This window comes from Cronobacter sp. JZ38 (assembly GCF_008932145.1).
Taxonomy (GTDB): Bacteria; Pseudomonadota; Gammaproteobacteria; order Enterobacterales; family Enterobacteriaceae; genus Cronobacter; species Cronobacter muytjensii.
Genome location: NZ_CP017662.1, coordinates 3,839,604 through 3,897,274, shown reverse-complemented (window position 1 = coordinate 3,897,274; position 57,671 = coordinate 3,839,604). Strand labels below are relative to the sequence as shown.

At 55.5% G+C, this 57,671-nt stretch carries 48 protein-coding genes, 2 pseudogenes and 1 other annotated feature (2 of these 51 cut by a window edge); of the genes and pseudogenes, 35 read left to right on the top strand and 15 right to left on the bottom strand.

Annotated features, from left to right (window positions below):
* Together radA and nadR are read left to right on the top strand one after the other, a co-directional pair.
* Positions 1-792 carry the 3' portion of a DNA repair protein RadA gene (gene radA, locus BJP61_RS18345; RefSeq protein ID WP_171998962.1) on the top strand. The gene continues 591 nt to the left of window position 1, outside the view, so the window shows 792 of its 1,383 coding nt (coding positions 592-1,383); the start codon falls outside the window, past its left edge; its stop codon occupies positions 790-792.
* A 157-nt stretch (positions 793-949) separates the two neighbouring features.
* Complete coding sequence (gene nadR / locus BJP61_RS18340; RefSeq protein WP_038865094.1) at positions 950-2,182, top strand: multifunctional transcriptional regulator/nicotinamide-nucleotide adenylyltransferase/ribosylnicotinamide kinase NadR; 1,233 nt, start codon at positions 950-952, stop codon at positions 2,180-2,182.
* A gap of 139 nt (positions 2,183-2,321) precedes the next feature.
* Here nadR and BJP61_RS18335 read toward each other — a convergent pair whose 3' ends face one another.
* On the bottom strand, positions 2,322-3,323 hold the full coding sequence (locus tag BJP61_RS18335) for a zinc-binding alcohol dehydrogenase family protein (RefSeq protein WP_171998960.1): 1,002 nt from the start codon (positions 3,321-3,323) through the stop codon (positions 2,322-2,324).
* Between the two features lie 120 nt (positions 3,324-3,443).
* On the opposite strand from BJP61_RS18335, the gene BJP61_RS18330 reads away from it, so the two are divergent.
* The 6 genes from BJP61_RS18330 to BJP61_RS18305 all read left to right on the top strand — a co-directional run bounded on the left by BJP61_RS18330 (position 3,444) and on the right by BJP61_RS18305 (position 12,310).
* Positions 3,444-4,349 carry a LysR family transcriptional regulator gene (locus tag BJP61_RS18330; protein ID WP_171998959.1) on the top strand — a complete coding sequence of 302 codons (906 nt, stop codon included), beginning with the start codon at positions 3,444-3,446 and terminating at the stop codon, positions 4,347-4,349.
* Positions 4,350-4,686: 337 nt separating this feature from the next.
* Complete coding sequence (locus BJP61_RS18325; RefSeq protein WP_171998957.1) at positions 4,687-5,463, top strand: ABC transporter permease; 777 nt, start codon at positions 4,687-4,689, stop codon at positions 5,461-5,463.
* Entirely contained in the window at positions 5,460-6,125 is a 666-nt protein-coding gene (locus BJP61_RS18320; RefSeq protein WP_171998955.1) for an ABC transporter ATP-binding protein, read from the top strand. Before BJP61_RS18325 ends, BJP61_RS18320 begins: the two co-directional genes overlap by 4 nt.
* Positions 6,126-6,127: 2 nt before the next feature.
* Positions 6,128-7,240, top strand: coding sequence for a Stealth CR1 domain-containing protein (locus tag BJP61_RS18315; RefSeq protein ID WP_171998953.1), 1,113 nt, complete (start codon positions 6,128-6,130; stop codon positions 7,238-7,240).
* Positions 7,233-11,021: a CDP-glycerol glycerophosphotransferase family protein gene (locus tag BJP61_RS18310; RefSeq protein WP_171998951.1), complete on the top strand. Its 3,789-nt coding sequence runs from the start codon at positions 7,233-7,235 to the stop codon at positions 11,019-11,021. Before BJP61_RS18315 ends, BJP61_RS18310 begins: the two co-directional genes overlap by 8 nt.
* Positions 11,022-11,080: 59 nt before the next feature.
* The gene (locus tag BJP61_RS18305; RefSeq protein ID WP_171998949.1) at positions 11,081-12,310 is read left to right on the top strand and encodes an alpha/beta hydrolase; all 1,230 of its coding nucleotides are present in this window, start codon (positions 11,081-11,083) and stop codon (positions 12,308-12,310) included.
* Here BJP61_RS18305 and BJP61_RS18300 read toward each other — a convergent pair.
* From BJP61_RS18300 to ettA, 5 genes are all read right to left on the bottom strand, one after another.
* The gene (locus tag BJP61_RS18300) at positions 12,305-13,501 is read right to left on the bottom strand and encodes a capsular biosynthesis protein (RefSeq protein WP_171998947.1); all 1,197 of its coding nucleotides are present in this window, start codon (positions 13,499-13,501) and stop codon (positions 12,305-12,307) included. The genes BJP61_RS18305 and BJP61_RS18300 overlap by 6 nt on opposite strands.
* A 16-nt stretch (positions 13,502-13,517) precedes the next feature.
* The gene (locus BJP61_RS18295) at positions 13,518-15,545 is read right to left on the bottom strand and encodes a capsular polysaccharide biosynthesis protein (RefSeq protein WP_171999368.1); all 2,028 of its coding nucleotides are present in this window, start codon (positions 15,543-15,545) and stop codon (positions 13,518-13,520) included.
* 2 nt (positions 15,546-15,547) lie between these two features.
* Positions 15,548-17,212: a polysaccharide biosynthesis/export family protein gene (locus BJP61_RS18290; protein WP_038865053.1), complete on the bottom strand. Its 1,665-nt coding sequence runs from the start codon at positions 17,210-17,212 to the stop codon at positions 15,548-15,550.
* Positions 17,213-17,240: 28 nt separating this feature from the next.
* Positions 17,241-18,389, bottom strand: coding sequence for a capsule biosynthesis protein (locus tag BJP61_RS18285; protein WP_038865068.1), 1,149 nt, complete (start codon positions 18,387-18,389; stop codon positions 17,241-17,243).
* Positions 18,390-18,892: 503 nt separating this feature from the next.
* Positions 18,893-20,560 (bottom strand): energy-dependent translational throttle protein EttA, encoded by a 1,668-nt coding sequence (ettA, locus tag BJP61_RS18280; RefSeq protein ID WP_038865051.1) that lies wholly within the window; start codon positions 20,558-20,560, stop codon positions 18,893-18,895.
* A gap of 234 nt (positions 20,561-20,794) precedes the next feature.
* On the opposite strand from ettA, the gene sltY reads away from it, so the two are divergent.
* Positions 20,795-22,729, top strand: a complete 1,935-nt coding sequence (gene sltY / locus BJP61_RS18275) for a murein transglycosylase (RefSeq protein WP_171998945.1) — start codon at positions 20,795-20,797, stop codon at positions 22,727-22,729.
* Positions 22,730-22,782: 53 nt separating this feature from the next.
* A complete protein-coding gene (gene trpR / locus BJP61_RS18270; RefSeq protein WP_007730112.1) occupies positions 22,783-23,112 on the top strand; it encodes a trp operon repressor in 330 nt (109 codons plus the stop codon).
* Here trpR and yjjX read toward each other — a convergent pair.
* A complete protein-coding gene (yjjX, locus tag BJP61_RS18265) occupies positions 23,103-23,618 on the bottom strand; it encodes an inosine/xanthosine triphosphatase (RefSeq protein ID WP_038865046.1) in 516 nt (171 codons plus the stop codon). The two genes, trpR and yjjX, sit on opposite strands and share 10 nt — an antisense overlap.
* A gap of 54 nt (positions 23,619-23,672) precedes the next feature.
* On the opposite strand from yjjX, the gene gpmB reads away from it, so the two are divergent.
* On the top strand, positions 23,673-24,320 hold the full coding sequence (gene gpmB / locus BJP61_RS18260) for a 2,3-diphosphoglycerate-dependent phosphoglycerate mutase GpmB (RefSeq protein WP_038865044.1): 648 nt from the start codon (positions 23,673-23,675) through the stop codon (positions 24,318-24,320).
* Here gpmB and robA read toward each other — a convergent pair.
* Entirely contained in the window at positions 24,317-25,186 is an 870-nt protein-coding gene (robA, locus tag BJP61_RS18255) for an MDR efflux pump AcrAB transcriptional activator RobA (RefSeq protein WP_038865042.1), read from the bottom strand. The two genes, gpmB and robA, sit on opposite strands and share 4 nt — an antisense overlap.
* A gap of 209 nt (positions 25,187-25,395) precedes the next feature.
* Between robA and creA the strand changes: the two genes are divergently transcribed.
* The 4 genes from creA (at position 25,396) to creD (ending at position 29,448) form a co-directional block, all read left to right on the top strand.
* Positions 25,396-25,875 (top strand): protein CreA, encoded by a 480-nt coding sequence (gene creA, locus BJP61_RS18250; RefSeq protein ID WP_038865040.1) that lies wholly within the window; start codon positions 25,396-25,398, stop codon positions 25,873-25,875.
* Between the two features lie 18 nt (positions 25,876-25,893).
* Entirely contained in the window at positions 25,894-26,586 is a 693-nt protein-coding gene (gene creB / locus BJP61_RS18245) for a two-component system response regulator CreB (protein WP_075193483.1), read from the top strand.
* Entirely contained in the window at positions 26,586-28,010 is a 1,425-nt protein-coding gene (creC, locus tag BJP61_RS18240) for a two-component system sensor histidine kinase CreC (RefSeq protein ID WP_171998943.1), read from the top strand. The genes creB and creC overlap by 1 nt, the downstream gene beginning before the upstream one ends.
* 79 nt (positions 28,011-28,089) lie before the next feature.
* Positions 28,090-29,448 carry a cell envelope integrity protein CreD gene (gene creD, locus BJP61_RS18235; RefSeq protein WP_171998941.1) on the top strand — a complete coding sequence of 453 codons (1,359 nt, stop codon included), beginning with the start codon at positions 28,090-28,092 and terminating at the stop codon, positions 29,446-29,448.
* A 57-nt stretch (positions 29,449-29,505) separates the two neighbouring features.
* Here the strand turns inward: creD and arcA are convergent, their stop codons facing one another.
* A complete protein-coding gene (gene arcA, locus BJP61_RS18230) occupies positions 29,506-30,222 on the bottom strand; it encodes a two-component system response regulator ArcA (protein ID WP_007675752.1) in 717 nt (238 codons plus the stop codon).
* A 97-nt stretch (positions 30,223-30,319) separates the two neighbouring features.
* On the opposite strand from arcA, the pseudogene yjjY reads away from it, so the two are divergent.
* The 7 genes and pseudogenes from yjjY (at position 30,320) to BJP61_RS18195 (ending at position 37,093) form a co-directional block, all read left to right on the top strand.
* Positions 30,320-30,461, top strand: a pseudogene (yjjY, locus tag BJP61_RS18225) (protein YjjY).
* A gap of 394 nt (positions 30,462-30,855) precedes the next feature.
* The gene (locus BJP61_RS18220; RefSeq protein WP_171998939.1) at positions 30,856-31,542 is read left to right on the top strand and encodes a tRNA/rRNA methyltransferase; all 687 of its coding nucleotides are present in this window, start codon (positions 30,856-30,858) and stop codon (positions 31,540-31,542) included.
* A 211-nt stretch (positions 31,543-31,753) separates the two neighbouring features.
* Positions 31,754-31,822, top strand: a complete 69-nt coding sequence (thrL, locus tag BJP61_RS18215; RefSeq protein WP_071601047.1) for a thr operon leader peptide — start codon at positions 31,754-31,756, stop codon at positions 31,820-31,822.
* Positions 31,761-31,878, top strand: a sequence feature (Thr leader region). Its footprint overlaps the gene before it by 62 nt.
* 25 nt (positions 31,879-31,903) lie before the next feature.
* A complete protein-coding gene (gene thrA / locus BJP61_RS18210; RefSeq protein WP_171998937.1) occupies positions 31,904-34,366 on the top strand; it encodes a bifunctional aspartate kinase/homoserine dehydrogenase I in 2,463 nt (820 codons plus the stop codon).
* Position 34,367: 1 nt separating this feature from the next.
* Positions 34,368-35,297, top strand: a complete 930-nt coding sequence (gene thrB, locus BJP61_RS18205) for a homoserine kinase (RefSeq protein WP_038865027.1) — start codon at positions 34,368-34,370, stop codon at positions 35,295-35,297.
* A gap of 3 nt (positions 35,298-35,300) precedes the next feature.
* A complete protein-coding gene (gene thrC / locus BJP61_RS18200) occupies positions 35,301-36,590 on the top strand; it encodes a threonine synthase (protein WP_038865026.1) in 1,290 nt (429 codons plus the stop codon).
* Between the two features lie 266 nt (positions 36,591-36,856).
* Positions 36,857-37,093 carry a DUF2502 domain-containing protein gene (locus BJP61_RS18195; protein WP_050568180.1) on the top strand — a complete coding sequence of 79 codons (237 nt, stop codon included), beginning with the start codon at positions 36,857-36,859 and terminating at the stop codon, positions 37,091-37,093.
* 30 nt (positions 37,094-37,123) lie between these two features.
* On the opposite strand, the gene yaaA is transcribed toward BJP61_RS18195, so the two are convergent.
* Entirely contained in the window at positions 37,124-37,897 is a 774-nt protein-coding gene (gene yaaA, locus BJP61_RS18190) for a peroxide stress protein YaaA (protein ID WP_171998935.1), read from the bottom strand.
* 78 nt (positions 37,898-37,975) lie between these two features.
* The gene (locus BJP61_RS18185) at positions 37,976-39,409 is read right to left on the bottom strand and encodes a sodium:alanine symporter family protein (RefSeq protein WP_171998933.1); all 1,434 of its coding nucleotides are present in this window, start codon (positions 39,407-39,409) and stop codon (positions 37,976-37,978) included.
* 205 nt (positions 39,410-39,614) lie between these two features.
* On the opposite strand from BJP61_RS18185, the gene tal reads away from it, so the two are divergent.
* The 3 genes from tal (at position 39,615) to BJP61_RS18170 (ending at position 42,699) form a co-directional block, all read left to right on the top strand.
* On the top strand, positions 39,615-40,568 hold the full coding sequence (gene tal, locus BJP61_RS18180; RefSeq protein ID WP_171998931.1) for a transaldolase: 954 nt from the start codon (positions 39,615-39,617) through the stop codon (positions 40,566-40,568).
* Between the two features lie 108 nt (positions 40,569-40,676).
* Positions 40,677-41,264, top strand: coding sequence for a molybdopterin adenylyltransferase (mog, locus tag BJP61_RS18175; RefSeq protein ID WP_171998929.1), 588 nt, complete (start codon positions 40,677-40,679; stop codon positions 41,262-41,264).
* Positions 41,265-41,391: 127 nt separating this feature from the next.
* Complete coding sequence (locus tag BJP61_RS18170) at positions 41,392-42,699, top strand: MFS transporter (RefSeq protein WP_171998927.1); 1,308 nt, start codon at positions 41,392-41,394, stop codon at positions 42,697-42,699.
* Between the two features lie 164 nt (positions 42,700-42,863).
* Here BJP61_RS18170 and satP read toward each other — a convergent pair whose 3' ends face one another.
* The gene (gene satP, locus BJP61_RS18165) at positions 42,864-43,430 is read right to left on the bottom strand and encodes an acetate uptake transporter (RefSeq protein ID WP_038865012.1); all 567 of its coding nucleotides are present in this window, start codon (positions 43,428-43,430) and stop codon (positions 42,864-42,866) included.
* A gap of 293 nt (positions 43,431-43,723) precedes the next feature.
* Here satP and dnaK point away from each other — a divergent pair, with 293 nt between their 5' ends.
* The 4 genes from dnaK (at position 43,724) to BJP61_RS18145 (ending at position 48,594) form a co-directional block, all read left to right on the top strand.
* On the top strand, positions 43,724-45,640 hold the full coding sequence (dnaK, locus tag BJP61_RS18160; protein ID WP_038865009.1) for a molecular chaperone DnaK: 1,917 nt from the start codon (positions 43,724-43,726) through the stop codon (positions 45,638-45,640).
* Between the two features lie 84 nt (positions 45,641-45,724).
* A complete protein-coding gene (dnaJ, locus tag BJP61_RS18155; RefSeq protein ID WP_038865007.1) occupies positions 45,725-46,864 on the top strand; it encodes a molecular chaperone DnaJ in 1,140 nt (379 codons plus the stop codon).
* 260 nt (positions 46,865-47,124) lie between these two features.
* Entirely contained in the window at positions 47,125-48,072 is a 948-nt protein-coding gene (locus BJP61_RS18150) for a LysR family transcriptional regulator (RefSeq protein ID WP_038865005.1), read from the top strand.
* Positions 48,073-48,255: 183 nt separating this feature from the next.
* Positions 48,256-48,594, top strand: coding sequence for a phage holin family protein (locus tag BJP61_RS18145; protein WP_038865003.1), 339 nt, complete (start codon positions 48,256-48,258; stop codon positions 48,592-48,594).
* Between the two features lie 44 nt (positions 48,595-48,638).
* Here the strand turns inward: BJP61_RS18145 and BJP61_RS18140 are convergent, their stop codons facing one another.
* Both BJP61_RS18140 and BJP61_RS18135 read right to left on the bottom strand, forming a co-directional pair.
* On the bottom strand, positions 48,639-49,178 hold the full coding sequence (locus tag BJP61_RS18140; protein ID WP_038865001.1) for a putative peptidoglycan-binding domain-containing protein: 540 nt from the start codon (positions 49,176-49,178) through the stop codon (positions 48,639-48,641).
* Positions 49,179-49,200: 22 nt separating this feature from the next.
* Positions 49,201-49,647 (bottom strand): membrane protein, encoded by a 447-nt coding sequence (locus BJP61_RS18135; RefSeq protein WP_038864999.1) that lies wholly within the window; start codon positions 49,645-49,647, stop codon positions 49,201-49,203.
* Between the two features lie 404 nt (positions 49,648-50,051).
* Between BJP61_RS18135 and BJP61_RS18130 the strand changes: the two genes are divergently transcribed.
* The 3 genes from BJP61_RS18130 (at position 50,052) to nhaR (ending at position 54,537) form a co-directional block, all read left to right on the top strand.
* Entirely contained in the window at positions 50,052-52,154 is a 2,103-nt protein-coding gene (locus BJP61_RS18130; RefSeq protein WP_075193474.1) for a glycosyl hydrolase family 18 protein, read from the top strand.
* Between the two features lie 241 nt (positions 52,155-52,395).
* Positions 52,396-53,568 carry a Na+/H+ antiporter NhaA gene (gene nhaA, locus BJP61_RS18125; protein WP_161579995.1) on the top strand — a complete coding sequence of 391 codons (1,173 nt, stop codon included), beginning with the start codon at positions 52,396-52,398 and terminating at the stop codon, positions 53,566-53,568.
* 72 nt (positions 53,569-53,640) lie between these two features.
* Positions 53,641-54,537: a transcriptional activator NhaR gene (nhaR, locus tag BJP61_RS18120; protein ID WP_038864994.1), complete on the top strand. Its 897-nt coding sequence runs from the start codon at positions 53,641-53,643 to the stop codon at positions 54,535-54,537.
* Between the two features lie 76 nt (positions 54,538-54,613).
* On the opposite strand, the gene rpsT is transcribed toward nhaR, so the two are convergent.
* Positions 54,614-54,877 carry a 30S ribosomal protein S20 gene (gene rpsT, locus BJP61_RS18115; RefSeq protein WP_001518655.1) on the bottom strand — a complete coding sequence of 88 codons (264 nt, stop codon included), beginning with the start codon at positions 54,875-54,877 and terminating at the stop codon, positions 54,614-54,616.
* Between the two features lie 104 nt (positions 54,878-54,981).
* On the opposite strand from rpsT, the pseudogene BJP61_RS21770 reads away from it, so the two are divergent.
* From BJP61_RS21770 to ileS, 3 genes and pseudogenes are all read left to right on the top strand, one after another.
* Positions 54,982-55,187: pseudogene (locus BJP61_RS21770) on the top strand (DUF2575 domain-containing protein).
* A gap of 7 nt (positions 55,188-55,194) precedes the next feature.
* On the top strand, positions 55,195-56,133 hold the full coding sequence (ribF, locus tag BJP61_RS18105; protein ID WP_007709996.1) for a bifunctional riboflavin kinase/FAD synthetase: 939 nt from the start codon (positions 55,195-55,197) through the stop codon (positions 56,131-56,133).
* Positions 56,134-56,181: 48 nt separating this feature from the next.
* Positions 56,182-57,671, top strand: the 5' portion of a protein-coding gene (gene ileS, locus BJP61_RS18100; protein WP_171998923.1) for an isoleucine--tRNA ligase. It continues 1,327 nt past the right edge of the window; the window shows 1,490 of its 2,817 coding nt (coding positions 1-1,490); its start codon is at positions 56,182-56,184; its stop codon lies off the right edge, out of view.

Sequence of the window (57,671 nt, the reverse complement as noted above, 5' to 3'; positions counted from 1 at the left end):
CGTGAAACCGCCGCCTATCTGACGCGCTTCGCCAAAACCCGCGGCGTGGCGATTGTTATGGTCGGCCATGTGACCAAAGACGGCTCGCTGGCGGGCCCGAAAGTGCTCGAACACTGTATCGACTGTTCGGTGCTGCTGGACGGCGACGCCGATTCGCGTTTTCGCACGCTGCGCAGCCATAAAAACCGCTTTGGCGCAGTGAATGAGCTTGGCGTGTTCGCGATGACGGAACAGGGTCTGCGCGAAGTCAGCAACCCGTCGGCCATTTTCTTAAGCCGTGGCGATGAAGTCACTTCCGGCAGCTCGGTGATGGTGGTCTGGGAAGGCACGCGCCCGCTGCTGGTGGAGATCCAGGCGCTGGTGGATCAGTCAATGATGGCGAACCCCAGACGCGTGGCCGTGGGCCTTGAGCAGAACCGCCTTGCGATCCTTCTTGCGGTGTTGCACCGCCACGGCGGACTGCAAATGGCCGATCAGGATGTGTTCGTCAACGTGGTCGGCGGGGTGAAAGTCACCGAGACCAGCGCTGACCTGGCGCTGCTGCTGGCGATGGTTTCCAGCCTGCGCGATCGACCACTGCCGCAGGATCTCGTCGTGTTTGGCGAGGTGGGCCTCGCAGGCGAGATTCGCCCGGTGCCAAGCGGCCAGGAGCGTATCTCCGAAGCGGCGAAGCACGGTTTCCGTCGCGCCATTGTGCCTGCCGCCAACGTCCCGAAAAAAGTGCCCGAAGGCATGCAGATTTTCGGTGTTAAAAAGCTCGCGGATGCGCTAACTGTCTTTGACGACTTATAATTAATTATTCAATGGGTTATTACCCACAATCATTCGCGTTGCGGGAAGGCGGCGCGTTTGTGAGCCCGGGGCGCTTACTGAAGTCAGCGTCCGGGGACGCAAGCGAAGCCAACGCACCGCAGCGTGACATATAAAGGGTAATTGCAGGAGGCAGCGCATCTTGTCATTCGACTATCTTAAAACCGCGATCCGTCAAAAGGGCTGCACGCTACAACAGGTGGCGGCGGCCTGCGGCATGACCAAGGGCTATTTAAGCCAGCTGCTCAACGCCAAAATCAAAAGCCCCAGCGCGCAGAAGCTCGAAGCGCTGCACCGCTTTCTGGGCCTTGAGTTTCCGCGCCGCCAGAAGCGCGTCGGCGTCGTGTTCGGCAAGTTTTATCCGCTGCATACCGGCCATATTTATCTGATCCAGCGCGCCTGTAGCCAGGTCGACGAGTTGCACATCATCATGGGCTACGACGAAAAGCGCGACCGCACGCTGTTTGAAGAGAGCGCAATGTCGCAGCAGCCCACCATCAGCGACCGCCTGCGCTGGCTGCTGCAAACCTTCAAATACCAGAAAAACATCCGTATTCACGCCTTTAATGAAGAGGGCATGGAGCCGTACCCGCACGGCTGGGACGTCTGGAGCGAGGGGATTAAAGCGTTTATGGAGGAGAAGGGCATTGAGCCCGACACCATCTATACCTCCGAGGAGGCGGATGCGCCGCAGTATCGCGAACATCTCGGCATCGAGACCGTGATTATCGACCCCAAACGCACCTTTATGAATATCAGCGGGGCGCAGATCCGCGCCAACCCGTTCCGTTACTGGGAGTATATCCCGACCGAGGTGAAGCCGTTCTTTGTACGTACGGTGGCGATCCTCGGCGGCGAGTCGAGCGGGAAATCGATGCTGGTCAATAAGCTCGCCAATATCTTCAACACCACCAGCGCCTGGGAATATGGCCGCGATTATGTGTTCTCGCACCTGGGCGGCGACGAGATGGCGCTGCAATATTCCGACTACGACAAAATTGCGCTTGGTCATGCGCAATATATTGATTTCGCGGTGAAATATGCCAATAAAGTGGCGTTTATCGACACCGATTTCGTAACCACCCAGGCGTTCTGCAAAAAATATGAAGGGCGTGAACATCCGTTCGTACAGGCGCTGGTAGATGAATACCGCTTCGACCTGGTTATCCTGCTGGAGAACAACACGCCGTGGGTGGCGGACGGACTGAGAAGCCTTGGAAGCTCGGTGGATCGCAAAGAGTTCCAGTCGCTGCTGGTGTCGATGCTCGAAGAGAACAAGATTGACTATGTGCACGTCGAGGAGCCGGATTACGACTCCCGTTTCCTGCGCTGCGTGGAGCTGGTGAAACAGCTGATGGGCGAGCAGGCTTAGCGGGCAGAAGGGGCTGGAGGGCGGGTGTACCGCGCCTACCTGCCCTACGGCTATTCGCAAGCGCGCATACATACAGGGCGGGTAAACCACGCCGCGCAATGCGAGAGGGTAAACGCGCCGCGCTTACCCTCCCTGTGTCTTAAAACGCCACGACTACCTTGCCGCGCATATGGCCTTCCAGCACTTTACGGTGTGCGTGGGTAATACTCTCAACGCTCAGCCCGTGGAAGGTTTCGCTCAGCGCGCTCTCCACTTCGCCGACATCCACCAGCTTCGCGACCTCGTTCAGGATCTCGCCCTGGCGCGCCATATCGGCGGTCTGGTACATGCTGCGGGTATACATGAATTCCCAGTGCAGCGCGGCGGATTTCGACTTCAGCGCGTCCTGATCCAGTGGATGCGCGTTTTCCACGATGCTGCAAATATGCCCCTGCGGCGCGATAAGCTGGCTCACCGCCGCCCAGTGACCGTCGGTATCATTCAGAATGAAAATGTAATCGACAAATTTAATGTCGTGCTTCGCCAGCTCGCCCGGCAGATCCTGATAGTTCACCACCAGATCCGCGCCACGATCCCGGCACCACTGCGCGGAATCTTCACGCGAGGCGGTGGCGATGATTTTCGCTTTGCTGTGCAGGCGCGCAAACGGGATCGCAAGCGAGCCCACACCGCCCGCGCCGCCGATAATCAGCAGCGTTTTCTCTTCACCCGCATCCTGAATCTTCAGGCGCTCGAATAACCCTTCCCACGCGGTCAGCGCCGTCAGCGGGATGGCGGCTGCGGCAGCCCAGGAGAGCGTGCGCGGTTTATGGCCCACGATGCGGGCGTCGATCAACTGATGGCTGGCGTTGCTGCCAGAACGGGTAATATCCCCGGCATAATAGACTTCATCGCCCGCCTTAAATCCGCTGACCTTGCCGCCCACGGCCGTCACGATGCCGCTCGCATCCCAGCCCAGCACGCGCGGCGCCTGCAACCCGTTTTTCTTCAGGCTGGCATGCACTTTAGTGTCGACCGGGTTAATGGAGACCGCTTTCACTTCCACCAGCAAATCGTAATCGCCAGGCTGCGGCATCGGCTGGGTGATTTCAATAAAGTTTTCCGGCGCGTCCGGATTAACGGCAATCGCTTTAACAGACATGGTGTGTTCCTTTTGCTGAGTTTGTTCAGAGGATGTTGTGTTGAATGTAGTCTATGCGGGCTGACAGAGGGTGATAAGATGGACAATCCAGAACGGCGTGTTTGTGAGAGATGAACAATCATGTTTAAGCAACTGCAGGATATGGCACTCTTCGCGCTGGTGGCGGAAACCGGCAGCTTTACGGCGGCGGCGCAGAAAGCGGGCCTGCCGAAATCAAGCGTCAGCCAGCGTATCAGCCAGCTGGAGGCGCATGTCGGGCTGCGGTTGCTCAACCGCACCACGCGCAAGCTGAGCCTGACCTTTGCAGGCGAACATTATCTGGTTCACTGTCGTGAAATGCTCGATGCCAGCGAGCGCGCGGATCTCGCCGTTCAGCGCCTGCGCGACAACCCCAGTGGTCGGTTACGTATTACCAGCCCGGCGGGTATCGGCGCGACGCTGCTGGCGCGCATGAATGCGGAATTTCTCGCGAAATACCCGGATATCACGCTGGAGGTTTTTATCTCTGACGACGTGCGGGATCTGGTGATGGAAGGGTTTGACGTGGCGCTGCGCACCGGTAAACCGCAGGACTCCTCGCTGATTGGCCGTAAAATTGGGCACTGTCCGCGTTATCTGGTCGCCTCGCCGGGCTATCTCTCTCGCTTCCCGCGCCTTACTCACCCGTCACAACTGGTGGAACACCGCGTCGTGGTGCACCGCGCCTGGACGGAGTGGCTGCTGCAGCGCGACCGTGAACTCTACCGCTGTCATCTGAATCCTGTGCACCAGACCGATAATTTGCTCTATGCCCGCGAAAGCGCGCTGGCCGGAGCGGGCATCACGTTACTGCCCGCTTTCTTACTGGACGACATGCTGCGCCAGGGCGCACTGGTCAATATCCTGCCAGAGTGGGCCGTCACCGGTAACGATCTCTATCTGGTCTATCCGGGGCGCAAACTCAACGCGCCAGCGCTGGTGAGCTATATCAATTTCGCACTCGGCTATGAAGGCGTTACTCAGTTTTACGAAAATATGACGATGTAAGGCTTCTGGTGGATATTTTCGGCGGTTAAGTGAATAAAAAGAGAGAAACAAAAGCCAGGAAAAATAAAATCCAAAAAAGTAAAACCGCCATAATTTATTTGTGGGGATGATGTGTTGTGATATTTTACGCGCCTGAATTATTGTAACGCCCTTCTGCTGCCGGAATCATTGATAACTACGGCAAATAATAAATGAGCTTAGATTAACTCGGTTTATATACACGCGAGCAACAGCACGCGTGCGCTGCTTTTTTACGGCAGCGGAAGCGCGCCTCGCCACGGCTATGGGTATACCCCACGGCGGTAGCCTGTTCGCAGCATTCTTACAGGATCGGTTAATGAAAAGACATGGACTGGCTGTTCAACGCGCCACCGTTCTGGCGTTGTTTTTAAGGGAGATAAAAACGCGTTTCGGCAAGTTCCGCCTCGGTTACGGCTGGGCGTTGCTTGAGCCTTTACTGCATCTCGCTATTTTATTGTTTGTTCTGGATTTCGTCATGGAACGAACGCTGCCGGATATTTCTTTTCCGGTGTTTTTATTAAGCGGCATTATTCCCTATTTTATTTTTAGTCATATTACAGGGCGCTCTGTTAACGCCGTCGATGCGAATCAGGGGCTTTTTAATTATCGTCCGGTAAAACCTGTCGATACGATTATCGCCAGAACGCTGCTGGAGGCGGGGATTTATATTGCGGTTTATCTGCTGCTGCTCGCCATGCTGGCGATGATGGGCGAAGTATTTACCTGCTCACACCTCTTAACGTTATTTAGCGTCTGGGGCTGCCTGATTCTTTTCTCCTTCGCCATCGGGCTGATTTTTATGGTCATCAGCAGCGCATTTCCGGAAGCTGAAAAGTTCCTGCCACTGCTGACGCGCCCGCTCTATTTTATCTCCTGCGTGATGTATTCGCTCAATACTATTCCGCAGGAATATCAACGCTGGGTGGCATGGAACCCGTTGGTGCATGTCGTCGAGCTGACGCGGGAGTCGCTGGCAACCAGCTATGAGAGCGACGGCGCGAGTCTTGCGTATCTCGCCATCAGCACGCTGGTGGCGCTCTTCACCGGCCTTGCACTCTATCGTCACCAGGAAGAGGCGATGCTGACCTCATGATTACTATTGAAAATCTCACCAAATCGTACCGCACGCCCGCAGGGCGACATTATGTATTTAAGGATCTCAGCCTGACGCTACCGTCCGGCAAGAGCGTGGCGCTCATCGGGCGCAACGGGGCGGGAAAATCGACGCTGCTGCGCATGATTGGCGGTACGGATAACCCGGATAAAGGGCGGATTGTCTCCAGCGCGACGATCTCCTGGCCAGTCGGGCTGGCGGGCGGTTTTCAGGGCAGCCTGACCGGCCGGGAAAACGTGAAATTCGTGGCGCGGCTTTATGCAACGAAAGAGGAATTACGGCAGAAAGTGGCGTTTGTCGAAGATTTCGCCGAGCTCGGCAAATATTTTGATATGCCTGTTAAAGCGTACTCGTCCGGTATGAAAGCGCGCCTCGGCTTTGGCCTGAGCATGGCGTTTACGTTTGATTACTATCTGGTGGACGAAGTGACGGCCGTTGGCGATGCCAGCTTTCGTAAAAAATGCGAAAAGATCTTTGAAGAGCGCCATCGTGACGCCTGCTTTTTAATGGTGTCGCATAACCTTAATTCGCTGAAACAGTATTGCGATGCGGCAGTGTTTATTGGTCGGGAAAATCAGGTTCATTATTACGATAATGTTGATGGCGCCATTGATGCCTATAAGGCGCAGGAAAATCTGTAATCATGCTATACAGAAAAGTCAGTAAGCTTCTCTCTTCCCCCGGCATGTTCCTGAGAGACTACCTGCTTAAAAAGCACCCGCTCATTTTTAATGAAATCCATTGTCCGGTAACAGAGGAGGGCGTGTTGCTTAAGCATGACCTCGCACTGGAGCGCATGTTTGAGGTTAACTTCCCGGTCGATGTGGTTTTTACCTGGGTTGATAACAACGACCCGCGCTGGGGCAGTAAATTTCAGCAGTACCGGCGCACTCATTTACAGCAGGGTGACAACGCCGACTGCGACCTGGCGCGCTTTGATAATCACAATGAAATCTATTACTCAGTGCTGAGCGTATTGCGTTTTATGCCCTGGGTACGTTTTATTTATATTGTCGTTGACGGGCATTCGTTGCCGTGGGCAGAACGTATTGCCAACGTTAAAATTATTTCGCATGAAGAGATTATCCCGTCGCAATATTTACCTACATTTAACTCGCACGTTATCGAAGCGCATTTACACCATATTCCTGGGCTTGCGGAACATTTTATCTATTTTAATGACGATGTTTTTGTGGCACGCGATCTCCCGGCCAGCCATTTTTTTAAAGGTAACGGTCTGGCATCGCTTTTTATCTCCCGCAAAAGCCTGACGGCGATGGCGCAGCGCGGAAGCACGACACCGGCCTTATCTGCGTCGTTAAATGCCAGAACGCTGCTGGCTGACGATACGGGGTTTACACCGGATGCGCCGTTGGCGCACACGTATGTGCCCTTACGCAAAAGCATGTTTACCGAGGCCCGGCAGCGATACCGCCAGCAAATTGATGCGTTTCTCTCCTGTAAATTCAGGAGCGATAACGACCTGAACCTGCCTACGTTCCTGGTGCCCTGGCTTGCCTACATCAGGGGAATGGCCGCGCCCGCGAGGGATATTTGTTATTACTTCAACGTACGCTCGCCCGCCGCGAAAATGCATTATCGGGCGCTGATTGACAGACGGCCGCATGATGGGGCGCCGCACTCCTTCTGCGCCAATGATTTTTCTTCACGTAACACAAGTATTCATCATTATCAGGACCAACTGATTGACATGCTGGAAACATATTTTGAAAATGGAACACACAAAAATGTTTAATAATAAACTTCGCAAGCTGGTAAGGGACCCCAAACTGTTCTTCAGCGATATGGCTGCCAATCAGGCGCGGAAACTAAGCAAACTGCATATTAAAAAAGAGGACGGGCATTACGAATATACGGTGGTCTCGGCGGTATATAATGTCAGTGCTTTTCTGGATGACTATTTTAAAAGCTTTATCAATCAGCGGCTGAAGTTTAAAAAGCATATTCAGCTGATCCTGGTCGATGATGGCTCGACAGATAATTCTGGCGACATTATTAAAAAATGGCAAAAGAAATATCCGAATAATATTATTTATATTTATCAGGAGAATGCCGGGCAATCTTCTGCACGTAATAACGGGTTGCAGCATGTGGCTACGGAGTGGGTGACATTTATCGATCCTGATGATTTTGTTGATGTCGATTATTTTTACAACCTCGACGCTTTTCTTTATCAGCACAAGGATAAAGACGTTAAAATGGTGGGTTGTAATATCATTATGTTTTATGAGGCTAAGAATCAATACAAAGATGCACATCCTTTGGCTTATAAATTTAAGAAAGGCAATGAATTGGTACTACTTTCCGAAATGGAAAAACAAGTACAGCTTTCTGCAAGTACTGCATTTTTCAGAACGGAATCGATTCTGTTTAAAGATGTGCTCTTTGACAGCAAAGTTAAACCTGCTTTTGAAGATGCACACTTTATTGCCAGATATCTGTTAAATAATCAGGATGGTTATGCTGCGTTTCTTGGTGGCTCTAAATACTATTATCGTAAACGAGGCGATGGTTCGTCAACTCTGGACACATCATGGACCAAGAAGGAGCGTTTTCTGAATGTTCCTAAGTATGGTTATTTAGCCTTACTAGAGGAATATATTGATACTTTAGGGTATATACCTAAAAATATCCAAAGAACTATGCTCTATGAGTTAACATGGGTCTTACGTTTTTTGGTAAATCATCGCGAGCGATCCGATTTTTTGACTTCTGCTGAAAAAAAGGAATTCGTTGATTTATTAAAAGAGACGTTTAGATACATTGATCATACTACGATTGCTAGTTTTGACCTTGCTGGTGCATGGTTTTTTCAAAAAGTAGCTATGTTGACATTTTTTAAAAATGAACAGCCCGCAAGTCAGATTGTATATATTGAAAAATATGACCATGCTAAGCACATGGTTCAATTGCGATATTTTACTAATCCGGTTGAATTTGAGCAGATTTTACTTGATGGTAAGGACGTTATCCCATCATATGCTAAGTCAGTCAAACATGAATTTATGGAGGAAACTTTTGTAGTTGAGCGTCGTTTATGGGTATCACTTGATAAGGCTCAAAAACTTAATGTTAAAATATCTTCAATCATTACTCGTCTTTCACTTGCCGGTAAACATTATGGTGAAGGTATTGATGTCTCGGTAATTGTTAAGCACTTCGCAGCCTTAAAGCCAAAATTCGAGACTAAAAAAGATTATCATCAGGCATGGATATTTATAGATCGCGATAATCAGGCTGATGATAATGCCGAGCATCTATATCGTTATATAAAGAAAAAACATCCTGATAAAAATATCTATTTTTCTTTGAAAAAAACCTCGCATGACTGGAAACGCCTTGAACAGGAAGGATTTAGATTATTAGAAATTGGTTCGCATGAATATAAACTTGCGATGGGAACATGTAGCAAAGTTATTAGTTCACACGCAAATCAATACATTACAAACTATCTTGGACCCAAAACCCTGATGGGTAGACATTTTGTTTTTCTTCAGCATGGCATCACAAAAGACAATCTATCAGGTTGGTTGAATACTAAAGAGGATATTAATTGTTTTATTACGGCTACGCCGGATGAATATCATTCAATTAGTGACGATTTAACTCAGTATTATTTTACTAAAAAAGATGTTGTGCTAACAGGTTTCCCAAGGCATGATAATTTAATCATAAATAATGGCATTCAGGAAAAATTAATTATTATTATGCCAACATGGAGGCAAAATATTGTCGGCGCTATTATTGGTGGAGGGGATGAAAGGGAAGTCAACCCTTTGTTTATGAATAGCGACTTTGCTATGCGCTGGCGTAGTGTTTTGCACTCACCACTTCTGAAAAAACACGCTAGTGAATGTAACTACCGAGTTGCTTTCTTTCCACATGTTAATATTTTGCCTTATCTGAATTTATTTGAGATACCTGATTATATTGAAGTTTTAACCCATGTCGATGGAAGTATTCAGAACTTATTCAAGCGCGCCTCATTGATGATTACAGATTATTCTTCTGTAGCGTTCGAAATGGCTGTGCAAAATAAACAGGTAATTTATTATCAGTTTGATGCTAAAGAGTTTTTTTCTGGTCATGCATATACTAAAGGCTACTTCGACTACCGTGAACACGGTTTTGGCCCGGTTGTCGAAACGGAAAAAGAGCTGTTTAAGGAGCTGAACACGCTACTGAAAAATAATGCAGTGCCCTCTGCGAAAATCCTCAAGCGTATCAGCCAGACGTTCCCGTACCGCGACGGTCATAACTGCGAGCGCACTTATCAGGCTATCGTGTCGCTGGATGCGCCGTTGCCGCAAGGATTTGCCGATGCGGACATTCACCGCCAGTACGCCCAACAGGCTACTGCGGCCCGCCGCTGGGCGTTGGCCGAAAAACGCTGGCAGGCGTATCTGACGCTGACGCTCACGCAGGATGAGGACGCGCAGGGCTGCGCCGGGCTTGCCGAAGCGCTGCGTAAGCAGGGCAAAACAGTCGCGGCGCGTCAGATTATTGATGGCTGGTATGCCCGTTATCCTCATCAACGCCATCAGGCGCTCTGCGTCGCAAGCGCGCTCCTCGACATGGCGGAGCACCACTGGCAACAGGCAGCGGCGCACTGGCAGGCGGCTGGCGAGGCCAGCGTGGATAACGCCCGTTACTGCTACTCACTCTGTCGTAGCGAGCAGGTTTCCGTACTGGAGACCCTGTGTAAAAAAGCCCGTCCCGTGACAGGTTTCCATTACGCCCGCTTCTGTTTACTGCTGGCGAAGAAAAAATGGGCCGAAGGAATTGCCTATGTCGAGGCACAGGGCGTTGATGTGGCGTCCCCGGAAAGCCTGGAGAATAAGCTTCTGATTACGCTTTCCTGGTGCTATCAGCAACTGAACAAGCTCAATGAGGCGCATCAGTGCCTGGTGAAATATGAAAAACATATTGAAAACGATCCGCAGTGCCGGTTGAAAATTGCCCGTCTGGCTTTTCTGCGCCAGAACTGGGAGAAGATCCTTACGCAGCTGAATAAAGCCTGCGCGGATGTCGCCAGATTGCCGGATGAGCATCTTTATTACTATTGCGTGGCGTTACTGCGCACCGGTAAATATGCGGAAATGTATGCGCTTTACGGTACGCTGAATAGCGCCCTGAAAAATGACATTCGGTTCCTGAAAATTTATGCGCAGGCGTGTCTGGCGCTGAAGAAAACAAACGAAGCGATCGCGCTCTTTGAAAGCCAGAATAAACCGGATGATGAGTTCAGTCTTATCTATGCCGGGGCCTTAAAAGAGGCCGGGCGCTTTAGCCAGGCGCTCTTGGTAGTGCGCAATAAGATTGGCCGCTATAACCAGAAGGCATGGATGTTGCGGTGCGACCTGGCCCAGCTCTGCGAGGACTGGGATGATGCTTACGACTGCTGGCTGAATCTGTTGCGCCATTATCCGCAGCAGATGCCCGCCAATGCGGCGGAAAAACTACAAAACCTGCGGCTCCTGCGTGAGTTTTCCGTTAAGTCAGATATTCAACAATAAACGTTAATAATTTAAAAACAGGCGCGGGCTTTCTGCGCCTGTTTTTTTATGGAGTAAAAATGTCCGAGCAAACTGAAATTGTGAATGGCGTGCAGATCAAATACCGTTTTAAAAAAAGAAAATATGACACGCAGCATATGCTTTTTATTTTCAGCGGGTTTGGCGGGGCTGGCATGTTTACGTATGATTTCGCCAACGCCCTGCAGGATTGTCCGGCGTATGTGGTGTGGATCAAAGATGATTTTAACGATGCCTGTACTTATTACCTGTGTCAGAACAACGATTTTAGCGTCGAGCAGGCGGTTATCACCTTTATTGAAAACATGCTCGCACGTTATGGCCTTGATAAAACGCAGTGTACGCTGGCCGGGTTTTCAAAAGGTGGCAGCGCGGCGCTGTGGTATGGCCTGAAATACGCGTTTAAAAATATCGTTGCGACGGTTCCGCAGTTTCATATTGGCAGCTATGCGCAAAAAAACTGGCCAGAGGTATTTACGCATATGACTGGCGATAAAAGCGAAGCGTCTGCCCACAGGCTGGATACGCTCTTGCCTTGCCAGTTAAGCGCTGACACGGCGTTTGATAAGAATATCTACCTGTTAACCTCTGAAGCCGACTGCCAGTATGAAAGCGAAGTAAAACCCTATATTCCCGTATTTCGGAAATACCAAAACTTTAATCTGTTTATGGCGCAGTCGATGCTTATCAGAGAGCATAATCAGGTTACGTCTTACCATGTGCCGCTGTTATTAGGCATTTTCTATTCTCTCTCTCAGGGCGCGGTTCCACGCTTTGGCGACTGCGCCCTGGCGGCGGATAATCGCGTGCTGCCGCGTCCGCTTAAGCCCGAGCCGGTCGCCGTGCTGAAAAAGATAGCCGTTAACGGCGCGCGGCTGTTCCCGGAAGGCGTGGCGGTACTGAAAGGACTGAGTTGCGCGGAGTACCCGGATATCCAGGTGGATCTGGTGTGTAAAAACGAAGGGTGTGAAGAAGTTTTCCGCATCGCGAAAGCCCATCGCACGATTCTCACCCGCCAGCTTTACGATGAGGGATTTGTGAATTACGACAAAGGCTGGTTCTGTACGGCGCGCTACGAAGGGCTTTCGCTGGCGGCATTACCTGCGGGGACATATCAACTGTGGCTTGATATTACCTGTCAGCAGACAGGGGCGCGCAAAGCGCTGGAAACCGACGCGGCCCTTGCTAACCGCGTGCTGGCGGCCAGCGAGGCGCTGGAGGTGTTCAGCGAAGGTACAAACGTGTACCTCACCCGTAAAGCGCACTCATAACCCGGCGAAAGGGTTCTCACGGCTGTAAAAGACGGCGTTGATTTGCGTGCGACGCATCAGATAAGCACGAAACGCCGTGAACAGTTGGTGATCCGGGCGAAAAGGCGTTTTCCAGAATGCATCCAGATTTCCCTGAAACGTAAGTCCTTCGATATCATACAGCGCCTTTCCCATCACCTTCAGAGGCTTATTGTGAATAAGCGCTGAGATCCCCACCGTGCTGTTAATGGTCACCACGCCTGCCGAATTGCTGAGCAGTTCCGGCAGCGGCAGGTCATGGATATAAATCACCCGTTCGCCCACGCCATAACGTTCGCTCATTGCATTAATAAACGCGCGGTAATTCTGGTGTCCCCGGTCCATCGGATGATGTTTGATAACCAGTATCTGCGAGGGCGGGGCATGGCGCGCAAATGAGCCAAGCGTCTCCTCAATAAACGCCCGAATATCGTGATAATGACTGTGGCGCTGTAGCTGGCTGTCGTTAAAAACCTGCAGGATAGCCAGAAAATAGCGCCCGCGGTAGCCCGTCGCCAGCGCGCGGCGAATACCACGCTGCGTGCAGCCATACCAGAGCTTACGCACTGCGGCGCGCGCCCAGCATGCGCCTTCATACCAGGGTGAAAAACATTTGTGGTGTTGATAGTGCGCAAACGCGCGCTGACGGTAGCAGCCCATCAGATAATACCAGGCCGCGTGGCCGATACGCCGCAAGGCGGAAGGCGCGATACGCCTGACATCCGGTACGGGCAGCGCGGGCAAATCCCGATAAAACGCCGCCTCGCGCGGCAGCCCGGAAAACCCGTTCACCCCGTTCTCTTCAAGCGTGATAAAACACGGCCGTAAATAGCCCTCTTCAAAGACCAGAAAACGTATTCCCTGCGCTTGCGCCCAGCGGCGCGCGGCCTGATGCAGCGGCCGACAATCGCCGAAGCAGACCAGCGTATCAAACGGCCAGTCGCTGCGCGTCTCGCCAAGCCAGGCGCCGAAAGCGTCCGGCTCGCCGCGGTAGGCCAGGCTTTTTTCCTGGCGGCAGTAGAACTCATCGCCGCCGTTAAACGCCACCTGTCGCGCCTCGCGGCCTTTACTCTCTAACCAGTCGGCGAGATGACGAAAAAACGGCCCCATCGGCCCCTGTAATAACAGGTATTTCTGGCCGGAAAGCAGAGTATCAAGAGCGCTGCGCATCATGCGATATCACCGGAGGTCAAAAAAAGGCGTGAAAGAGATTGCGGGATTTGTTCACCAGATGCCTGAGCACATTGCGCCGTGCGGTGAGGGCGCGATGGCGTGCCGGTGAGGCGCTCAGAATAGCGACCGCCTCTTCCACGCTCATCGGCGTTTTACGCGCCGGATGCAAATAGAAGGGATAATCAATAAGCGTGGTGTGGATAAGCTCATGAAGCGAGAGCTGCCGGGCGCGGCGCGGGCAGGCGTATTCATCCTGCGTCAGCCCCCATCCGGCATAAAACGGCATGCCGTAACAAAATACCGTTTTGCCGCGCAGCAGCGCCTCAAAACCGGTCAGGGAGGTGAGAGTATGTACTTCGTCCACCTGTTCGAGCACGTCGGCGATATCCGCCCCGGTCGCGAGGCAATCCGCCCAGCGCAACGCGTCTTTACTGTCGGGCTCTCCGGCACGGTTACCCGCCACGACATCCGGATGCGGTTTGAACACGATATACGCCTGCGGATTTCTGGCGCGAACGGCGCGCAACAGCGCTGTAACGGTCTGGATATGCTGCGTGCCGCCCCTGAGCGAGGCGTCATTGCTGACCTGACCCGGCACCAGCAGGATGCGCCGCCCCCAGGCGGCGACAGGCAGCCGCCAGGCGTCGCCGGCGTTATATTTGCTCACGCCGCTTTCGACAATGCGCTGGCGCAGCCGTTCAGCGCGCGCGGCCTGCGCTGAGGTCAGGCGCACGGCATTAAGCGCGACTTCCAGATCGCTCTGGCGCGTGGCGTCGTAATAGATGCCGCGTTTATCCAGCACCAGCGACAGCGGCGTATGGAGATCGGATCCAAGCCCCACCGAGCGCAGAAAGCCGTCTTCCATACGCCAGACATCCATCCCGTGCGCACGGGCAACGGCCTGCCAGCGCGCTTCGCCAGCGGTTCCCCAGACTACACAGGCGTCGGCGGGCAAGGCGCGGCGGGAAAAGCGCAGATGGTTACCTGCCGTGGCGAGAAAGGGCTTCAGAATACTGCGTTTCCAGAGCGTCAGCCCGGGCGCCCACAGCATGCCTCGCAGCGCCAGTTGGTGCCGACGGCGCAGCGCCAGATATTCCAGCACTTCAAACAGCGTGCCGGGCTGGTTTGTTTGCGGGTTCAGGTAGCGCGCGTAGCGTAAATACGCTGCGCTCACCAGCGCGAGAAGCGTCGCATTGCCGCGGCGTGCCGCGAGCGACTGCGCCGCGGGATGGCGATCGTCCGTCAGTCCCCATCCCGCATACCAGGGCTGCCCAAAGCAGACCACCGGTTTGCCCGCCATCAGCGCTTCGAAACCATACTGCGACGTCACGGTATAGACGCGCTCCACATACCGCAGCAGCGACTGCGGGCTGGCGTCCTGTGTTATCAGCCGAACGCCGGCGTGCCGGGGCAGATCGCACAGGTAGCCGCGCTTCTTGCTGTGTAATACGTCCGGATGCGTTTTAACCCAGATTTCGGCATCCGGGTTTTCCGCTCGGGCAATATCAAGCATTAGCCGGAATGTCGCGGCACTCGCGTTACCGAACGTGACGGAAACATCCCCCAGGGTTTGATCGACCACCAATACCGCTCGGGCAGCGGGCGTGCCGTCAAAGGGCGGCGCGTGGTTATATTTCGCAAGATCGCCCTCTACGATAAGCCGCATCGCCTCCTGCGCCTGCGCGCTGAGCGCGGCGTTGCCGGGCGAGTCCTGAATAAGCTTTTCAAGCGCGCTCGGGCGGCTGGCATCGTAGTAAATGCCGTCGTCATCAATAACCAGCGAGAGCGGCGGATATCCCTGCGCCGCCGGGCCGGGCGAGCGAATAAAACCATCCTCAAGACGAATGACGTTAAGCCCGGCCTGGCGCGCGCGGGCAACGGCTGTCGCCGCGCTGGGTCGACAGCCCCAGACGGCGATGGCGGTGATCTCAGGTGGGATCGCCCGTCGCCGCGCGAGTTTACGACAGGGCATCGCCAGCAGGTGCGCTAAGCCGGGAATGCGCCAGATGCCCGGCGAGAAGGTGCCGATGAGGATGGGTTTCATCATTACAGCGTCAGGATGACTTTCGCCGCGACGGCGAGCTGGTAGAGGATGGTCGAAATACCGCGCGTCACTTCGATATTCTTCGACTCATACTTCGGCAGAACCATCAGCTCGTCGCCTGGCTGCATTTCATCGACCTCTTCGGCGTCCAGCGCCGCGCCGTTCTGGCGAATGACAATGACTTTCGCGCCGCTGGCCTTCTGCGTCATGCCGCCGCATTTGGCGATGTAATCTTCAGGATCGAGCCCTTTCTCCCAGGTGACGGCGTTGGGGAACAGCACTTCGCCATGCACCATCACCAGTGACGTTTTCTCCGGAATGGTGATAACGTCGCCATCTTCCAGCAGCACCGAGTCGAGGTTATTTTCGCTCAGCACCACTTCGCCCTGCGGCACGACGGTGCGGGCTTTCGCCACAAAACGGCTCACCAGCTGCGCCTCCTGCATACGCAGGCGTGACTCTTCCTGCGTTGAGGACTGCGCCGACAGCGACGCCTGTTCCAGTTTTTGCAGCGCCAGGTCGAGCATCTCTTTCTGGCGCAGCGCGACCGAACGGCGGTACAGCTTAATGGCGTTTAACTGCGACATGCTGTTCGGACGCAGCTTCGCCAGCACCTGGCGCATCGTGGCGCCGTAAGGCAGCACCATCGCATGTTCGCCGGAGTGCGCGCCTTCCACGCGCACCTGGATAGTGCCGGTATAGCGGTCGGAGCTCACCACCATTCTGTCGCCATCCTGAAGCGTGCGGCTGGATGCCTCACCAATCGGAAAATATTCACTCTGTTTCATCGCGCCCTGCTGGCGCACCAGCGTGACGTGCGTCGCGCCCGGTTTGGGGCGCGCCCAGCGCAGCGCCTCAGAGACTGGCATGCGCTCCTCGGTGAATTCAAAGTCGTAGCTGTTGAACACGTCACCTTCGACGCCGAACGTGTGCTGGCGGGGGCCGACGATAATGGTGTCACCATCGGCGAACTGCGACAGGCTTAGACTGCCGTTGAGCAGAAAATCATACAGGTTTACATGGGAGCGCGTTTTCGTGCCACGCTTGACGGTGATATCGACATAGCTGCCGCGCTCGCTGTCGACGCCGCCCGCTTTGCTGAGATAGGAGAGCAGCGAATCGGACGCCACGCCGCCGTAAAGCCCGGGCGTGCGCACGTAGCCGGTGACAAACACTTTCACCGGCTGCGCCTGCAACAGCGAAGCGTAAACATTGACGTTAGACTGATAAACCTCTTTGACGCGCATGATAACCAGCGTGTTGAGCTGGCTGTTCGTGACGCCCGCCACTTTCAGCGGACCGACGTTTGGCAGAAAAATATTGCCTTTCGGATCGACGGTAAGCGTGCCGTCATAGGTGAACGCGCCCCACAGGCGCACCTGAATAGTATCGCCGAGACCAATCACATAGTTCGGGTTAAACGCGATGCTGGCGCCGCCCTGCGCGCCAGGCGAGGTAAAGAGCTGCGCGCCGAACATGCGGCTCATCACGGCGGCAGGCGCGGGCAGCGGCGTGTTATCGAAACCGTCCGCGCTGGCCGGCGCGGATGACGTGGGCATGAGGACTGGCGCTGCGCCAGTCAGCGCCGGGTCGGCAGTTAAATCAAGCGCGCTGGCGCTGGCCGTCAGACAGAAAAAAATCAGTGAGGCGGATGAAACGTTTTTCATAACTCTCTCAGGAATTAAAGCGGCAGGGTTAAGCTCGGTGATCGTCAACGATCGCCAGCAGTAGTCTGAGCGTGCCGAACAGCAGGCAGCAGATCAGTAAACCACTGGCTAACAGGTAGAGCGTCTCGGGATAGCGTGATTCTTCCGCCAGCTGGGGGGAGCTGATGACTGACAGGCTTTTCAGCTTGCGAGCCGCCTCCACGCGCGTTTTTTCGATGGCCGTCAGGGCAAGCTGATACAGATCGGTATCGAACGTCACCCGGGATTTAAGCTCGTCGAAATCCGCCGCCACACGGTTGAGCCGGTCGCCTTCCGGAGCCGTAATGTTGTTTTTCTCTTTTTCGATCTGCGCGTTGATGGAGGCCAGCGTGTTTTTGGTGGTCACGACCGGCGGCGCGTCTTCACGCAGATAGGTCAGCAGCGTGCGCAATTCCGTTTCCAGCCGGATCTTTTGCTCGGTCAGATTGTTGACCGCCGAGCTCGCCGCGACGGCAGAGGCCTGCGGATCCAGCATCTGGTTACGGTTTTGAAAGGCGAGCAGGGCGCTTTTGCTGGCATCCAGCCGCTGACGCGCTTTTTCCAGCTCGCCTTCGGCAAATGCCTGCTGATCGCGGGCGATGTGGTGCGAAAGCTCGTTGATAAAGCGTTCGGATTCTTTCAGCACCGCCTGGTTAAAGCGCAGGGCGAATTGTGGCGTGAACCCCTGGGTTTCGATGGTCAGCAAACCGTTTTTGTTGTCGTAACGAATGGCGATGCGGTGGCGGTAGTAATCGAGAAACGCTTCGGCGGTCGCGTTAGCGGAAAGGTGATAAAAAATATCCAGCCCGCTTGCGCCAAACGCCTTTTTAAAATCGAGCTGACGGTCGAGTATTTTTAGCAAATCCGGCGAGTGCAGATACTCTTTGAGGTAGAGCGCGTCTTCGGCGGAGCTTGGGTTGGAGGCGCCCATCAGCAGGCCGATATTCAGGCTGCTGCTGTCGATGTCACTGGCGCGTTTGATGGCGACCTGCGATTCGCTCACATAGCGCGGCTGGCTGAAAATCAGCAGGTAAACGGCCAGCAACATTACCGGCGCGCCAATCACGATTTTCGCGCTATGGCGCTGAAAGATGACCACGCTACGGGAAATATCCCGTCGCCGTATCCATGCTAAAAGGAGCTTAATTTTATTGAGCACTGTGTGAATACCATTAATTTCGTGAATAAATGATAGATATATATTTTTATAAAAAATGCTATTGCTACGGGCGGCGTCTTTTATTGCCATCACCCGGTAAAATATTGCCGTCTGCCAACAGGAAACGGCCAGCATAACCTTAAGCCCTGGCGGTAACCGGTAGTAAATCTAAAAACTGACTGTCGGTTTTATGTATTGACGGTGAAAATGATAAAAAGCGAGGAGAGATGACGTTAACGACGCGCAGATGGCGGTCTGTTTAACCCTGACACCGATTCCGTGACATTTTCAATCCATGAAAATAATAAACGCCAATAATAAATTTTCTGCTAACGGACGGCGCAAAAACCTTATGAAACCCAAAGAGCCAAATATGGTTTATTAATTACCATAATAGGGGTGAATGAACAAGAAATCGGCAATAAATCGGAGTTAAGGGCGGGTATAAATCTTAAGAATAAGGCAGATGAAAAACGGCCTTCCTGAGAAGGCCGTGAATGGCATTACTTGGCGATACGTTTGTATTTAATACGCTTTGGCTCCAGCGCATCCGCGCCGAGCGTGCGTTTCTTATACTCTTCGTATTCGGTGAAGTTACCTTCAAAGAACTCCACTTTGCCTTCATCCTGATAATCCAGGATATGCGTGGCGATACGGTCAAGGAACCAGCGGTCGTGCGAGATAACCATCGCGCAGCCCGGGAACTCCAGCAGGGCGTTTTCCAGCGCGCGCAGGGTTTCGATATCCAGGTCGTTAGTCGGTTCATCGAGCAGCAGCATGTTGCCGCCAACCTGCAGCAGCTTCGCCAGATGCAGACGACCACGCTCACCGCCGGACAGCTCGCCGACGCGTTTGCCCTGGTCAACGCCTTTAAAGTTAAAGCGGCCTACGTACGCGCGGCTCGGCATCTCGGTGTTGCCGATTTTCATGATATCCAGCCCGCCGGACACTTCTTCCCAGACGGTTTTGCTGTTGTCCATGGCGTCACGGAACTGGTCGACGGACGCAAGCTTCACGGTTTCACCAAGCGTAATGGTGCCGCTGTCCGGCTGCTCCTGCCCGGACATCATGCGGAACAGCGTGGATTTCCCCGCGCCGTTCGGACCGATGATGCCGACAATCGCGCCTTTCGGCACGGAGAAGCTCAGGTCATCAATCAGCACGCGATCGCCGTAGGATTTACGCAGGTTGCTGACTTCCACCACTTTATCGCCCAGACGCGGTCCCGGCGGAATAAAGAGTTCATTGGTTTCGTTACGTTTCTGGTACTCGGTGCTGTTGAGCTCTTCAAAGCGCGCCAGACGGGCTTTGCCCTTGGACTGACGGCCTTTGGCACCCTGACGCACCCACTCCAGCTCTTTCTCGATGGATTTACGGCGCGCGGCTTCCTGAGACGCCTCCTGGGCCAGACGCTGATCTTTCTGCTCAAGCCAGGAAGAGTAGTTGCCTTCCCACGGAATGCCTTCGCCGCGGTCAAGTTCGAGGATCCAGCCCGCAACATTATCAAGGAAGTAACGGTCGTGGGTGATCGCCACCACGGTGCCTTCGAAATCATGCAGGAAGCGCTCCAGCCACGCCACGGACTCGGCGTCCAGGTGGTTGGTCGGTTCGTCGAGCAGCAGCATGTCCGGCTTTTCCAGCAGCAGGCGGCAGAGCGCCACGCGGCGGCGTTCGCCACCGGAAAGGTTCGCGATTTTCGCGTCCCAGTCCGGCAGACGCAGGGCATCGGCCGCGCGCTCCAGCTGGACGTTCAGGTTGTGGCCGTCATGGGCCTGGATGATTTCTTCCAGTTTGCCCTGCTCGGCGGCGAGCTTATCGAAATCGGCGTCCGGGTCGGCGTAGAGCGCATAGACTTCGTCCAGACGCTTAAGCGCGTTAACCACTTCAGATACCGCCTCTTCGACCGATTCACGCACGGTGTGTTCAGTGTTGAGCTGAGGCTCCTGCGGCAGGTAGCCGATTTTGATGCCGGGCTGCGGACGGGCTTCACCTTCGATATCTTTATCGATGCCCGCCATGATGCGCAGCAGGGTGGATTTACCGGCGCCGTTCAGGCCCAGCACACCGATTTTGGCGCCAGGGAAAAAGCTCAGAGAGATATTCTTCAGAATGTGTCGCTTCGGCGGAACGACTTTGCCGACGCGATGCATGGTGTAAACGAATTGAGCCACGTTGGACTTCGCCTCTTATCATGATTAAGGGTTTAACAGCTGCGAAGTTTAGCTGTTTTCAACGCTTAATCCCAGCCAGCAACGCCGCGAATGCGCCAGACGAGACATTAAAGCGCGAATGGTAAAAAAATGTTCACGACATGGCGCAACGGCCTTCGCCTGGTTAGCATGAAGTATCTGAGAATTTCAGGCGGCATGAGGCTGCCGGTCAGTCAATTAACATGAGGAAGGATTGTGGGAACATCCAGACAGGCCGTCTGGCGGTGGCTGGCGGCAGGCGTCTGCCTGCTGGCGCTCGGCCAGGCCGCACGCGCCGATTCGCTCGACGAGCAGCGCAGCCGCTATGCGCAGATCAAACAAGCGTGGGATAACCGGCAGATGGACGTGGTGGAGCAGTTAATGCCCACGCTGCAAACCTATCCGCTTTATCCCTATTTGCAGTACCGCCAGCTCACCGATGACCTGATGAATCAGCCCACTCTTACGGTGCAGCAGTTTATTCAGGCGAACCCGACGCTGCCGCCGGCGCGTTCGCTCACCTCCCGCTTTGTGAATGAACTGGCGCGCCGCGAAGACTGGCGCGGCCTGCTCGCCTTCAGCCCCCAACCGCCGGGCAGCACCGAGGCGCAGTGCAATTACTATTACGCGAAATTTAACACCGGCGACGCGCAGGGCGCGTGGCAGGGCGCGAAAGATCTCTGGCAGACCGGGAAAAACCTGCCGGCGGCGTGCGAGCGTCTCTTTGACGTCTGGCGCACTTCCGGCGCGCAGGATCCGCTGGCCTACCTTGAGCGTATTCGTCTTGCGATGAAAGAGGGCAATACGCGGCTGGTGAGCTCGCTGGCAAGCCAGCTACCGTCTGATTATCAGACCATCAGCAGCGCGCTGGTGAGCCTCGCGAACGATCCCAACAGCGTGATGACGTTTGTGCGCAGCGTCGGCGCGACCGACTTCACCCGCCAGATGGCTGCGGTGGCGTTCGCAAGCGTCGCCCGTCAGGATGTTGAAAACGCCCGGCTGATGATCCCCTCGCTCATCCAGGCGCAGCAGCTGAACGACGCGCAGGCGCAGGAGCTGCGCGATATCGTGGCGTGGCGTCTGATGGGCAACGACGTGACCGCCGAGCAGGCCCGCTGGCGTGATGACGCGATTATGCGTTCCGAATCCACGTCGCTTATTGAGCGCCGGGTGCGTATGGCGCTCGGCACAGGCGACCGCAGCGGCCTGAATACCTGGCTTGCGCGTCTGCCGATGGAGGCGAAAGAGAAAGACGAATGGCGCTACTGGCAGGCGGATCTCCTGATGGAGCGTGGACGTGACGACGAGGCGAAAACCATTCTGCATTCGCTGATGCAGCAGCGCGGCTTCTACCCAATGGCGGCGGCGCAGCGGCTTGGCGAGGATTATCCGCTGCGCGTGGACAAAGCGCCAACGGTTAACGCCGCGCTGTTTGAAGGCGCGGAGATGGCGCGCGTGCGCGAGCTGATGTACTGGGGGCTTGATAATACTGCGCGCAGTGAATGGGCGAATCTTGTCACCAGTCGGAGCAAGCAGGAACAGGCGGCGCTGGCGCGTTATGCATTCGACCGTAACTGGTGGGATCTGAGCGTACAGGCGACGATCGCCGGCAAGCTGTGGGATCAGCTCGAAGAGCGCTTCCCGCTGGCATATAAAGATCTGTTCGCCCGCTACGTGAGCGATAAAGCTGTGTCGCAGAGCTATGCGATGGCGATCGCGCGTCAGGAGAGCGCCTGGAACCCGAAAGTGCGCTCGCCGGTCGGCGCGTCGGGCCTGATGCAGATAATGCCCGGCACCGCGACCCATACGGTGAAGATGTTTAATCTGCCAGGCTACAGCAGCAGCGCGCAGTTGCTTGACCCGGAAACCAATATCCAGATAGGCACCAGCTACCTGCAGTATGTCTATCAGATGTTCGACAACAATCGCATCTTCGCCTCCGCCGCGTATAACGCCGGGCCGGGACGCGTGCGAACCTGGCTTGGCAACAGCGCCGGGCGCATCGATGCGGTGGCGTTTGTTGAAAGTATTCCGTTTTCTGAGACGCGCGGCTATGTGAAAAACGTGCTGGCTTATGATGCCTATTACCGCTATTTCATGGGGGATAAGCCGGTGCTGATGAGCGATGCGGAGTGGGGCCGCCGTTACTGATCGGCGGTGTTGTGCTATGCTGGCGTACTAGTGAACGAGTATGGCGGCATCCGATGACTCAACATTCAACTTATTCCGCGGCCCAGGCCGAACAGAGCCATCAGGAGTGGCTGCGCTTTGTGGCGCTCCTGAAGCAATCTTTTGACGACGAGCTTCATCTTCCCCTGTTAACGCTGCTGCTGACGCCGGACGAGCGCGCCGCGCTCGGTACGCGCGTGCGCATTATCGAAGAGCTGCTGCGCGGCGAGATGAGCCAGCGCGAGCTGAAAAGCGAACTGGGCGCGGGGATCGCAACAATCACCCGCGGCTCTAATAGCCTGAAAGCGGCGCCCGCCGAGCTGCGCCAGTGGCTTGAACAGGAGCTGTTGCAGGCTCAGCGGTAAATCGCGTTATGAAAGGGGCTTAAGGCCAGGATCACCGCCTGATGGTAGACGCTGCTGCGCGTCAGCTTGCCGGCGGTGAAAATACCGATAGCCCCTTCTTTACGTCCAATTTCGTCAATGCCTGTCCAGGCGGACATAACCGGCCCCAGCGCCTTCCCGGCGCGCACTTCTTCGAGTATCGACGCCGGCAGCGGCAGCGTCGCAGAACGCGCTTCGCCGCGCTGTTGCGCGCTTTCAATCACCACCCAACTGAAGGTGCTGCCTTCATCAATACCGGCTTCAATCGCCACCCAGTAGTCGGCTTGCGGACGCAGCGCGCGGGCGTTGATGACGCGCTGGCGCGCGCCCGTGCGCGTCTCGTCGCTCCCCAGCGGCTGTTCCGGCACGCCGCTATCGACGGAGACGGCGTCAATATGGCAGGATGCTTCGCCGAAAATCTCGCTAAATGCACGCAGAATCGCCTGAATTTTGGCTGGATTCGTCGTGGCGCAGACAACATGGTACATAATTAATTCACACTCACAGACGTTTAAGTCGCAGCAGTATAACGGATAAAAAGCATGTTACAGGTATATCTGGTTCGCCACGGTGAAACGCAGTGGAACGCCGAGCGACGCATCCAGGGGCAATCGGACAGCCCATTGACGGAAAAAGGGGAACACCAGGCCATGCAGGTGGCGCAGCGCGCCAAAGCGCTTGGCATCACGCATATCATCAGCAGCGATCTGGGGCGTACCCGGCGTACGGCGGAGATTATCGCCCAGGGATGCGGCTGCGACGTGATACTGGATCCGCGCCTGCGCGAACTGGATATGGGCGTTCTTGAACGCCGTCATCTCGACACGCTCACCGAGGAAGAAGAGGGCTGGCGTCGACAGCTTATCAACGGCACGCCTGAAGGACGCATTCCGCAGGGCGAGTCGATGCAGGAGGTGAGCGATCGCATGCACGGTGCGCTGAACGCCTGCCTTGATTTGCCGCAGGGCAGCCGCCCGCTATTGGTCAGCCACGGCATGGCGTTGGGTTGCCTGGTGAGCACGATCCTCGGTTTGCCTGCGTACGCGGAGCGTCGTCTGCGCCTGCGCAACTGCTCGATTTCCCGCGTGGATTATCAGCAGAGCCCGTGGCTCGCGTCCGGCTGGGTAGTGGAAACCGCAGGCGATGTGTCGCATCTCGATGCGCCTGCGCTGGATGAGTTACAGCGTTAACGGCGGATGGGGATCAGGTATTCGCAGCGCAGGCTGATGCTGCGATCCTGAGCGCGAGTATCTTCCGTCAGAAAATAGCGCTCAATATCCTGGCCGCGGCGGCGCGTCAGACCCAGCGCGGGCATGCAGGTGCCGTAGACCGTCAGGATAAACTCCTGCACGCCGGTGCCTGGCCCTTCATAGGTGAACTGCACGTAGTCGCCGCCTTCCAGCGTCACCGGATGCGTGTGCTCCACACAGCCGTCGGCCAGCGGCTCCGGCAGCGCTGTGGTGTAAAAAACTTCCTGCTCATCGTCTTTTTCCACGCTCGGGCGTGATTCGTTGAGGCCGTAAAACACCGGCGGCAGGACAGGGCAGTTCGCCAGGAACTCGCGCCAGAACTGAACGCGCATCTCCTGGCGAAACGCCGAGATTTGCTCCAGCGCGCAGGTGTAGCTCTGTGTGAGTCCGGTTAAATGCAGTGGCGCGAGCGTCACAAACTGATGCGGCGGCGGTGTGAATGCCTCAAGACGGATTGGCGGACACATTCCCTTTGCGTTCCAGTCCGGCGAACGGCGATAGAGCGCTGGCGTCAGCGAAAACTGTTTTTTAAACGCGCGGGTAAACGTTTGTTGCGAGTCGAAACGGTATTGCAGCGCGATATCAAGAATAGGACGAGCGGTCAGACGCAGGGCGACGGCGGATTTCGACAAACGGCGCGCGCGGATATACGCGCCAATAGCCTGGCCCGTCACCTCTTTGAACATCCGTTGTAAATGCCACTTGGAATAACCGGCTTTGGCCGCCACATTGTCCAGAGACAAGGGGTGATCAAGATGGCCTTCCAGCCAGGTGAGCAGATCCCGAATGATCCCAGACTGATCCATATATAATCCTCATCCTTAAACGCAGTGCCTGAAAAAGTGGGTAGCGAATAGTAGCATTTTTTGTTCTTCTGGCATTCAGTGTTTTCTTTTGCTGATTAGGCAGGATCTGCTGCTGCAAAATGTGATTTTGAGTAACAATGTGATCTGTAAGGTTTTTTGTTCGAGCTGTGAATAATCACCAAACGTAACCTTAAATGAATGGTAACAATATGAAATATCGGGCGTTATTAGTTCCAGTAATGTTTATGGCATTGAGCGGTGGTTTACGTGCTGAAGAGATAGGCTCAGTAGATACGGTATTCAAATGGCTGGGGCCGGATCACAAAATTGTCGTCGAAGCGTTTGACGATCCGGACGTCAAAAATGTGACCTGCTACCTGAGCCGTGCGAAAACCGGCGGCATCAAAGGCGGCCTGGGCCTTGCGGAAGATACCTCCGACGCGGCTATCTCCTGCCAGCAGGTCGGGCCTATCGAGTTGAGCGATAAAATCAAGGCCGGTAAGGCGCAGGGCGATGTCGTGTTCCAGAAGCGCACGTCGCTGGTTTTCAAAAAATTGCAGGTAGTGCGGTTTTATGACGCGAAACGCAACACGCTGGCTTATCTGACATATTCCGACAAAGTGGTTGAAGGTTCGCCGAAAAACGCGCTAAGCGCGGTACCGATTATGCCGTGGGGCCAGGCCCGGTAATTCACAGGATTATTCAGGATGAATCAGACAACCGTCTGGCTGGTGGAGGATGAAACCAGCATCAGCGAAGCGCTGGCGTATGTGATGCAGCTTGAGGGCTTCACGGTACGCACTTTTGAACGCGGGCTGCCCGCGCTGGACGCGCTCCGCCATACCTTGCCGGATCTGGTGGTGCTGGATGTCGGCCTGCCAGACATCAGCGGTTTCGAGCTGTGCCGTCAGCTACTGGCGGCGCACCCGGCGCTGCCGGTGCTGTTTCTCACTGCGCGCAGCGAGGAGGTCGATAAGCTTATCGGCCTTGAAATCGGCGCCGATGACTATGTCGCCAAGCCGTTTTCGCCGCGCGAAGTGTGCGCCCGCGTGCGCACCATTTTGCGGCGGCTGCAAAAGCAGCAGAGCGGCGCGCAAAACGTGGTACGCGCGGGGAATTTCGAGCTTAACGACGACGCCGCGCACATCGCCTGGTGCGGCCAGCCGCTGCCGCTGACCCGCTATGAATTCCTGCTGTTAAAAACGCTGCTGCTGGCGCCGGGGCGCGTTTACTCGCGCCAGCAACTTATGGATAAAGTATGGGGCGACGCCAGCGACAGCTTCGATCGCACCGTCGATACCCATATTAAAACCCTGCGCGCCAAGCTGCGCGCGGTAAACCCGGACGCCTCACCCATTAATACGCACCGGGGGCTGGGTTACAGCCTGACGGTCAGCTGATGCGCATCGGCATGCGGCTCCTGCTGGGCTATTTCCTGATTGTCGCCGTGGCGGCCTGGTTTGTGCTCGCCATTTTCGTGCAGGAGATCAAACCCGGTGTACGGCGGGCGACCGAGGGCTCGCTCAATGACACGGCCACGTTGCTTGCAGAAATTGCCCGCGACGATTTGCTGGCGGGGCGTCCGCGCGACGGGCAACTGGCGCAGGCGTTTAAGCGTCTTAACCACTACCCGGTGAACGCCAATATCAGCGGCATCAAAAAGGTGCGGAATGAGTACCGTGTTTACCTGACGGACGCGCAGGGGCGGGTAGTGTTCGACTCCAGCGGCGAGGCGGTCGGACAAGATTATTCGCGCTGGAACGATGTCTGGCTGACGCTGCGCGAACACTATGGAGCGCGCAGCTCGCCGCTGCACCAGGATGATCCGGACAGCACGGTGATGTACGTCGCCGCGCCGGTGCGCGACGCGGGACGCATCATCGGCGTACTGAGCGTCGGCAAGCCAAATATCGCGCTTGCGCCGGTGATCCGCCGCAGCGAACACCGGATCATGATGGCGGGCGTTGCGCTGCTCGGCATCGCGCTCCTGACCGGCATCGTGATGGTGCTCTGGATCAACGGCTCCATCGGCAGGCTGGTGCGTTACGCCGATTCGGTTACCGGGGCCGCCCCTCTGCCGCTGCCCGACCCCGGCAGCAGCGAACTGCGGCGTCTCGCCCAGGCGCTGGAAAACATGCGGGTGCGGCTCGAAGGTAAAAATTATATCGAGCAGTATGTCCACGCGTTGACCCACGAGCTGAAAAGCCCGCTGGCGGGCATTCGCGGCGCGGCGGAGATCCTGCGCGAGGCGCCGCCGTCTGACGTGGCGCGGCGGTTCAGCGAGAATATTTTGCAGCAAAACGCGCGTATGCAGGCGCTGGTGGAAAAACTGCTGCACCAGGCGAAGCTCGAAAACCGGCTGGAGATCGCGCCCGAGCCGGTCTTACTGGCGCCGCTGTTCGTCACCCTGGCGGAGCTCTACGCCTCGTCGCTTTTGCAAAACGCGGTACGCCTGCGTATCGACCCCGACCCCGGCGACCTGCGCGTGGCGGGCGATGAGGCGCTGCTGTTGCAGGCCATCGGCAATCTGCTGGTGAACGCGCTCGACTTCACCCCACCGGACGGCGAGATAACGCTGGGCGCATGGCAGGAGGGCGAGCGGGTCATTGTGCGCGTGACAGATACCGGTAGCGGCATTCCGGACTACGCGCTGGCGCGCATTTTCGAGCGTTTCTATTCGCTCCCGCGGGCGAGCGGACAGAAGAGCAGCGGCCTCGGGCTCGCGTTCGTTCAGGAAGTGGCGCGGCTTCATCAGGGCGACATTACGCTGGCTAACCGGCCGGAAAGCGGCGTTGAGGCGCGGCTGACGTTAAATCCCGCCTGACTTCACCGGCGCTTCACATAACTTCATTTCCACCCCACATAAGCCCTCTATCTTCGGCACCATCGAAGAGGAGAGGCTTATGTTGAAATCACCATTGATGTTAAAAGGCATGGCGCTGCTGGGCTGTATGGCGCTGCTATTGATCCCGCTGCGCATTCTGAGCGTCGTCATCGGCGAGCGCGCCGATTATCGCGACCACGTCACTCACTCGCTTGAGCAGAGCACCAGCGGGCCGCAGAAACTCGTCGGGCCGCTTATCGTCATTCCAGTAACCGAAATCACCACCACAATGGAAGAGGGCAAAGAGGTGACCCGGGAGCGCAGTTTTATCCGCTACTGGCTGCCGGAGTCGCTGATGGTAACGGGAAAGCAGGCGGTTGAACCGCGTCACGTCGGCATTTACGAAGGGCAGGTCTGGCGCAGCGAGGTGTCGCTGGAGGCGCGCTTTACGCTGCCTGCGCAGGCGGTAAACCCTGGCGCGCAGTACCGGCTGGGTGACGCCCGGCTGGTGATGGCGGTAGGTGATTCGCGCGGCATCGGCAATGTGGGCGCGCTGAACATTAACGGGCAGACGCTGGAGGTCGAACCAGGCACCGGGCTTGAGGAGGGGGGCGAGGGGCTGCACGCGAGCGTACCGGCTGCGCTGCTTGAGGCCTCGACGCTCGCGGTCCGCTTCTCGCTGGAGCTGAACGGCACCGGCGCGTTTTCCGTCGTGCCGCTGGGGCGCAGCAGCGAGATGTCGCTTATCAGTAACTGGCCGCATCCCAACTTCTACGGCAACTTCCTGCCCGCGACGCGGGAGATCTCCGCCAGCGGTTTTGCGGCGAAATGGCGCAGCAGCTGGTATGCCAATAATCTCGACGGCTATTTTCAGAAGGGGCAGGAGGTGAGACTGGGCGCGCTGCCGGCGTTCAGCGTGACGGTGGCGACGCCGGTGGATCAGTATCAGCTCACGGACCGCGCGGTAAAATACGCGGTGCTGCTGATAGCGCTCACTTACATGGCGTTTTTCGTCTGCGAAACCCTGAGCGGCATTACGATGCACCCGGTGCAGTATCTGCTGGTGGGGCTTTCACTGGTCATGTTCTATCTGTTGCTGCTGGCGTTCTCCGAGCATATCGGCTTTAACCTGGCCTGGCTTGCCGCAAGCCTCGCCGGGGCGGCGCTGAATACGCTGTATCTGCAGGCGGTACTGAAAGGGTGGCGGCGTAGCCTGCTCTTTGCGGGCGGTTTGCTGGCGCTCGACGGCGTGCTCTGGCAGTTGCTGCGCTCGCAGGATTTCGCGCTATTGCTTGGCAGTGGGCTGCTGTTTGCCGCGCTGGCAGCGGTAATGTTGCTGACCCGTCATATCGACTGGTATGCGCTGACGCCTGCGAAAGCACGCTTCACACGCCTGACGCCTGCCTCGCAGGAAGAGCGCTTCCGGCTCTGGAAGTAAAAGGCGGGCAATAAAAAAGGGCGGAATCTCCGCCCTTTTCACGTTTCGCCGTCAGGTTTATTCCTGCAGATCACCGCAGAAACGGTAACCTTCACCGTGAATGGTGGCGATGATCTCCGGAGTGTCCGGCGTGGATTCGAAATGTTTACGAATGCGACGGATGGTCACGTCAACCGTACGGTCATGCGGCTTGAGCTCGCGACCGGTCATTTTCTTCAGCAGTTCCGCGCGGGTCTGGATCTTGCCCGGGTTTTCGCAGAAGTGCAGCATGGCGCGGAATTCGCTGCGCGGCAGTTTGTACTGCTCGCCATTCGGGCTAATGAGCGAACGGCTGTTGATATCAAGCTCCCAGCCGTTGAACTTGTAGCTTTCCACGCTGCGACGCTCTTCGCTTACCGTACCCAGATTCATGGTGCGGGAGAGCAGATTGCGGGCGCGGATGGTCAGCTCACGCGGGTTAAACGGTTTGGTGATGTAATCGTCAGCGCCGATCTCCAGCCCTAAGATTTTATCCACCTCGTTATCACGGCCAGTCAGGAACATCAGCGCGACATTCGCTTGCTCGCGCAGTTCGCGCGCCAGCAGCAGGCCATTTTTACCCGGCAGGTTGATATCCATGATAACCAGGTTGATATCATTGTCAGAGAGGATCTGATGCATCTCGGCGCCATCGGTGGCTTCGGACACATCATAGCCTTCTGCTTCGAAAATACTTTTTAACGTGTTGCGTGTTACCAACTCGTCTTCAACGATAAGAATGTGCGGGGTCTGCATGTTTGCTACCTAAAAATTGCCAACTAAATCGAAACAGGAAGTACAAAAGTCCCTGACCTGCCTTATACATGCCATAAATTAACATGCCCGGCCTAACATGACTAAAGTACGTAATTGCGTTCTTGATGCACTTTCCATCAACGTCAACAACATCATTAGCTCGGTCGTGGGTACTTTTCCCTCTGGACCCGACGGTGTCAAAAACGGCTGTTATCCTAACCATTTTAACAGCAACATAACAGGATGATACGATACCAACACCGAATAAAACTACGCTTCGTTGACATATATCAAGTTCAATTGTAGCACGTTAACAGTTTGATGAGATCATCGCAGCGAAGAACTAACTCTGATTACATTCGGGTAACATTGCGGATAATTTCGCCTCTTAACTAATAAACAAAGCGAATCCGATAAGCAAGCGGAATTTGTATTGTTTTTATTGATGATAAACAGCCGGATAACGCCGGTTTTACGGCATAATAAAAGGGATTTCTCCGGTTATTTCCATAACTACTGTTTATCTATTTAGCGACCCTTAACGGGCCGGGATTGTATATAAAATGTAAATTCGCGACGCGTATTAATTGGCGGGTCGCTATTTTCCTCCACGACAGAATCACAGAGAGCCTTATGCGTTTGCCCATTATTCTGGTGTCACCCGCCAGACCTGAAAACGTCGGCGCCGCCGCGCGTGCCATGAAAACCATGGGATTTACCGAATTGCGGATCGTTGACAGTTCAGCGCATCTCGACCCGGCGGCGCGTCGCGTCGCCCACGGTGCTGGTGATATTCTCGATAATACGCGGCATTACGACACGCTCGCCGCCGCGCTGGACGATGTGGACTTCACGGTCGCCACCACAGCGCGCAGCCGCGCGAAGTTTCACTACTACGCGACGCCGCAACAGCTCCTGCCGCTGCTTGAAGAGAAAGCGGCCTGGCTGCCGGTGACGGCGCTGGTGTTCGGACGTGAGGATTCGGGACTGACCAATGACGAGCTGGCGCTGGCCGATGTGCTAACCGGTGTGCCGATGGTCGCCGATTACCCGTCGCTGAACCTGGGTCAGGCGGTGATGGTTTACTGCTATCAGTTAACGACGCTGATGCAAAAACCACCTGCCGCGGCGCCAGAGGCCGATCATGACCAGCTGAAAGCGCTACGCCTGCGCATCGACGCGTTGCTGACCACGCTTGGCGTCGAAGACGACATCAAAATGGCCGACTGGCTGCAACAGCGTCTCGGGCTTCTTGAGCAGCGCGACACCGCGATGTTGCATCGTTTGCTGCACGATATCGAAAAAAAATCAGCAGGCTGAAAAACTAAATTGTCTGCGGCTTCCAGCATTAAATGCTAATTAGACAGGGGAATCGCCGGGTTTTAGGGGCGTAAAAGACGTCTTTATCGCTATCCGACGGAACAGTTTCGGCCGGTGCGTAAATGAAATATTCGTTGACTTAACCTGACGATTACTTTAACCAATAGAGATACAGGACAGAAAACAGAAAAGTACAGAGCACACAACATCCATGATTCGCATCAGCCTGACTACCATTATTACTACCACCACCATTACCACAGGTAACGGGGCGGGCTGACGCGTACAGGAAAAACTGAAAAAAGCCCGCACCTGAACAGTGCGGGCTTTTTTTTCGGCATAAAATCAAGGGGTAACAACCATGCGAGTGTTGAAATTCGGCGGTACATCGGTCGCGAACGCAGAGCGGTTTATGCGTGTCGCCGACATTCTGGAGAGCAATGCCAGGCAGGGGCAGGTAGCGACCGTTCTTTCTGCTCCTGCGAAAATCACCAACCACCTGGTGGCGATGATTGAAAAAACCATCAGTGGCCAGGATGCCCTGCCGAATATCAGCGATGCCGAACGTATTTTTGCCGAACTGCTGAAAGGGCTCAGCGACGCCCAACCTGACTTCCCGTATGCGCAAATGAAAGCGGTCGTCGATCAGGAGTTCGCTCAGATCAAACATGTGCTGCACGGCATCAGCCTGCTCGGCCAGTGCCCGGACAGCATCAACGCGGCGCTCATCTGCCGTGGTGAAAAACTCTCTGTCGCTATCATGTCGGCGCTGCTTGAGGCTCGTGGCCATAAAGTAACGGTTATCGATCCGGTGGAAAAACTGCTGGCGGTTGGCCATTACCTGGAATCGACCGTCGATATTGCCGAATCCACCCGCCGCATCGCGGCCAGCAAAATCCCGGCGGATCATATGATCCTGATGGCGGGCTTTACCGCTGGTAACGATAAAGGCGAACTGGTGGTGCTCGGGCGTAACGGCTCCGACTATTCCGCCGCGGTGCTGGCCGCTTGTCTGCGCGCCGACTGTTGTGAGATCTGGACTGACGTCGACGGCGTCTATACCTGCGACCCGCGCCAGGTGCCGGATGCGAGGCTTCTGAAGTCGATGTCGTACCAGGAAGCGATGGAGCTCTCCTACTTCGGCGCCAAAGTTCTCCACCCCCGCACCATCACCCCCATCGCCCAGTTCCAGATCCCTTGCCTGATTAAAAACACCGGTAATCCGCAGGCGCCCGGCACGCTGATTGGCGCGTCCAGTGACGAAGACGGCCTGCCGGTGAAGGGCATCAGCAACCTTAATAATATGGCGATGTTCAACGTCTCCGGCCCTGGCATGAAAGGCATGGTGGGGATGGCGGCGCGCGTGTTCGCGACCATGTCCCGCGCCGGGATCTCGGTGGTGCTGATTACCCAGTCGTCGTCCGAGTACAGCATCAGCTTTTGTGTGCCGCAAAGCGACTGCGCCCGCGCGCAGCGGGCCATGGAAGATGAGTTCTATCTTGAGCTGAAAGAAGGGCTTCTGGAGCCGCTTGCCATTATGGAGCGCCTGGCGATTATCTCGGTGGTGGGCGACGGCATGCGCACGCTGCGCGGTATTTCGGCGAAATTCTTTGCCGCCCTTGCTCGCGCGAATATCAATATTGTGGCGATTGCGCAGGGCTCATCCGAACGCTCCATCTCCGTTGTGGTGAGTAATGACGATGCCGTCACCGGCGTGCGCGTCACGCACCAGATGTTGTTCAATACCGATCAGGTCATTGAAGTCTTTGTGATTGGCGTAGGCGGAGTCGGCGGCGCGCTGCTGGAGCAGCTGAAGCGCCAGCAAACCTGGCTTAAGCAGAAGCATATCGATCTGCGCGTCTGCGGCGTGGCGAATTCAAAAGCGCTGCTGACCAACGTACACGGGCTGGATCTGGAAAACTGGCGCGCGGCGCTGGCGGATGCCAACGAGCCGTTCAACCTCGGGCGCCTGATTCGCCTGGTGAAAGAGTATCACCTGCTGAACCCGGTCATTGTCGACTGTACCTCTAACCAGGCGGTGGCGGATCAATACGCTGACTTCCTGCGTGAAGGCTTCCATGTGGTGACGCCGAACAAAAAGGCTAACACCTCATCGATGGATTACTACCACCAGTTGCGCCACGCCGCCGCCGCGTCACGCCGTAAGTTCCTCTATGACACCAACGTTGGCGCGGGGCTGCCGGTTATCGAAAACCTGCAAAATCTGCTCAACGCCGGTGATGAGCTGCAACGCTTCGCGGGCATCCTTTCCGGCTCGCTGTCATTTATTTTCGGCAAGCTCGATGAGGGCATGAGCCTGTCGGAAGCGACCCGTATGGCGCGCGAAATGGGGTATACCGAGCCGGATCCGCGCGACGATCTCTCCGGCATGGACGTGGCGCGCAAGTTATTAATTCTGGCGCGTGAAACGGGCCGTCACCTTGAGCTTAGCGATATCCTCATTGAGCCGGTGCTACCGGAAAGCTTTGACGACAGCGGCGAAACCGGGAGCTTTATGGCGCGCCTGCCGCAGTTGGATAATGAGTTCGCCGCTCGCGTGGCGCAGGCCCGCGACGAAGGCAAAGTGTTGCGCTACATCGGCACCATTGAAGAAGATGGCGTCTGCCGCGTGAAGATCGCCGCGGTAGATGGTAACGATCCGCTTTATAAAGTGAAAAACGGCGAAAACGCGCTGGCGTTCTACAGCCGCTATTACCAGCCGCTGCCGCTGGTGCTGCGCGGCTACGGCGCGGGTAACGATGTCACGGCGGCGGGCGTGTTCGCCGATCTGCTGCGCACCCTGTCATGGAAGTTAGGAGTTTAAGATGGTTAAAGTGTATGCCCCGGCCTCCATTGGCAACGTCAGCGTGGGGTTTGACGTATTAGGCGCTGCCGTGTCGCCGGTCAATGGCGAGCTGCTGGGCGACTGCGTGACGGTAGAGGCGGCGGCGGAGTTTTCGCTGACCAATACCGGGCGCTTCGTCAGCAAGCTGCCCGCCGAACCGCGAGAAAATATCGCCTGGCAATGCTGGGAGCGCTTTTGTCAGGAGATTGGCAAAACCGTGCCGGTCGCCATGACGCTTGAGAAGAACATGCCGATAGGCTCCGGGCTTGGCTCCAGCGCCTGCTCCGTGGTGGCGGGCCTGATGGCGATGAACGAATTTTGCGGCAAACCGCTCAGCGACGATCGTCTGCTGACGCTGATGGGTGAGCTGGAAGGGCGCATCTCCGGCAGCATTCATTACGATAACGTCGCCCCCTGTTTCCTGGGCGGCCTGCAGCTGATGCTGGAAGAAAACCACATTATCAGCCAGCCGGTGCCGTGCTTTGACGAATGGCTGTGGGTAATGGCGTATCCGGGGATCAAAGTCTCAACCGCCGAGGCGCGGGCCATTTTACCGGCGCAGTATCGCCGTCAGGATTGTATCAGCCACGGGCGTTATCTGGCGGGCTTTATTCATGCCTGCCATACGCGCCAGCCGCAGCTTGCCGCTAAACTGATGCGTGACGTCATCGCCGAACCGTACCGTACCAAATTACTGCCGGGCTTTAGCGAGGCACGCCAGGCGGCAACGGAGATCGGGGCGCTGGCGTGCGGCATCTCCGGCTCCGGCCCGACGCTGTTCGCGGTCTGTGATAAAACCGACACCGCACAGCGGGTGGCGGAGTGGCTGAAGCAGCACTATCTGCAAAATCAGGAAGGCTTTGTACATATCTGCCGTCTCGACACGGCTGGCGCACGAGTATTGGGATAACGCATGAAACTCTACAATCTGAAAGACCATAACGAGCAGGTCAGCTTTGCGCAGGCCGTCACGCAGGGACTGGGTAAAAATCAGGGGCTCTTTTTCCCGCACGACTTGCCGGAATTCAGCCTGACTGAAATCGACGAAATGCTGGAGATGGATTTCGTCTCCCGCAGCAGCAAAATTCTCTCGGCCTACATCGGCGATGAGATCCCGGCCGATATTCTGCGCCAGCGCGTGGCGAACGCTTTCACGTTCCCGGCGCCGGTAAGCCAGGTTGCGGAAGATATCGGCTGTCTGGAGCTGTTCCACGGCCCGACGCTGGCGTTTAAGGATTTTGGCGGCCGTTTTATGGCCCAGATGCTGACGCAAATCAGCGGCGATAAGCCGGTGACCATTCTGACCGCGACGTCCGGCGATACCGGCGCTGCCGTGGCCCACGCCTTTTATGGCCTGAAAAACGTCCAGGTGGTTATCCTCTATCCGCGCGGCAAAATCAGCCCGTTGCAGGAGAAACTGTTCTGTACGCTTGGCGGCAATATTGAAACTGTCGCCATCGACGGCGATTTCGATGCCTGCCAGGCGCTGGTGAAACAGGCGTTTGACGACGAAGAACTGAAAGCGAAACTGGGGCTTAATTCCGCCAATTCCATCAATATCAGCCGCCTGCTGGCGCAGATCTGCTACTACTTCGAAGCCGTCGCGCAGCTGCCGCAGGAAGCCCGCAACCAGCTGGTGGTTTCGGTGCCAAGCGGCAACTTCGGCGACCTGACCGCCGGGCTGCTGGCGAAATCCGCCGGGCTGCCGGTGAAGCGCTTTATCGCCGCCACCAATGCCAACGACACGGTGCCGCGTTTCCTGCAACACGGCGAGTGGTTGCCGAACGCGACGGTGGCGACCCTCTCCAACGCGATGGATGTGTCACAGCCGAACAACTGGCCCCGCGTGGAAGAGCTGTTCCGCCGTAAAATCTGGCGTCTGAACGAGCTGGGCGTGGCGACCATCGACGATGAAACCACGAAGGCGACTATGCGCGAACTGCGCGAGCTGGGCTATCTCTCGGAGCCGCACGCGGCGGTCGCCTACCGCGCGCTGCGCGATCAGCTGCGCCCTGGCGAGTACGGGCTGTTCCTCGGCACGGCGCATCCGGCGAAATTCAAAGAGAGCGTAGAAGCGGTGCTTGGCGAAACGCTGCCGCTGCCACCGGAGCTGGCAGAGCGCGTCGACCTGCCGCTGCTGTCGCATTCGCTGCCAGCCGATTACGCCGCGCTGCGTGAATTGATGATGAACAAAGCGCCGTAAAACGCGCGTTCAGGCGGTACATTACCGGGAGAGGCGTCGCCTCTCCTTTTTTTGTGCGCGATAGCTGCAAACGTGAAGAAAATGTGCAGTGAAAAGGCAGGAAAAGCGCAGAAATTCCCAATAAATGCGGGCGTTTATCATTTGAGATTGCGCAGGATTATCAATACCCGGCAGGACGCTTATCCTTCTTTCATCGACCCATAACGGGCATGAATCTGTAAGGAGTTCCTGTGTTAAAACCTCTTCTGCTGGCCTTTTCCATCCTGATGACCGCGCCGCTGTTAACACAGGCGGCAGAACTGACGCTGCTGCCTTCCGTGAAGCTGCAAATCGGCGACCAGGATCGCGACGGCCATTACTGGGATGGTGGTCACTGGCGTGACCGCGACTGGTGGCATAAGCACTATCAGCGCCATGAAAACCGCTGGGAGCCGCGCCATCACGACGAACGCCCGGTAGCGCGACATGACCGTCACGACGGGCCTGACGTTCATCACCGCTAATAAAAACGCCAGCCTTCGCTGGCGTCATAGTTACTGCTCGTGACGTTTAAACACCAGCTCGCCGCCGCCCGAGGCGGCCTCATCGAAGAAATAGCCTTCGCTGTCGAATGCGGTGAGCTGCTCCGGTTTTGTCAGACGATGCTCGATGATGTAACGGCTCATCAGCCCGCGCGCTTTTTTGGCGTAGAAGCTGATGATTTTAAATTTGCCGTTCTTCTCATCAAGGAAGACCGGTTTGATTATCTCCGCATTCAGTTTCGCAGGCTTGACTGCTTTGAAATATTCATCTGACGCCAGATTCACCACTACATTATCGCCCTGGGCGGCAATCGCCTCGTTCAGCTTCTGAGTAATCGTATCGCCCCAGAAAGTGTAGAGATCTTTGCCTTTCGGGTTCGCAAGGCGCGTACCCATCTCCAGACGGTACGGCTGCATGAGATCGAGCGGGCGCAGCACGCCGTAAAGCCCGGAAAGCATACGCAGATGCTGCTGGGCGAAATCGAAATCCGCCTCGCTAAACGTTTCCGCTTCAAGGCCGGTATAGACGTCGCCTTTAAATGCCAGGATCGCCTGGCGGGCGTTATCCGGCGTGAAATCGGGCTGCCAGTCACTGAAGCGGGTCGCGTTTAGCGACGCCAGCTTGCTGCTGATGCTCATCAGGTCGGCAATCTCTTCGTCGGTCAGCCGACGGGCAATATCGATAAGCGCCTGCGCGTGGTCGAGCAGTTCAGGCTGGGTGTAGCGCGTCGTGGCAAGCCGACTCTGGTAGTCCAGAGTCTTGGCGGGAGAAATCAGAATCAGCATGACATGTCCTTTCTTCGTTTTCCCGGAACTCTACCAAAGAACGCCGTAAAGTGAACCAATGGCTGCGATTGAACGCGCTTACTCCAGCGGCGCGCTGCGCCAGACATCGGGCTCTACCTGGCGGGCTATTTCCGGGTAACGGTCTGAATTAAAGACCGGCTTTAGCCCCAGCCTGCGCTGGCGCAGGTAGTCATCGGCGATGCATTTCACCACCGGAGAGAGCAGCAGAATGGCGGTAAGATTCATTACCGCCATCAATGCCATCGTCACTTCAGCCACCTGGCGCAGCAGCGGTAAATTAAAGAACGGCCCGGCGAAGACCATCGCGATCACCGCAATCCGCAGCAGCCATCGGTAAGGGGGCGTGTATCTGCGCAGGAACACCAGATTGTTTTCGGCATATGCGTAATTGGCAACGATCGAGATAAAGGCGAACAGCACGATCACGCCCGCCACCAGATCTTTGGCCCATGGCCCGGCGAGCCGACCCAGCGATTCGCGCGCGAGCGTCAGCCCGTCCGTCGCAGCGGGTAACGACTCTGTCATCCCGGCCAGGAGCACGATAAACGCGGTGGACGAGCAGATAACCAGGGTGTCGATGAATACGCCTATCATCTGCACGATACCCTGGGCGGCCGGGTGGGGCGGCCAGGAGGTCGCGGCAGCGGCGGCGTTAGGCGTGGCGCCCATGCCTGCTTCGTTGGAAAACATGCCGCGCTGAAAGCCGCTGGTCAGCGCCTGACTGATACTCCAGGCAAGCGCGCCGGAGGCGGCTTCCTGCCAGCCGAAGGCGCTGCGCACAATCATCAGGAGGATATCAGGCAGCGCGGAGAGATGCAGAGCCATCACCACCAGCGCGGTTATGACCCAGACGCCCGCAATCGGCGGCACCACGCGGCACATCAGGCGCGCCACGTTTTTAAAGCCGAGCAGCAGCATCGGCAGCAGGCACAGCGCCAGCAGCCCACTGCTGGCATAAACGGGTAACGTCAGCGCTTTGCCGAGCGCTTTAGAGAGCGCGCCCGCCTGCGCGGCATTAAAGAGAAGTCCGAAAGTGAAGATTAAAAACAGGGAAAACAGCACGCCCATCCAGCGCATGCCGAGCCCGCGCTCCATATACCAGGCCGGGCCGCCGCGAAAGTTGCCCTCCCGATCGCGTCCTTTATAGAGCTGCCCCAGCGCATTTTCGGCAAATGACGTCGCCATGCCGATAAGCCCGGCGACCCACATCCAGAACACGGCGCCCGGCCCACCGCTGATTATCGCGAACGCGACGCCGGCAATATTCCCGCTACCCACCCGCGCGGCGACGCTGGTGCAGAGCGCTTCAAATGCTGTCAGCCCGCTGCCGGAGGGGCGCAGGCTACGGCTCAGCGCGCGCGGAAAAAAACGCAGATAACGAAACTGAATGAAATGCGTGCGCCAGGAAAACCAGAGCCCTGCGCCAGCCAGCAGATACAGCATGGCTGAACCCCAGAGTATTTCGCTGATAAATAAAAGAAAATCCGACATTCCTGTTCCCCGCAGCGCGGCTCTGCCTGGCGCCTGCGGCAAGGCCGCCGACACGCCTTCTATGAAAGCGCAGAGCCTGAAATAAAAGCAGTTTATCACATGGCTACGACGCGATTGCCCCGGTTGCGCTCGAAAAGTCTCGTGTTATCATCACCGCAGACCGATTACATCTCCCTGACACGAAGTTCAAAAGAGAAACACTATCATGACGGACAAATTGACCTCCCTTCGTCAGTTCACAACCGTGGTTGCTGACACTGGAGACATCGCGGCAATGAAGCTGTACCAGCCGCAGGATGCCACGACTAACCCTTCTCTGATCCTTAACGCCGCACAGATCCCTGAATACCGCAAACTGATCGACGACGCGGTGACCTGGGCGAAAAGCCAGAGCAGCGATCGCGCTCAGCAGGTGGTAGACGCGACTGACAAGCTGGCAGTGAACATCGGTCTGGAAATCCTGAAGCTTATCCCTGGCCGTATCTCTACCGAAGTGGACGCGCGTCTCTCCTATGACACCGAAGGCAGCATCGCTAAAGCCAGGCGCCTGATCAAACTCTACAACGACGCTGGCATCAGCAACGATCGCATTCTGATCAAGCTCGCTTCTACCTGGCAGGGCATCCGCGCCGCCGAGCAGCTTGAAAAAGAAGGCATCAACTGTAACCTGACTCTGCTGTTCTCCTTCGCGCAGGCGCGTGCGTGCGCTGAAGCGGGCGTTTACCTGATCTCTCCGTTCGTGGGCCGTATCCTCGACTGGTACAAAGTCAACACGGACAAAAAAGAGTATGCGCCGCAGGAAGATCCAGGCGTGGTTTCCGTGACGGAAATCTACGAGTACTACAAACAGCACGGCTATGAAACCGTGGTCATGGGCGCAAGCTTCCGTAACGTCGGCGAAATCCTTGAACTCGCGGGCTGCGACCGTCTGACCATCGCGCCTGCGCTGCTGAAAGAGCTGGCGGAAAGCGAAGGCACCGTTGAGCGTAAGCTCGCCTTTAACGGCGAAGTGAAAGCGCGTCCGGAACGCCTGACTGAATCTCAGTTCTTCTGGGAGCACAACCAGGATCCGATGGCGGTGGACAAACTGGCGGACGGTATCCGCAAGTTCGCCGTTGACCAGGAAAAACTGGAAAAAATGGTCGAAGACCTGCTGTAATCTCTCCGTGGCCGGCCCTGCCGGCCACGTTTCTTACGTTCCCGCCCTGTCTGCAAACCGCTCTGGCGTGTATCATTTCGCAAAACTGCACTGATTTTCGGAAATGATATGGATACATTACGCATAGGCTTAGTTTCAGTTTCTGACCGCGCTTCCAGCGGTGTGTATCAGGATAAAGGCATTCCGGCGCTCGAAGCGTGGCTTACGCAGGCGCTGACGACCCCGTTCATGCTGGAGACCCGTCTGGTACCCGACGAACAGCCGCTTATCGAACAGACGCTCTGTGAACTGGTAGACGAAATGGGCTGCCATCTTGTGCTTACCACCGGCGGTACAGGCCCGGCGCGCCGCGACGTGACGCCAGACGCCACGCTTGCGATTGCCGACCGTGAAATGCCGGGCTTCGGCGAGCAGATGCGCCAGATAAGCCTGAACTTTGTGCCGACCGCGATCCTCTCGCGTCAGGTGGGCGTGATCCGCAAGCAGGCCCTCATTCTCAATCTGCCAGGCCAGCCCAAATCCATTCAGGAAACGCTCGAAGGGCTGAAAGATGAGCACGGTCACGTAAAAGTGTCAGGAATATTTGCCAGTGTCCCGTATTGCATTCAGTTGCTGGATGGCCCTTACGTTGAAACTAATGCCGACGTAGTAGCGGCTTTTCGTCCTAAAAGCGCAATTCGCGAAGTAAAAAACTAATTATTCGCTGTTGATGACATAAACGATCTTTGAAGGTGGCGTGGCGGTGATTTAACGATATAGTCACTTTTAGTTTACGTTTTTACGATAAGCTAATTCACGCCCACCACTTTACAAACGGTTCGTTATGGAACAGCAAACACGTCCTCTTAATCGTCAGGACTATAAAACCCTGACGCTGGCGGCCCTGGGTGGCGCGCTGGAATTCTACGATTTCATTATTTTCGTCTTCTTCGCGGCGGTCGTCGGGGAGCTGTTTTTCCCGCCGGATATTCCGGAGTGGCTGCGTCAGGTACAGACTTTCGGGATCTTCGCCGCCGGTTATCTGGCGCGACCGCTCGGCGGCATTATCATGGCGCACTTTGGCGATCTGGTGGGCCGCAAAAAAATGTTCACCCTGAGTATCCTGCTGATGGCCGTGCCCACGCTGCTGATAGGTCTGCTGCCGGATTACGCGGCGATGGGCATCGCCGCTCCTGTGTTGCTGCTCCTGATGCGTATTCTGCAGGGGGCGGCCATTGGCGGCGAAGTGCCGGGCGCGTGGGTTTTTGTGGCCGAGCATGTCCCTGAAAAGCGTATCGGCATTGCCTGCGGCACGCTGACCGCCGGCTTAACGGTGGGCATTTTGCTGGGCTCGGTAGTCGCGACCATCATTAACACCAGCATGACTCCGCAGGCCATTCATGACGGCGGCTGGCGCATTCCGTTCCTGCTCGGCGGCGCGTTTGGTCTGGTGGCGATGTACCTGCGTCGCTGGCTTCAGGAGACGCCGATTTTCCTTGAGATGCAGCAGCGCAAGGCGCTGGCGCAGGAGCTGCCGGTGAAAGCCGTGGTGGTGAAGCATCGTCAGGGCGTGCTTATCTCTATGCTGCTGACGTGGCTGCTGTCGGCGGGCATCGTAGTGGTGATTTTAATGTCGCCGGTCTGGCTGCAAAAGCAGTACGGCTTCACGCCAGCGGTCACGCTGCAGGCCAACAGCATCGCGACGATTATGCTCTGCATCGGTTGCCTGATAGCGGGTCTTGCCGCGGATCGCTTTGGCGCCAGCCGCACGTTTATTATCGGCAGCATGCTGCTCGCGGCCTCCAGCTGGGCGTTCTATCACCTTTCCGGCGCACATCCGGAACACCTCTTTTTGCTCTATGGCCTGGTGGGGGTATGCGTCGGCGTGGTGGGCGCGGTGCCTTTCGTTATGGTGCGTGCGTTCCCGGCGGCGGTGCGCTTTACCGGCATTTCGTTCTCCTACAATGTAGCGTATGCCATTTTCGGCGGCCTGACGCCCATTGCCGTCACGATGCTGATGGGCGTCTCACCCATGGCGCCCGCCTGGTATGTGCTGGCGCTCTCGCTGATGGGGTTAGGGCTCGGCGTCTGGCTGGGCCGAAAGCGGCAGTCTGACGCTTCGCATACCGTGGCGGAACCCGCGCAGTCGTAATCGCGAAAATGCGCCGTTCCGGCAGCGTGGCCACACAGGGCGAGGCTAAAGATATTAAGCGGCGATGTGGCGGATAAAAGAGGACAGCGTAAGCGTGGCGCAAGCAGGATGAAGAGCGCGTCAGAAGAAGACGTCGTGCCCGTAGGCACGACGCAAAGCGAAAATCAGTGTTTCTCGCCAATCGGCAGTACGGTGCGGCCGTACTGCTCGTTCAGCACTTCGCCCATCGCGAGGTAAATCGCGCTGGCGCCGCATACGAGGCCAATCCAGCCTGCAATATGCACAATGCTTTCGTTATCCATCAGATGGCCGACCGCCAGCAGGGCGAACAGCACCGTCAGGCTCAGGAACACGAATTGCAGCACGCGCGCGCCGCAGAGCGTACCGAAGAACATAAACAGCGTGAACACGCCCCAGATACTTAAATAAACGCCCAGAAAATGGCCGTTAGCCGCCTCTGCGAGGCCCATTTTCGGCAGCAGCAGAATCGCGACCAGCGTCAGCCAGAACGAACCGTATGAGGTGAAAGCGGTTAAACCGAAGGTATTGCCTTTTTTATATTCCAGCAGACCGGCAAAAATTTGCGCGATGCCGCCGTAGAAAATCCCCATCGCCAGAATAATGCCGTCCAGCGGGAACATGCCGATATTATGCAGATTGAGCAGAATGGTAGTCATACCAAAGCCCATTAACCCCAGGGGGGCCGGATTAGCCAACTTAATGTTGCCCATAAACCCTCAAAATAATAAGAAAAATTTGCAAAAAGTAACGCCCCGGACGTTATCTTTCGTGACGGGGCGCGGCATCATAATCAGGCCGTTTCGCGCCGTCTATGATCTGGGAAGGGAGAAAATAAAAAAATTTTGCGCTTTGCCCCTTGATGGCGGGCGGAGCGACCCCATCTTGTAGTCAACCGCAATGGATGAGCCTGAAAAAAAAGGGCGGTGGACGGTTGAATCCCCACCGTTAGCCCGCATAACAGGTTCAGACCACATGATGACGATTTTTTAGTGGAGACGTTTAGATGGGTAAAATTATTGGTATTGACCTGGGTACAACCAACTCTTGTGTAGCGATTATGGATGGCACTCAGGCTCGCGTGCTGGAAAATGCGGAAGGCGACCGCACCACGCCTTCTATCATTGCATACACTCAGGATGGTGAAACTCTGGTAGGTCAGCCGGCTAAACGTCAGGCAGTGACTAACCCGCAGAACACCCTGTTTGCAATCAAACGCTTGATCGGCCGCCGCTTCCAGGACGAAGAAGTTCAGCGCGACGTGTCCATCATGCCGTACAAAATCATTGCCGCGGATAATGGCGATGCATGGCTGGACGTAAAAGGCCAGAAAATGGCCCCGCCGCAGATTTCTGCGGAAGTGCTGAAAAAAATGAAGAAAACCGCCGAGGATTACCTGGGCGAGCCGGTGACTGAAGCGGTCATTACCGTTCCGGCATACTTCAACGACGCGCAGCGTCAGGCAACCAAAGACGCTGGCCGTATCGCGGGTCTGGAAGTCAAACGTATTATTAACGAACCGACTGCCGCAGCGCTGGCTTACGGTCTGGATAAAGAAACCGGCAACCGTACCATCGCGGTATACGACCTGGGCGGCGGTACGTTCGATATCTCCATCATCGAAATCGATGAAGTTGACGGCGAAAAAACCTTCGAAGTACTGGCGACCAACGGTGATACCCACCTGGGCGGCGAAGACTTCGACAGCCGCCTGATCAACTATCTGGTGGAAGAGTTCAAGAAAGATCAGGGCATTGACCTGCGCAACGACCCGCTGGCGATGCAGCGCCTGAAAGAAGCGGCCGAAAAAGCGAAAATTGAGCTTTCTTCCGCGCAGCAGACCGACGTGAACTTGCCGTACATCACTGCAGACGCAACCGGTCCGAAACACATGAACATCAAAGTGACTCGCGCGAAACTGGAAAGCCTGGTGGAAGACCTGGTAAACCGTTCTATCGAGCCGCTGAAAGTCGCGCTGCAGGACGCTGGCCTGTCTGTGTCTGACATCAACGACGTTATTCTGGTCGGCGGTCAGACCCGTATGCCGATGGTCCAGAAGAAAGTGGCTGAGTTCTTCGGCAAAGAGCCGCGTAAAGACGTTAACCCGGACGAAGCTGTCGCTATCGGCGCAGCGGTGCAGGGCGGCGTACTGACCGGTGACGTGAAAGACGTGCTGCTGCTGGACGTGACCCCGCTGTCGCTGGGTATCGAAACCATGGGTGGCGTGATGACTCCGCTCATCACCAAAAACACCACTATCCCGACCAAGCACAGCCAGGTGTTCTCGACGGCTGAAGATAACCAGTCCGCCGTGACCATCCACGTGCTGCAGGGTGAGCGTAAACGCGCTGCTGATAACAAATCTCTGGGTCAGTTCAACCTGGATGGTATCAACCCGGCGCCGCGCGGCATGCCGCAGATCGAAGTGACCTTCGACATCGACGCCGACGGTATTCTGCACGTGTCCGCGAAAGACAAAAACAGCGGCAAAGAGCAGAAAATCACCATCAAGGCTTCTTCTGGTCTGAACGAAGACGAGATCCAGAAAATGGTACGCGAAGCGGAAGCGAACGCAGAAGCTGACCGTAAGTTCGAAGAGCTGGTGCAGACCCGCAACCAGGCGGATCATCTGGTGCACAGCACCCGCAAACAGGTGGAAGAAGCAGGCGATAAACTGCCGGCTGATGACAAAACCGCTATCGAATCCGCGCTGACCGCGCTGGAAGCGTCCCTGAAAGGCGAAGACAAAGCGGATATCGAAGCGAAAATGCAGGCGCTGGCGCAGGTTTCCCAGAAGCTGATGGAAATCGCTCAGCAGCAGCATGCTCAGCAACAGGCAGGCTCCGCTGACGCTTCTGCGAACAATGCGAAAGATGACGACGTCGTTGACGCTGAGTTCGAAGAAGTTAAAGACAAAAAATAATCGCCCTGATGCAGGGTAGATAACACTGGCACGGGCGTAGGAGTTTCTCCACGCCCGTGCACGCATGTCAGGGGCAGATAAAAAATGGCGAAGAAAGACTATTACGAAATTTTAGGCGTCCCGAAAACGGCGGACGAGCGTGAAATAAAAAAGGCGTATAAGCGCCTGGCCATGAAATATCACCCGGACCGTAACCAGGGTGATAAAGAGGCCGAAGGGAAATTTAAAGAGATTAAAGAAGCCTACGAAATTCTTACCGACGCGCAAAAACGCGCGGCCTACGACCAGTATGGTCATGCCGCTTTTGAACAGGGCGGTATGGGCGGCGGTGGTTTCGGTGGCGGCTTTGGCAACGGCGCTGACTTCAGCGATATTTTCGGCGATGTTTTCGGCGATATCTTCGGCGGTGGACGCGGTCGTCGCGCCTCACGTGGCGCGGATTTACGCTACAACATGGAGCTGACGCTGGAAGAAGCGGTACGCGGCGTCACAAAAGAGATCCGCATCCCGACGCTGGAAGAGTGTGAAGTCTGCCACGGCAACGGCGCTAAACCCGGCAGCCAGCCGCAGACCTGTCCGACCTGTCATGGTGCAGGCCAGGTGCAGATGCGTCAGGGCTTTTTCGCCGTACAGCAGACCTGTCCGCACTGTCAGGGCCGCGGTACGCTTATCAAAGATCCGTGCAACAATTGCCACGGTCATGGCCGTATTGAGAAAACCAAAACGCTGTCGGTGAAAATCCCGGCGGGCGTCGATACCGGCGATCGCATCCGTCTGGCGGGTGAAGGCGAGGCGGGCGAACACGGCGCGCCAGCAGGCGATCTGTACGTTCAGGTGCAGGTGAAACAGCACCCGATCTTTGAGCGCGAAGGCAATAACCTTTACTGTGAAGTGCCGATTAACTTCGCGATGGCGGCGCTGGGCGGCGAGATAGAAGTGCCGACGCTGGATGGCCGCGTGATGCTGAAAGTGCCGAGCGAAACCCAGACCGGCAAGCTGTTCCGCATGCGTGGAAAAGGCGTGAAATCGGTACGCGGCGGTGCGCAGGGCGACCTGCTGTGCCGTGTCGTGGTGGAAACTCCGGTTGGGCTTAACGATCGCCAGAAAGCGCTGCTTCAGGAGCTGCAGGAAAGTTTCGGCGGGCCGACCGGCGAAAAAAACAGCCCGCGTTCCAAAAGCTTCTTCGATGGCGTGAAAAAGTTTTTTGATGACTTAACCCGCTAATCATTCTGTTTTTACGAACAGTGAAAATCAGCCTGAAATGGTTTCCGCCATTTCAGGCTTTTTTCTACGATTTTACTTACTATTCTGAATAGCGTTTTGCCATCATTATTGGTCTCGTTATTGTTTACATCTCGCTGCCATCGATCCCGCGTCGTTGAAATTTGATAAAAATCGATTTTTTGGCGAGGCAAATTGATTTTGCCAGTGAACGCTGAAACTTATATTTTGTTACTTTTACCGACGGCAGGATACGCTGACGCATGAAGAAGAAAAGCGGTGCCAATGAGTTTGATTATAATCTCATCAAAGTTTTTGACGCCGTCATCACCGCAGGAAATGCGGCACGCGCCTCTCAACAACTTCAGGTCACGCCTGCCGCTATCACGCTCGCTATTCAGCGCCTGCAGCAAACCTATGACGAAGAACTCTTTATTCGTACCCGTGAAGGTCTGACGCCGACGCCGCGCGCCAGGGAAATTCACCGTGCCTACAGCAAGGCGGTGGATATTATCAACGCGACTTTTGAGCGTACCGCGACAATGCCGGCGCGGTATGAAATGAAAATCACCGGAGATGATGTCAGCGAGCAGTATTACTTCGCCCAGCTCTTCGATATGGAACTGTTTGAGCGATTTCGCCTGCATTACCTTTCCTCTACCGGCAAAAGCTTTTCACGCCAAAGCAATGACTTACAGGCAGGGAAAAGTGACTTGTTGTTATCAACACACTATTTTAGCGAGCCGGATATTGAGCAAACCATTATTGATCAGTACCGTCAGTATACGGTGATTTGCAATACCCGGAATCCTCTTTGTGAATTGCCGCAGTTATCTCTGGCTAACCTTTACGCTTCACGACACGCGGTTTACCACCCCTACAAAGTAAAAACCGCCTTAAAAAAAGATATCAAAAGTAATGATGGACTCTCATTTTTTAACAATCAGTTTTCTGTCAGGTATTATACAGATTCGATAAATGGTTTATTAAGTATCATTGAAAACTCATCGTTAATAGCAATACTGCCATTAAAAATAGCCCGCTTTTTTCAGGCACAAGGGAAATACCGAATCGCTTTAATTGCACTGCCCGATGAAATAGACATTGAAATAATTAGAGTTTATGCCGGATGGCATCGCGATAACGCGCAGCGAGATCAGATAAAAGAGGTTATAATCATGCTACAGACGCTTATTAATTATCGTAAATAGCCTGTTCCGAACTTGTAAATCACAGCCATCTCTTTTCATGACTAAAAAACTGTTCCTCCATTAATAAGAGTGTACGTCCCGCAGTGAGATGAAATGATTACCTTGCTACTGATTAGGGTGCTAACTTTATTGCATCGCCAGATGGCGTATTCATTTATCGTTCACTAATTATCGAGGTTTATCATGTCTATTGCAGCGCATATCCCCACGCCAAAACTGGTTTTGGTTGAACTGGAAATTTTATTAACCATTATTGCTATCGGCGGTTGGGGCGGCTTTGTCAGCTATCTGATGAAGTGTGAAAAAAGTCAAACCCATAAAGATATTATGGACTGCCTGGCGCAGATCGCTATCTCATGTTTTACCGCCTTTCTGTTAAGCGTGGCGGCGATTGACCGCAACATGAGTTTTAATATGGTACTGATGCTGGCAGGTCTTGGCGGGGTATTTGCAACACCGATACTGCGGATACTAAGCGAGAGAGTAAAAAGCTTTTTGGGCGGCACGTCCCTGTTAAAATAAACCAGCAAAAGCCCGCCGTGATAGCGGGCTTTTCTTTTCCGTCCTCAGGACATCGTGACCCTTTCACGCAGCCAGCCGTAGATAAACGCCTCGTTAGCTTCCCGTTTTTCCGTTATATCAAGATAATAGTCGCCTTGCGTACAGTTCAGCGCCCGTACCAGCACGATTTCGCCTTCTTTGCCTCGTTCATCCAGGTAACGTTTTAAGGCCTCAAGCGTATTTTTCCCGATGGCGCCATCCACGACCAGATCGCCATAAAGCTTCTGCTGGCGATTAAAAGCATTGAGCCAGCGCTGTAGCCAGCGGGCGGGGATCGCGGGGCCGATATTAGTGCCTGCGTCGCAAAGCTCAAACGCCACGGGGAGCGAATACTGAGCGACGCGGTTAAAACCCGGGGCTATCCAGTAATCTTGTTCCAGTATGTTGTATGCCTCTTCACGGGTGAGTGCGCGCATATCGCCTTTATAACCGTGCGCTCTGGCGGTTTTCTCGGTAATGCCCCACTTTGTGGGACCACCGAGATCGGCTGGATGATTCACATAATTCCCTTCGATGTTCAGGATGCCGTCAATGACAGGATTCATAATAGTTCCTCGCAGCAGAAATTCAGGGGTGGCTCACATCCATCAAAGTAAAAAGCGCCAGTACGCAGACAACAAAAACGGCGAACAACGCCATCGTCCACCACGTGCGTTTAGGTTTCTTATTGTTTTCAACTGTCAGCAGGTCGACAGGGATCTCATCGTTCACTTTGATGCCAAGCTTGGGCACAGTGACGAACAAATCATTGATGCCGAGCGTGCGCAGATCCCGACGTAGCAGGTAAAGCACCTGCGTAAGATTAGCGTCGCTGATGTACTGACCACGACTGCCCCAGAGTACCGCGGCGATTTGTTGTTTTTCGATAATGCCATTTTTTGCGTTTTCAATAATGAAGCTCAGGCAACGTGCGCGCATGGTTGTCATTTTGATGACGCATGCGTTATCCGTGTTTTTTAATTCGTTATTAGCCTCTGTAAAAATACAATTGCGATTAATAACATAGCTTTTCATATATCACCTGTTGACAGATATAAATATATGGCGGGAAGTTCCTTTAGCGATTTAGAGAGTAAAGTTCAGCTTCGTTATTTTCCATAGCCCGTATTAAAAAAAGTGGTTTTATTTAACGAAACGACAGTTCAGATCACGATTTGCCACCGTTATTAAATGCTTTTTAAGTGACAATTAAAGTGTGCTTAATCTTTAATACATTATATATTTTGAATCATAGTGTTGATATTTAATGGTAATTTCAAAAAAAATTTTCGTTAAGTTTAATCTTTTTTAATAAGTGTCATAAATGCGCTTATTTTTTATTGGAGTTTTATTTGATGTGATTGGCGCGATGTTTTTTGTCCACGCATGATAGTTAGCGCAGAAAGTACTGCACTCACTTTTCACGAAGGAAAATAAACATGGCTACAAGTAAATTAATTCAGGGCGACAGCCTGACCGAAACCAGTAACGCTGCAGATGGGTTTAATCCGGCCAGTGAAACTGAAAAATACAGTTATACGGCAGCTCGCGTGGCGAAGCCGGTTTACAATAAATATAAGGCTGCTAATAAACCTAAAGTATTTGGTTATTATACCGACTGGTCCCAGTATGATGGACGCCTCCAGGGCGACGATACCCCATCCAATCGTGGGCGCGGCTACGATCTCGCCAAAGTGTCGCCCACCGCGTATGACAAGATCGTTTTCGGTTTCCTGGGCATCGTCGGCGATAAAGGCGAAAAGCAATACACGATTGAAAACGCTGCTCGCCTGACCAACAAAAACACGAACGAACCGACGTTCCTTGATCCATGGGGCGATTTTCAGTCTTACGTTAACTGCGGTCACAGCACCAGCGGCTGGGATATCGATCCGGCTACCGTCACGCAGGCCACCACCAAAGGCCTGCTCGGCGGTCTGCGCGATCTTCAACAAAGAGCGAAACAGCAGGGACATACCCTTGCGCTTTCAATGAGTATCGGCGGCTGGACCATGAGTAACGGTTTTCATGAGATGTCGAAAACCGACTCTTCGCGTAAAACCTTCGCCGCAGGCGTGGTCAAACTGTTTAAGCAGTTCCCGATGTTCAGCGAAGTGGATATCGACTGGGAATACCCGAACGCTGAAGGCAATGGCAACCCGCATGGCCCGGAAGATGGCGCCAACTACGCGCTGCTTATCGCTGAACTCAAAAAACAACTCAGTGCGGCAGGACGCAGCGACGTAAAAATTTCTATTGCCAGCTCGGCCGTCGTGTCTACGCTCGAATATTCTAATGTCAAAGCGCTCATGGACGCAGGCCTGTACGCCATTAACGTCATGACCTATGACTTCTTCGGCACGCCGTGGGCCGAGACCCTGACGCACCATACCAACCTCACCCCGCTTACTGCGGGCGGCTGGAGCATCGAAGCGGTCGTGGATTACCTGATTGCCGAAGGTTTCCCTTCCGAACGTATTAATATCGGTTACGCAGGTTATACCCGTAACGCCCGCAATGCGATGATTGAGAGCTTCTCGCCGCTCAAAGGCGCGTATACGCCGGGCAACGGCACCACCACCGGGACGTTCGAATCCGGCAGCACCGAATGGTACGACACCATTTACAACTACCTGGATCTGGAAAACCAGAAAGGACGTAACGGCTTTAACGTCTATACCGACAAAGTCGCCAATGCGGATTATCTCTACAACCCGCAGAGCAAACTCTTTATGTCGCTGGATACACCGCGCTCGGTCAAAGCCAAAGGCCAGTACGCCGCGTCGCGTAATCTTGGCGGTCTGTTTACCTGGACTATCGACCAGGATAACGGCGTGCTGGTGAATGCCGCGCGTGAAGGGCTGGGGTATGAGATCGAGACCCAGACGGTCGATATGAAGCCGTTCTATTTTGAAGGCATTAACGTTTCTGAACCGGATAGCGGCAGCAGCGATAACGAACCGCAGCCGGCAGTAAACCATGCGCCCGTGGCGGCTATTCAGCTACGCGTGGTCGGCGGGTCGCGTATTCAGCTTTCCGGCGAGGCATCCCGCGATGAAGATAACGACGCGCTGAGCTTCAGTTGGGGCGTGCCGTCTACCATCAGCGTGGCGGATAAGAGCGCTGCCGTGATTGAATTTGACGTGCCGGTCGTCACGCAGAGCACCGATTTCCAGTTCACGCTCTTCGTGCGCGACAGTAAAAACGAGCCCTCTTCGCAGCAGCGTTTTGTGGTGACCGCCGTGCCGGGTAGTGCGTCGTCTGATGGTGACACGCCAGCCCCGACCCCGACGCCCGAACCGGAACCGACTCCAACGCCGACGCCGACGCCGACGCCAACCCCAACGCCGGATAATAGCGGTTCCGGCAGCGCACCGTATCCGCTCTGGAGCGCCAGTACGGTTTACGGCGCGAAATGGGGCACTTTCGAGAAGGTGAGCTGGAAAGGCCATAACTATCAGGTTAACTGGTACTCGCAGGGCGATCAGCCGGATCTTAACAGCGGGCCATATCAGGTCTGGACTGACATTGGGACATACTGATCTTCACGACATAGTTCCGCTTTTCCGCTCAGCCCGTGTTTGAGCGGGTTTGAGGCCCCGGGTAGGGATTACCGGGGCCTTTTTTATCGCTATCGTTAACAACGCCGCGTCATTGTTCTCATTAATTCGTTTTAGCCGATCTTTATGCGCAGAATAAACTGCTTTTCCGATGAGTAAAGGTCGCTATCCTTATACATACCGAAAGTAAGTGAACAGGTCATCTCAACACTCTGGATGGACAATGATGATAAAAGCGGTACAACGTTTCTTTAAAAACGAGGCTGCGGGCGGCATCGTACTCATCGCGGCGGCTGCGCTGGCCATGTTGCTGGCCAATATGAGCGCCACACACGGCCTCTATGAAGGCTTTCTTAGCACACCGGTGGAGTTACAGGTCGGGGCGCTGGAGATCAAAAAGAACATGCTGCTGTGGGTGAACGACGCCCTGATGGCCGTGTTCTTTTTGCTGGTCGGGCTGGAGGTTAAGCGTGAACTGGTGCAGGGCTCGCTTGCAAGCCGCCGGCAAGCCTCGCTGCCGGTGATTGCCGCGCTGGGCGGCATGGTCGTTCCGGCCGCGCTCTATCTGGCCTTTAATTATCAGGATCCGATCGCTCGCGCGGGCTGGGCTATTCCTGCGGCGACCGATATCGCGTTCGCGCTGGGGATCCTGGCGCTGCTCGGCAGCCGCGTGCCGCCCGCGCTGAAAATCTTTCTGATGGCGCTGGCGATTATTGATGATCTGGGCGCGATTGTGATTATTGCGCTGTTTTACACCAGTTCGCTGTCAATGGTGTCGCTGCTGGTGGCGGCGGGCGCGATCGCCGTGCTGGCGCTCCTGAATATCTGCAACGTGCGCCGCGTCGGAGTTTATATTCTGGTAGGCGTGGTGCTCTGGACCGCGGTGCTGAAATCTGGCGTTCACGCCACGCTGGCGGGCGTGATTATCGGCTTTTTTGTGCCGCTTAAGGCAGAAAAGGGGCATTCGCCCGCCGGCACGCTGGAGCACGCGCTGCATCCGTGGGTAGGTTTTATGATCCTGCCGCTGTTCGCGTTCGCCAATGCGGGCGTTTCGCTTGAGGGCGTTACGCTGGCGGGCCTGGCATCACTGCTGCCGCTGGGTATTATCGCCGGACTGTTTATCGGCAAGCCGCTTGGCATCAGCCTCTTTTGCGCGCTGGCGGTCAAGCTCAAATGGGCCACGCTGCCGCCGGGTGTCACGCAGAAAACGATTATGGCCGTCGGCGTGCTGTGCGGCATCGGTTTTACCATGTCAATTTTTATCGCCTCGCTGGCGTTTGGCGATGTTGACGCCGCGCTGGTGACCTGGGCGAAACTTGGCATTCTGGTCGGGTCATTACTGGCTGCGGTCACCGGCTATTTGCTGCTGCGCGGCCATTTGTCGGGCACGCGTTAGCGCCCGCTTTATCACGCGGCCTTCCGGAGTGAAGGCCGCTCCGCTCTCAGGGAGTTCAGGGAGAATGCGCTCATGTCTCACATCAACTACAACCACCTGTATTACTTCTGGCAGGTTTGCAAAGAGGGCTCGGTCGTCGGTGCCGCCGAGGCGCTGTACCTCACGCCGCAAACCATTACCGGGCAGATAAAAGCGCTGGAGGAGCGGCTACAGGGCAAACTGTTTAAGCGTAAGGGAAGGGGGCTTGAGCCCAGCGAGCTGGGACAGCTGGTGTTTCGTTACGCTGACCGTATGTTTACCCTGAGCCAGGAGATGCTGGATATTATCAATTACCGCAAAGAATCTCATTTGTTGTTTGATGTCGGCGTGGCGGACGCGCTCTCTAAACGGCTGGTGAGCGGCGTACTGGACGCGGCGGTAGTGGAAGATGAACAAATTCATCTGCGCTGTTTTGAATCGACCCACGAGATGCTTCTGGAACAGCTCAGCCAGCATAAGCTCGACATGATTATCTCCGACTGCCCCATCGACTCCACGCAGCAGGCGGGGCTGTTTTCCGTGAAAATCGGCGAGTGTAGCGTGAGTTTCTGGTGTCAGAATCCGGCACCGACGAGGCCCTTCCCGGCGTGTCTCGAAGAGCGACGGCTGTTGATCCCGGGGCGTCGTTCGATGCTTGGGCGCAAACTGCTTAACTGGATCCACTCGCAGGGGCTGAAGGTGGAGATCCTCGGCGAGTTTGACGACGCGGCGCTGATGAAAGCGTTCGGCGCGGCGCATAACGCCGTATTTGTGGCGCCAAGCCTGTACGCGCACGATTTTTATGAGGATGACAATATCGTCGAGATAGGGCGGGTGGATAATGTGATGGAAGAGTATCACGCGATTTTTGCGGAGAGGATGATTCAGCACCCGGCGGTGCAGCGTATCTGCAATCGCGACTATTCGGCGCTGTTTGTGCCGCCGAAATAAAACCGCAGCCATAAAAAAACCCGCAGATGCGGGTTTTTTTAACAAGCTGCTTTAAACAAGCTTCAACGAATGGCGATTAAGCCAGTTTGTTGATCTGCGCAGTCAGGTTAGCCTTATGACGCGCGGCTTTGTTTTTGTGGATCAGACCTTTAGCAGCCTGACGATCCACGATTGGTTGCATTTCGTTAAATGCTTTCAGTGCAGCAGCTTTGTCGCCAGCTTCAATCGCTGCGTATACTTTCTTGATGAAAGTACGCATCATAGAGCGACGGCTTGCGTTGTGCTTACGGGCCTTTTCAGACTGAACGGCACGCTTCTTAGCTGATTTGATATTAGCCAAGGTCCAACTCCCAAATATGATCTATGTGGACAATTCAAAGGCCGAGGAATATGCCCTTTCAGCCTTCTTTTGTCAATGGATTTGTGCAAATAAGCGCCGTTGTTATGCGGCGCTCGTTACGTAGTGATGGCGCAAGATTCTACCAGCTTGCCTCGTGCGAATACAGTCTTTGTGGGACAAAATTCGCGTTCAGCGTGAAACCGTTGCGCAGCACGATGAAATCCTTGTCAGTTTATGGCTGACAGGGCCAAATCGTCGGTTAACCTTAAAGGCTGTACAAGGTATAATCCGACGATTTTCACTGTCCTGAGCCAGTCATGAAGCTGATACGCGGCATACATAATCTCACCTCTGAGCATCACGGTTGCGTGCTGACCATCGGCAATTTCGATGGCGTGCATCGTGGCCACCAGGCTTTGCTGAGCGGGCTATGCGCGCAAGGGCGCGAACGCGGCCTTCCCGTTATGGTCATGATCTTCGAGCCGCAGCCCCTTGAGCTTTTCGCCGCGGATAAAGCCCCTGCGCGGCTGACGCGGTTGCGTGAAAAGCTGCGCTATCTCGCCCGTTGCGGCGTGGATTACGTGCTGTGCATTCGCTTCGACCGCCGCTTTGCCGCGCTGACGGCGCAAAACTTTGTAAGCGATCTGCTGGTGGAGCGCCTCGGGGTTAAATTTCTGGCTACCGGGGATGATTTCCGCTTTGGCGCTGGTCGCGAAGGGGATTTCTTGTTATTACAGAAAGCCGGGCGCGAATATGGCTTTGAAGTCACCAGCACGCAAACGTTTTGCGATGAAGGTGTGCGCATTAGCAGTACTGCGGTGCGTCAGGCGCTCGCGCAGGATGATTTAGCGCTGGCGGAAAACCTGCTCGGACGGCCTTTCGCTATCTCCGGGCGCGTCGTCCACGGCGACGCGCTGGGGCGTACCATAGGTTTCCCGACGGCGAACGTACCGCTGCGCCGTCAGGTTTCGCCTGTGAAGGGCGTCTATGCGGTGGAAGTGCTGGGCATCAGCGATAAACCGCTGCCTGGCGTCGCCAATATCGGCACCCGCCCGACGGTGGCTGGCCTGCGTCAGCAGCTTGAAGTTCATCTGCTGGACGTTGCAATCGACCTCTACGGCCGCCATATAGATGTAGTGCTGCGTAAAAAAATACGCAATGAACAGCGGTTTGCCTCGCTTGATGAACTCAAGGCGCAAATCGCCAGAGACGTGATCACCGCCCGCGACTTTTTTGGGCTACCGACACCGGCGTAACGCCTGAATCGGCTAATTATCAAACCGAAATACGGAACCGAGAATCTGATGAGTGACTTTAAATCAACCCTGAATTTGCCGGAAACAGGGTTCCCGATGCGTGGCGATCTCGCCAAACGCGAACCGGGAATGCTGGCGCGTTGGACCGATGATGACCTCTACGGCATCATTCGTGCAGCCAAAAAAGGCAAAAAAACCTTCATTCTGCATGATGGCCCTCCTTATGCGAATGGCAGCATTCATATCGGTCACTCGGTTAACAAGATTCTGAAAGACATTATCGTGAAGTCCAAAGGGCTTGCCGGTTATGACTCCCCCTACGTGCCGGGCTGGGACTGCCACGGGCTGCCTATCGAGCTGAAAGTCGAGCAGGAATATGGCAAGCCGGGTGAGAAATTCACCGCTGCCGAATTCCGCGCTAAGTGCCGCGAGTACGCGGCGACCCAGGTTGACGGCCAGCGTAAAGACTTTATCCGTCTCGGCGTGCTGGGCGACTGGTCGCATCCGTACCTGACCATGGATTTCAAAACCGAGGCCAATATCATCCGCGCGCTCGGTAAAATCATCGGCAACGGCCATCTGCATAAAGGCGCCAAGCCGGTGCACTGGTGCGTTGACTGCCGCTCCGCGCTGGCTGAAGCGGAAGTGGAGTACTACGACAAAACGTCGCCGTCCATCGACGTCGCCTTTAACGCGGTAGACCCGGCGGCGGTCGCGGCGAAATTCGGCGCGCAGAATGTCAACGGCCCGGTATCGCTGGTTATCTGGACCACCACCCCGTGGACGCTGCCGGCGAACCGCGCGATCTCTCTGCATGCCGAGATCGACTATGTGCTGGTGCAGGTCGAAGGCCAGGCGCTGATCGTGGCGAAAGATCTGCTTGAAAGCGTGATGAAGCGTGTGAACATCGCGGATTACACCGTACTCGGCGAAACCAAAGGCGCGCAGCTTGAGCTGATGCGCTTCACGCACCCGTTCATGGGCTTTGACGTTCCGGCGATTCTCGGCGAGCACGTTACGCTCGACGCCGGTACCGGCGCGGTGCATACCGCAGGCGGCCACGGCCCGGACGACTACACCATCAGCCAGAAATATGGCCTGGAAATCGCCAACCCGGTCGGCCCGGACGGCGCTTATCTGCCGGGCACCTACCCGACGCTGGATGGCGTTAACGTCTTCAAAGCGAACGATCAAATCGTTGAGCTGCTGCGTGAAAAAGGCGCGCTGCTTAACGTGGCGAAGCTGCTGCACAGCTATCCGTGCTGCTGGCGTCATAAAACGCCGATCATCTTCCGCGCCACGCCGCAGTGGTTCGTCAGCATGGATCAAAAGGGCCTGCGCGCGCAGTCGCTGAAAGAGATCAAAGACGTGCAGTGGATCCCGGACTGGGGCCAGGCGCGCATCGAATCGATGGTCGCCAACCGTCCGGACTGGTGTATCTCCCGCCAGCGCACCTGGGGCGTGCCAATGTCCCTGTTCGTCCATAAAGAGACGCAGGAACTGCACCCGCGCACCCTGGAGCTGATGGAAGAAGTCGC

Excerpts from the sequence above, each read along its gene's own strand:
- satP (WP_038865012.1), bottom strand. The coding sequence starts at position 43,430 with ATGGGCAACATTAAGTTGGCTAATCCGGCCCCCCTGGGGTTAATGGGC.
- dnaK (WP_038865009.1), top strand. The coding sequence starts at position 43,724 with ATGGGTAAAATTATTGGTATTGACCTGGGTACAACCAACTCTTGTGTA.
- dnaJ (WP_038865007.1), top strand. The coding sequence starts at position 45,725 with ATGGCGAAGAAAGACTATTACGAAATTTTAGGCGTCCCGAAAACGGCG.
- BJP61_RS18135 (WP_038864999.1), bottom strand. The coding sequence starts at position 49,647 with ATGAAAAGCTATGTTATTAATCGCAATTGTATTTTTACAGAGGCTAAT.
- creA (WP_038865040.1), top strand. The coding sequence starts at position 25,396 with ATGAAATATCGGGCGTTATTAGTTCCAGTAATGTTTATGGCATTGAGC.
- BJP61_RS18295 (WP_171999368.1), bottom strand. The coding sequence starts at position 15,545 with ATGAAACCCATCCTCATCGGCACCTTCTCGCCGGGCATCTGGCGCATT.
- BJP61_RS18300 (WP_171998947.1), bottom strand. The coding sequence starts at position 13,501 with ATGATGCGCAGCGCTCTTGATACTCTGCTTTCCGGCCAGAAATACCTG.
- yaaA (WP_171998935.1), bottom strand. The coding sequence starts at position 37,897 with ATGCTGATTCTGATTTCTCCCGCCAAGACTCTGGACTACCAGAGTCGG.
- mog (WP_171998929.1), top strand. The coding sequence starts at position 40,677 with ATGGATACATTACGCATAGGCTTAGTTTCAGTTTCTGACCGCGCTTCC.
- BJP61_RS18320 (WP_171998955.1), top strand. The coding sequence starts at position 5,460 with ATGATTACTATTGAAAATCTCACCAAATCGTACCGCACGCCCGCAGGG.
- BJP61_RS18335 (WP_171998960.1), bottom strand. The coding sequence starts at position 3,323 with ATGTCTGTTAAAGCGATTGCCGTTAATCCGGACGCGCCGGAAAACTTT.
- BJP61_RS18195 (WP_050568180.1), top strand. The coding sequence starts at position 36,857 with ATGACCGCGCCGCTGTTAACACAGGCGGCAGAACTGACGCTGCTGCCT.
- BJP61_RS18325 (WP_171998957.1), top strand. The coding sequence starts at position 4,687 with ATGAAAAGACATGGACTGGCTGTTCAACGCGCCACCGTTCTGGCGTTG.
- BJP61_RS18150 (WP_038865005.1), top strand. The coding sequence starts at position 47,125 with ATGAAGAAGAAAAGCGGTGCCAATGAGTTTGATTATAATCTCATCAAA.
- gpmB (WP_038865044.1), top strand. The coding sequence starts at position 23,673 with ATGTTACAGGTATATCTGGTTCGCCACGGTGAAACGCAGTGGAACGCC.
- BJP61_RS18305 (WP_171998949.1), top strand. The coding sequence starts at position 11,081 with ATGTCCGAGCAAACTGAAATTGTGAATGGCGTGCAGATCAAATACCGT.
- arcA (WP_007675752.1), bottom strand. The coding sequence starts at position 30,222 with ATGCAGACCCCGCACATTCTTATCGTTGAAGACGAGTTGGTAACACGC.
- robA (WP_038865042.1), bottom strand. The coding sequence starts at position 25,186 with ATGGATCAGTCTGGGATCATTCGGGATCTGCTCACCTGGCTGGAAGGC.
- BJP61_RS18140 (WP_038865001.1), bottom strand. The coding sequence starts at position 49,178 with ATGAATCCTGTCATTGACGGCATCCTGAACATCGAAGGGAATTATGTG.
- BJP61_RS18145 (WP_038865003.1), top strand. The coding sequence starts at position 48,256 with ATGTCTATTGCAGCGCATATCCCCACGCCAAAACTGGTTTTGGTTGAA.
- BJP61_RS18330 (WP_171998959.1), top strand. The coding sequence starts at position 3,444 with ATGTTTAAGCAACTGCAGGATATGGCACTCTTCGCGCTGGTGGCGGAA.
- BJP61_RS18185 (WP_171998933.1), bottom strand. The coding sequence starts at position 39,409 with ATGTCGGATTTTCTTTTATTTATCAGCGAAATACTCTGGGGTTCAGCC.
- creB (WP_075193483.1), top strand. The coding sequence starts at position 25,894 with ATGAATCAGACAACCGTCTGGCTGGTGGAGGATGAAACCAGCATCAGC.
- BJP61_RS18170 (WP_171998927.1), top strand. The coding sequence starts at position 41,392 with ATGGAACAGCAAACACGTCCTCTTAATCGTCAGGACTATAAAACCCTG.
- tal (WP_171998931.1), top strand. The coding sequence starts at position 39,615 with ATGACGGACAAATTGACCTCCCTTCGTCAGTTCACAACCGTGGTTGCT.
- thrB (WP_038865027.1), top strand. The coding sequence starts at position 34,368 with ATGGTTAAAGTGTATGCCCCGGCCTCCATTGGCAACGTCAGCGTGGGG.
- BJP61_RS18220 (WP_171998939.1), top strand. The coding sequence starts at position 30,856 with ATGCGTTTGCCCATTATTCTGGTGTCACCCGCCAGACCTGAAAACGTC.
- nhaA (WP_161579995.1), top strand. The coding sequence starts at position 52,396 with ATGATGATAAAAGCGGTACAACGTTTCTTTAAAAACGAGGCTGCGGGC.
- trpR (WP_007730112.1), top strand. The coding sequence starts at position 22,783 with ATGACTCAACATTCAACTTATTCCGCGGCCCAGGCCGAACAGAGCCAT.
- BJP61_RS18130 (WP_075193474.1), top strand. The coding sequence starts at position 50,052 with ATGGCTACAAGTAAATTAATTCAGGGCGACAGCCTGACCGAAACCAGT.
- thrA (WP_171998937.1), top strand. The coding sequence starts at position 31,904 with ATGCGAGTGTTGAAATTCGGCGGTACATCGGTCGCGAACGCAGAGCGG.
- nhaR (WP_038864994.1), top strand. The coding sequence starts at position 53,641 with ATGTCTCACATCAACTACAACCACCTGTATTACTTCTGGCAGGTTTGC.
- thrC (WP_038865026.1), top strand. The coding sequence starts at position 35,301 with ATGAAACTCTACAATCTGAAAGACCATAACGAGCAGGTCAGCTTTGCG.
- yjjX (WP_038865046.1), bottom strand. The coding sequence starts at position 23,618 with ATGTACCATGTTGTCTGCGCCACGACGAATCCAGCCAAAATTCAGGCG.
- creD (WP_171998941.1), top strand. The coding sequence starts at position 28,090 with ATGTTGAAATCACCATTGATGTTAAAAGGCATGGCGCTGCTGGGCTGT.
- ribF (WP_007709996.1), top strand. The coding sequence starts at position 55,195 with ATGAAGCTGATACGCGGCATACATAATCTCACCTCTGAGCATCACGGT.
- BJP61_RS18315 (WP_171998953.1), top strand. The coding sequence starts at position 6,128 with ATGCTATACAGAAAAGTCAGTAAGCTTCTCTCTTCCCCCGGCATGTTC.
- BJP61_RS18290 (WP_038865053.1), bottom strand. The coding sequence starts at position 17,212 with ATGAAAAACGTTTCATCCGCCTCACTGATTTTTTTCTGTCTGACGGCC.
- creC (WP_171998943.1), top strand. The coding sequence starts at position 26,586 with ATGCGCATCGGCATGCGGCTCCTGCTGGGCTATTTCCTGATTGTCGCC.
- BJP61_RS18310 (WP_171998951.1), top strand. The coding sequence starts at position 7,233 with ATGTTTAATAATAAACTTCGCAAGCTGGTAAGGGACCCCAAACTGTTC.